Here is a 56,336-nt window from a genome sequence, read left to right on the forward strand (position 1 = left end):
GTAGCCTGTCCTTCATTGAGTTGTTCATATCCACGAACCACTCAGGTTTGAGTTCCGCTGCTGCAGCCATCGCTTTGGCCCAATCCGGCATCACATGTGAGTTATGAACAGCGGTGCGCGTGTCAGCAATAGCGGCTTGTGGATCAATGGCCGCTTGGAAGACACCTGCGTTGTTCAATGTGTCGAAGATCACGCCACCGATCACCGACTCACACTTCGTGATGATGTTCAGCACGTATTTATCGAAGGCATGGAAAGTCCTGGTCTTTGCTGGATTCGTAGCGTTGTTTTGGAAACTCGGTTCCGCGATAAGCATCGGGAAATCACCGGCCATGTGACAGGCTGAGGTGATGTCGTATCCGCGATGGACGATGGCGTTTCTCAGGTACTTGATGTACTCGTAATTCAACTCACCGTCCTGAAATCCAGGGAAGACAAATCGCGCATACAACTCAGCCTCGAAAGACTTCGGCGGTAGTGGTGCCGGTTCGCGCATTAGCTCAGTTGCGGACAATAGATTCTGGAAATAGGCGCTGTACTGCACGCGCATATCAGTGTGTGTGAGCGTGGTGAGTGGCGTGCGAAACGACAAGGCTGCTCGCAGCGCGGTCTTCCGTGCCGCCATATACCAAGTCAACGCATGCAGCATATCTCGAGTTTCGGGGCTCAGTATTGTCATACGCATTTCCGACCGATGGTTATGCTCGGGCATCGTACTCGCAATTTGTTACCCGTACACTCACCTAACATCTTCGGCCGGAAGGTAAGTCATTAAGGGCGTGGCAGTCCCCCCGATCAGTGACCGCAACCGGCCGGAAACAAAGAAAATAAGGTGCCAGACTATGTTTTCGACGAGTACCCCTCGAATACATAGTCTGGCACCTTATTTCCTTGGCATGGAACCAACTGCGCACGCGCGACTTCCAGGAATCGGGCGGATAGGCGGCGCTGCGAGGGTCGGGCAATACCGACGACGTGACCAGCACCACGCTGGGCATGCGCGGCTCGTGGGAGTTTGAGTCCAAGGGCGCCCCGGGCTGCGTGACCGCGTCGCTGGGCTGGCGCGATGCCATGGGGGATGTCAAACCCAGGCAGAAACTGGCGTTTGAAGGCGGCAACACGTTCTCCGTAACGGGCGTGCCGATTGCGCGGAATACAGCGGCGGAGGTTGCGTATGACGCGCAGTTTGGCGGCGGGAATCGGCAGCAGTCGGGGGGCTGAGATTGGCTGTGCGGTTCTAGGCTGACGCTTCAATGACCGCAGGCGTCGCACTAGCGACGCCTGCGACGGCCAACGCCAAAGCGCGAAAACCGAGCTAGATCTGCCTTTAGCCTAACAGCAAGCGTTCGTTAAAGTCCGCGTCCGGCCAATAGTGATCGCTCCGATAGAGCGAAAAAGCAGAAGAAAGATATGGCGAATCTCCACCCCGTCCCCCCGACGGTCACATTTATCTCCGCTATTGTGATCGCCATTCGCCCGGAGATATTTTCTTTTTCCGTAGCGGAAGCACCTCAGAATCATTGATAATACGTGTCGGACTGTAACGGGCCGGCAGTCGTTCTTGCTGCCTGGCCGTTCTGGCAACGCAAAATACGGAAATGGCAGATAGGGGTAAATACGTTGGGGGTAACACGACCATATTTCAGTTTGAGCATTGGGGATTTGGAATCCATCTTTGAGCAGGCTCGCAGCAACCAAGATATCTTGGCGCTACTTCAGAGCGAACTCAATTACCGAAAAACTGAGCGAGCAACGCAATTGGCGAACCTCATTCGGGGAAGCATGGCGCCTCAGCGTGAGATTTCCACGGCAAAAACCAGCCCTGCTCAAAATTCTCCAGAAAACCAGCCTTCTTCTCAGCCCACCAAGCGGAAAATTCAGCCTCAGAGAAGTCAGCCCATCACACCTGCCAATCTGCACGGCGCACGTCCTGTGCCCGCCCAGCCAACTGCTAGCGCACGATTCCCCACGCGACGAGTCTCACCCACCGACAGACGCGCAGATGATCCTGTCTCGATCATTGAGGCCTGGACTGCGATGGAAGCACTTTCTCCGCAGACCTACCGTCAGCCGGCGGATTTGGCCAATGGCGATGCGCGCTGCATCGCGCAACTCGATCAAGACCTATTGCCTTGGCAGCGCGATGAAAAATCTCGCCCGAACTATCAACTGTTCTATCAGGTTGTGTTTGGCGCAATTGATATGGAGGTTGCCACTGAAGCTCTGACCCAGACATACGGAGCGGAAGAAGAAAGAAGCGCTCGTACGCGGGAAAAGTCTGCCATTGCGGCAGTTTTAGTGGACCGCATTGGGAATCTGGTCCAGGAAAAAGGCGTCGCCATATCCAGCTTTGCCTGGGCATTGCCTGTTGCCTTGGAAGGCGATATCACCCGCTTGGGTGAATGGGCTGATCTGGAAGAGCGCCTAGTCAAAGATTTTACCGAACACTTGGTAGAGCATGACAAACATGGTGAGCCTCTGCCCATGAGTCGAAAATTGATCGATGATGCATTCAAATGGCTAGTCGAGAGACTGCAAATTCCCGCAGATTTTTATCAAGCTCCGAAATTCTCGTTCAGGGTCTACCACTACTACAAGGCCAAAAACCCACCCGAAGTCTCTCTACTGAACTCGTTTTATCTGAATGATCTGGCGAGAATTCGAAAGTTGGTGGCTGCCAACGAGGTCACGCCCGCCCTTGCCCGCTATATTGGTCTGCAATCAGTTGGGCATAGCTCTGACCTACTGAGTAATCGCGATCTAATCGAAGAGCTCATCGCCCCCAAGAGCTTCCCTCAAGCACGTTGGCCTGCTCCTGGCGGGCATTCTCTCGTGACGCTGCAACAGGCTGCGGTGAATGCAACGCGTAGCTCCATTGCTCAAACGCCAGGTATCGCGGCGGTGAACGGCCCACCCGGAACTGGGAAGACGACACTGCTGCGCGATATTGTCGCGGCTTGCGTAATGGACCGTGCAACGGCCATGGCCAGATTCGACGATCCCACCCTGGCCTTTGAAACTACCGGGATCAAAATTCCAGCGGGTGATCGCGCGTTTTTTCACTTGTACCGGATAGACTCGTCGCTAAGAGGCCATGAAATCATCGTTGCCTCAAGCAACAACAAGGCCGTTGAGAACGTCAGTCGCGAACTGCCCTCTTCCAAGGCGATTGGCCGAGATTTTCAGTATTTCAAGACTATTTCTGACCGGCTCAACACAACCCGCGCTGAACAAGGCACGAAGCCTCCTGAAGAAACCACATGGGGCCTGATTGCAGCCGTGCTTGGTAATGCGGAGAATCGGAGTGCTTTCCAGCAGACCATCTGGTTCGACCCGGATTACAGCCTACGCATCTATCTAAAGGCCGCCAAAGGTGATTCGGTAATTCGCGAAGTTCGTGATAGCACCGGAAAACTCATCCGACGCGAAATACCCATCATTGTCACGAAAGAGGCACCACCGTCGCCTGAGCAAGCCAGGACAGAATGGGCGAAGACCCGCCGCCACTTCCAGACATTGAAAAATGAACTGGACAGGGAATTGTCCCATCTGGAAGCGATCCGGCAAGAATGCCTGAAGCTACCCAATGCTCGTCACGCCGTCACTGTGGCCCAACAAGCGCATCAACGCGATCAGGCGGCATACGAACGCCTTTCAGCGCTTACGCAAGAGATCAAATCCCAGTTGACTCGCGCCGAACACGCGCTGCGAAACGCCGAAGCCAGCGAGCAGACCGCACGCTCATCCAAACCCTGGTGGCTGCATCGAATATTCAATACTTGTCGTTATCGAGACTGGGAAGTTCAATATGCGCCTCTTGTCGAAAAAGCGCGAGATCTGCGCAATGCTGTCGCTCAATCAAGAAGGGATTATCTGGCTGCGCAAAGTGCCAGTGACGAAGCAGAACTTAAGCACGCACTCAGCCACCAGGCCCTCGAAACACGCTTGCACGAACTGGAACGGCTACAACTAGCGATAGCAGACCATAAAGAGAATATTGGCAAACACCTGGTGGGCGACGATTTCTTTTCCCAAGGCCATGAAGCTTGGAATCTGGCCACACCTTGGATCCCCCCGGCCATCCAGGGCAAACGAGAGGAACTCTTTGAAGCCTCGATGGCATTGCATCGCGCCTTCATCAACGTCAACGCACAACGGGTCTCCCACAACTTCGGCGCTCTTATGGGCGCCATGCAAGCCGGCGCGTTTCAGGACCCAGCCAAACTGGCGCTACTGGGTGACCTCTGGACTACCCTATTTCTGATCTGCCCGGTCGTATCGACGACTTTTGCGTCGGTCGACCGCATGCTGGGCGACTTGCCTCCGGCATCCTTTGGTTGGCTCCTGTTGGACGAAGCCGGCCAAGCAACACCGCAGGCAGCAGCCGGCGCCATGATGCGCGCTCAACGCGCAGTCGTTGTGGGCGATCCCCTACAAATCCCCCCGGTCGTATCGCTGCCTACGATGTTGACCGAACAGATCGCCAAGCACTTCAATATCAATAACGTCCGTTGGCTGGCCCCGGATGCATCGGCCCAGACGTTGGCGGACGAAGCCTCGTATCACCGTGCCGAATTCCAAGCCAGCGCAGGCACACGCGAAGTCGGCCTGCCCTTGCTGGTACATCGTCGATGTCAGGATCCAATGTTTCGCATCGCCAACGACATTGCCTACGATGGGCAAATGGTGCACGCCGCCGGCAGGCCTTCGATCAGCAAAATTGTCGATATCTTGGGTGAAGCGCGGTGGTTTGATGTAGATGGCACAGGAGACTCCAAGTGGTGCCCAGCCGAAGGCAAGCTCGTACTGGACCTGCTGCACCGGCTATCCGAGGGTGGCGTAACTGCTCCAGATATTTACATCATTACGCCCTTCCGTATCGTTGCCAACGAACTTCGGCAGTTGCTCCGGCAGGAAGAGGCACTATTCAAAACCTTTAACGTGGACATGAATGCTTGGCTAAAAGAACGTGTTGGCACCATTCATACCTTCCAAGGCAAGGAGGCCGAAGCGGTCATTGCGGTTTTGGGAGCCCCGATGAAGGCGCAACAGGGTGCCAGATCGTGGGCGACTAGCACGCCCAACATTCTGAATGTGATGGTATCTCGCGCTAAGCGGACCATGTACGTAGTCGGCTCCAGAACATCCTGGTCCACGTCGGGGCATGGTCGAACGATGGCGAAATTCCTGGATAGCCACATCAATTGAAAGGTCTGTTATCGGCCAAAAGCAGTCATTCATATGTGACTACTATCGGCAAGACATATATTTCATCTTCAACTTTCGAGAACACCCGCACACATGAATGAAGCCATCCCCTACGACCAGCGCTGTCACCGCACCGAGTCAGGAGTTGCCGTTATTTGGCCGTTCCTAAACGTTCAGCGGAGCCGAGGAGAACTTGAGCTTTTCTTGGACACCAATGCCCTCACCAGGTCTCAGTGGCTGTCCGAACTATCTGAAGATCTGCTTCGATATTGCGTGGTAAATCCTTGGATGGCAATCCAAGAACAGTGGTTTTCTAACTCCTGCTTTCGCAATGACCCCGAGAGCCGTATCAATGGCTGGATCGAAAATCTTGCGCAGTACGGCGTCAAGTTCCGCCCAGGATACGCAAGCGATCAAGTTCAGTTATTGATAAAAAACGAAAGGGCGCTTCGCAGGCAGTTCAGTTCGATAGTTCCATTCGTCGCAATCATGAAGTGCCTGCTGTCGCAGAAGATGCCGGTCGATGAATCGCTGGCACGCTTGAAAGAAATGGGACAGTCCGACATTCCGCGTTTCACAGGTGTGATTGCGCTGACAGCGCTGGGGGTTTCGCTAAAGAAGCAGCAGGCATTCAAGTGGGAAAGAGACCCCAAACCTGCCTACTCTTACCTCTCGTCTTTCTTGGATTTCCAACCGGCGGGCAAAGACGAGAGCGACTACATGAACGTCTCGTACCTCCGTAATCGCGCTGGGGATCTGAATACATGGCTGGCACTACCAGTTCTGCGCCAACTGGGATATTCGATCGGTAGCCATTCCGCGCTGGCTACCGGTGACAAGGCCCTCCATCGGCTCATCTTTCGGGCGATTCCCCCGGTCATGATGCCCACTGGAGCGACCAGTTTCAGTGTGGCGCCCAATGAACTCTCTCAAGAGACTTTTGAACGCGTCGTCGGGGTTGCCCGAAGCTTGCAGGCTCGAGAAATATCTACTCTTGATGAGCAACTTGCGAGAATGAAGACAGTGTTCAACCTCGCCAGGACGTGGACTAATGATCAACGCGAGCGCGATGCGCTAGATGAGATGCTCTCCGAATGGTGGCTACCGGGCCATGGAATGGAGATCAAGCCACTGTGAGTCGCGGAGCGACACGGCTTGATGCACTCGCCTGCTGGTACTTAGTGCAGGGCTTTTTCGGCTGTCTAACGGGGCCAAGGCCAGCTTGCGAGCCTCAAATTCGGTGCGCCGGATGACTGCAATGGGTCGGAAGCGGCCCGTCGCCGGCGACAGCCCGTCTTCTTTTCGAGATTCGGCTGAAAGCTCCCCACCCGTAGGCAAGATCGTGGTGCGGTCGTGTCTTTCTGCGATAAGCCCAAGGTGGAACAGGGCTGTCGGTTCTTGCCCCCCGACATCACACCTTATTCAGCACCTCCACATCCAAGTCTGTATCCGGCCTTCTCGCAGATTCACCCGCCTGCCCCCCTTTAACAGCCTGCTGCGCCCGCCGTGCCTGTTTGTCTGCATACATAAGCTGATCAGCCTGCTTGAGGGCGGCTTGCAACGAACTGACGGCGGGATCCACGGTGACGATGCCAAAGCTTGCACCTCGATAGTGGAAACTGCACTCGGCGGCGGTGTAGGTACCGATCAGCGGCTGCGCCAGCCGGTTGCGCATCTCGTCGACGACCCTTTGCGGATTGTCGGACCTGGACGGATCCACAAGTCCAATCACAACGAACTCGTCGCCGCCCCATCGACCCAGCATGTCGCTCGCACGGAGACCGGCCGACATACGCCGGCCCACCTCGATCAGGAATCTGTCGCCGGCCTCATGCCCATAGGTGTCGTTGATGGGTTTGAACCCATCCAGATCGATAAACGCTACCAGAACCCATTGCTGTGTCCGCTTCGCCAGCGCAAACAACCGCTCCAATTCAGCCAACACCGCGCGTCGATTCGGCAGGCCGGTCAGCGCGTCATAGTTGGCGGCATACCGTTCATCCTGTCGGCGCATGACGATCTGGCTAGCGACATGGCCTGTCAGCAGAATCAGGACCAGGCCGACCACCGCAACCAACCCGGCGATCCAAAAGTGCTGCCTGCGCATGGGAGCCAGGTGTTCCAGCGTCGCCAGCGTGAGCAGCTGATATTGGGTACCCGACAACGGCTGGCGCCTCAGCAGATAAGGCCTGCCGTCGATGAGCCATTGGTCGGCAAGGTCCGAGTCGCCTGCCGGGCGCACGTCCATGCGTTCGCCTGGCTCTTCTTCACCATCCGGCGCCAGCACCATGCCTGGCGGCAGGAGCGCCGCGACATTGCGCAGCATGAACGGCTCTGACGACGCCGTGATCACCCGCCCCTGACGATTCACGATCAGCGCGACATGGCGCCCTGTCAAATACAGCGCGACCTCTGGCGCGTCGAACTTGACCGTGACGGAACCCAACGGCACGTCGTTCGCGTCCTCGATACGACTGGCCACGAAATAGGATGGGGATTTATTCAAACGCGCGATACCGAAATAATGGCCATTGCCGGTACGCAGCGCGTCAATCAGATAGGGCCGCCCCGAATAGATCATGCCCACGATGCTGTCGGGTTCGGCCCAATTGCTGGCCGATACGGTGTCGTCCGACATGTTATTCATGTAAATGCGCGCGTAGCGCAGGTCACTGGCCAGCGCGTTCATGAAATCGCCGACTCTGCGCACCAGCGGATCGCTCGCAAACTGCGCAGCGCGCTGCTGCCGTGTCAGCGCGGCGGCCCCAGGGGGATCCGTGCGATAACGCATGGCGAGTTCAATCACCAGGCCCTGCCGCGCCACCATATTGGCCACGCTCGCCATCTCGGTAAACAGCCGGTCCATGACGCGCGCAGTCGTTTTCGCTTCGTATTCGGCGCTAGCCGCGGACCTCGCCAATTGCGCCGACACGATCCCCTGCGAAATCCACCATCCCAGACCGGCCACCAGCGCCAGCCAGACGACGGCGAAACCCAGCGTGACGCGGCGCACGGTGCGCCACGTCTGTTGTTCACGCCCGCCTTGCTGCAGCAACACGTCGTTCTCCCTCGCCTCGCCAATCGTCGAAAAGCGCTTTATTCGGTATGTGTGACTTTCTCGCTCCAGGCAGCAGGATGAGCGTGGACCCGTTCTGCCCATTCTCCCAGGCGATATTCAAAAATATCGCGATAGGTGCACCGACGCGTCTCGCGTCGGATTTATCGGCTCGCTGGAGCAGGAACAAGCACCGACACCATATCGCAGCCGCTTGGCTTCGTTTTTTTTTATTGACAATACTTAACAGTGAGATACCGAGAATATACGCGGGCCGATCCAATAGTCTCTTTTTTGCGACCATTCCCCCCGCCATGTGTTAGCCTTTTCGCCTAGTTACAGATATTGCCAGTTTCATCAAGTCTGACCGTATGAGTTGTCTATCGCAACTTCTGGAGTGTCGCTATGAAACGCTGGTTAGTATCAGGCTCATTATTTCCGCGGCGTTCTGCGCTGCACTGGCTATATCCCGTGGTCGCCACGGGGTCGCTATTACCCGCAGTAAACGATGTCTGTGCGCAGACGGTCGGTCCCGGACCGATCGGCACGCCCGTCAACGTGGGCAGCGGCACCACCACCGTGGTGGGCGGCACCACGATCACCACGCCAGGGACGTCATCGGCCGTGTCCGGCGGGACATTGATCGTCGATCCCGCAGCGGGCCCCAGCCCCGGATCGGTGTCATTCTCGGCAAGCAACTTCAATGCGTTCGGCATCTACGCCACAGGCGGAACGATCACCTTCCGTAGCGGCGCCGCGCCCGGCATCACAGCGTCCATCACGACCACAGGGAACGCGGCAGCCGCGCTGTGGACGCAGAACACCGGGGTATCGGCGACGTCGGCCGGCGGGCTGAACATCCATACCACCGGCGGCTACGGCATCGTCGGCGGCCTGCCCGTCGGGTCTTACGGCGTCGTCGCCAGCCACAACAGCAGCATGTCCCTGACCCAGGCCACCATCCTCACGGAAGGCCTGGGCGCGACGGGCGCCTATGCCTTCGGCAGTCAAGTCACGCTCAACAACGTTGCCATCTCCACGCGGGGCAACGCCTATCGGGACGGCACCGGCACCTATGGCGCCTATGGGGCGCTGGCCAACGCCCTGAATGGCGTGCGCGGCAAGTTGATGGTCACGGGCGGCACCATCTCGACCGCCGGCGACGTGGCCTACGGGGTGGGCGCCATCGGCTCGGACGCCACGATCAACGGCACCACCATCACCACGGCGGGCGCCAGCGGCAGCGGCCTGTTCGCCAACGCGGGCACGATCACCGCATCGAACGTGGCGGTGACCACCTCTGGGGCGCCGGGCTACGGCGCCTATGCGGTCATGGGGTCGACCATCACGCTGCAGGATGCACGCGTCACGACCCAGGGCAGTTCTGGCTACAACTTGCTCAGTTACGGCGCGAACTCGCGCGTGATCGGGACCAACGTCACGGCGCTGTCCACAAACAGCAATGCGCCCGGCGCGACGGCCTGGGGCACGACGGCCACCGACAATGTGGCCCTGAGTCTGACCGGCGGCTCCGTCCAGACGCAAGGCGCCAATTCCCACGGCTTGTACGCCCGCGGCGCGCTGGCGACCCTTTCTGTCGATGGCACGTCGGTCACCACCAGCGGCCAGGGCGCGTTTGCCGCGCGTGTGATCAACGGCACTTTGAACGCCAGCAATGCCACCTTGCAGGCAAGCGGCGTCGACGCGACGGGTTTGGGACTAAGCAGCGATGCGGGGGTCACGGCCACCGCGACCCTGACGGGCGGCACGCTGAGCAGCGCGCAATCCGACGCCATCGCCGTCAACGGCGGCACCGCGCAAGTCACGTTGACGGGCACGCAAGTGACGGGCGCGCCGCGCTGGCTGCATGTGATCGGCACCTCGACGCTCACAGCCAATCCGCTGGCGGCGCCGGATGGGACGACCGCCACCGGGGTCAACTCGACGGGGCTTTCCGGGGTGGGGGTCACGGTTCTGCCAGGCGCCGTCAGCGCGCCCGCGGCGGGGCCGACGAGTGTCGCCACGATCAACGCGTCCGGGGCCACGCTCAATGGGTCGGCGTTGACCGAGGCCGGCACCACATCCACCGTTTCGCTGAGCAATGGCACGGTCTGGAACATGTCCGGCAGTTCGAACGTGACCTCGCTGACGAACAACGCCAGCCAGATTCTGTTCACGGCGCCGTCGTCGGGCGCTTTCAAGACATTGACCGCCGCCAATTACACCGGATCTGGGGGGGGCCTGATCGGCTTGAACACCTATCTGGGGGACGACAGTTCCCCCTCGGACCGGCTGGTCATCGACGGCGGCGCCGCGACAGGCGCCACGGGCTTACGCATTGCCAATGCCGGCGGGCCGGGGGCCTTGACTACGGCCGCCGGCATCAAGGTCGTCGACGCCATCAACGGGGCCACGACCCAGGCGTCCGCGTTTTCCTTGACCGGACGGGCCGTCGCAGGCCCCTACGAATATCGGCTCTACCAGGGCTCTGCTGCGGCCCCCGCCGATCAGAGCTGGTACCTGCGGTCTGAAAAGGAACCGGAACCGCCCGTGCCCCCTGCCCCACCCGGCCCCACGCCCGATCCCGAACCACTGTACCGGCCCGAAGTCGCGGCGTACCTGGCCAACCAGCGCCTGGTCGGGCAGATGTTCGTGCAGAGCATGCACGACCGGCTGGGAGAACCGCAGTTCATCGAGTCACAAGCGTTTCCGAATGACGACAGCAAGCGCAAATCGATCTGGTTGCGCGCGGTGGGCAAATGGGAAGGCAGCCACAGCCGCGACGGCAATTTTGATGTCAGCACCGACCTGTTCCTGTTGCAGGGCGGCGGCGATCTTGCGCAGTGGAAACTGTTTTCAGAGACGGATCGCCTGCATCTGGGGGCCATGCTGGGCTACGGCACGGCCGACAGCACCGCCCGCGCCGACGGCAACCCCTACAAGGCCAAGGGACGCGTCAACGGATACAGCGCGGGCCTGTACGGCACCTGGTTTCAAAACGACGAAACCAAACTGGGCGCCTACGTGGACACCTGGTTCCAATACGGCTGGTTCAACAACCGGGTGCAAGGAACCGACCTGCCACGAGTCGACTACGACTCTCAAGCGTGGGCGGTGTCCGCGGAAGCCGGCTACGCGTTCAAGCTGCGGGAAAACTGGATGCTGGAGCCGCAGGCCCAGATCATCTATGTCGACAGCAACACCGACAGCATCACGGAACAGAACGGCACCCGGGTAGACCGCGCCGACTCCAGCGGCACCATCACCCGCCTGGGGGTACGCACCTTCACCACGCTGGACCTGGGCAACAACCGCAAGGCGCAACCTTTCGCGACCGTGAATTGGTGGCACAGCAGCGTCGACAGTTCCGTGTCGTTCAACCAACTGCCCGTCGGTGGCTTGTATCCCAAGGACCGCTATGAATTGAAAGTGGGCGTCCATGGCGACTTCACCAAGGGCTGGGCGGGGTGGGTCAACGCGTCGGGCAGTTGGGGCGCGCAGGACTACCACCAGTATGTCGGGCGGATCGGCGTGAAGTACACCTGGTGATATTCGGAGTACCGATATGAAAAATCACTTCAGCCACTTCAAGAACCAGACCGTGACCCTGGCCGATGGTGAGCGCATTTTCGTGCGGTCCGGCGGCTCGGGGCCTGCCGTGGTGCTCATCCATGGGTTCGGAGATACCGGCGACATGTGGGGCCCGCTCGCGCAAAACCTTGCCAAGACGCACCTGGTGATCGTGCCAGACCTGCGCGGCATGGGGCATTCGTCAAAGGCCGCCAGCGGCTACGACAAGAAATCACAGGCTGTCGACATCCGTGCGGTCGTTACGGCGTTCAAGCAGGACAAGACTGCCGTTGTCGGCCATGACATTGGCACGATGGTCGCCTATGCGTATGCCGCGAGCTACCCCGACAAAGTCGACAAGCTGGTCGTGATGGACGCGCCAGTGCCTGGCATTGCGCCTTGGGACCAGATCATCCTGTGGCCCGCGTTGTGGCACTTCAATGCCGGCGGGCCGGATTTCGAGCGGCTGGTCGCCGGCAGAGAACGCATCTATCTCGACCGATTCTGGAACGAATTTGCCGGCACGCCTTCGAAAATCGATGAGGCGACGCGACGCCACTACGCCGAACTCTATTCCCAGCCGGGCGCGATGCGCGCTGCCTTCGCGCAATTCAACGCCATCGCCCAGAAAGACGTCGCCGACAATATCGAACTATCCAAAACCAGACTCACCATGCCCGTGCTCGCCATCGGCGGAGAAAAGTCCTTCGGCGAGAACATGGCGATCGTCATGCGCAATGCCGCGACGAATGTACGCGGTGAAGTGGTCCCGGATGCCGGGCATTGGTTGATGGAAGAAAGCCCCGACGCCACGGTCGCGTTGATTGGAGGATTTCTGGCGGCTGCAATTTAGTGTGGCCGCAATTTAGTGTCAGACTACGGTTTCTCTCTTCGACGAAGAATACCTATGCCTCGACACTTTCCGCACGCGCTGGTGATCGCCCTGACGATCGGCTTCGGGACCCTTGGCGCTTCGACGCAGGCCCAGGTTCCGCCGACGCCAAAGGTGCAGTCTGGCAACGGGCATCCTTACGAGATCGCCGACAGCGAAGTATGGGACGTGCCTGATCCCGTTTCCCAGCGCGGCTACCAGGTCTTCGTTGCGTTGCCACCGTCCTATGCCAAACAGCCGCAGCGGCGTTACCCGGTGCTGTATGTGACCGACGCCGACTACGCCTTCCCGATCATCCGCCAGCTTGCGCGCCGCTTGAATGTCGAGGGCCCCAAGATCGAGGAGTTCATTCTCGTCGGCCTGTCGTATGGAAAAGGCGAGGACGGCGGAGCCAGCCGTCGGCGGGATTACACACCGACAGCCAACGGCCCGAGCACGGACGTTGCCGGTTCAATCCACGGCCATTCGCAAGCCTATCAACAATACCTTCGCGACCAGGTCAAACCCTTCATCACCGCTCGCTATCGGACCGACCCCGCCACGGCAATCTTCCTGGGCCACTCGTACGGCGCCCTGTTGGGGACGCAGATTCTTTTCACCGAACCTGACTTGTTCAGCGGTTATATCCTCGGCAGTCCGTCGCTCTGGTACGACAAGCGGCATATCTTGAAGGTCGAAGCAAACTACGCCAAGCGCAATCAAGACCTCAAGGCGAAAGTCTTTCTTTATGTCGGCGCCTACGAAGCCTTGCGCAAGGGGGATCGACGCTACAACCAGACGGTGGACATGGTCGCCGACAACCGAGCCCTGGAAAAGACGCTGCAAAGCAGAAAATACCCAGGTTTGAAACTTGAGTCGGTGGTCTTGAACGACGAAGATCATCTCACCGTCGCGCCACGAGGCTTCACGCAGGGATTGAAATATCTGCTGCCAGTGCGCTGAATCATCAGCGCGCACGACACGGCGGGTCGGCCAGCGATCCGCGCTACCGGCTCTCGTTTCCTGCTTCGTGTTTCAGAAAAAGTGTCAGACTACGGTTTTGCGCTTTGCATCGGACATCATGAACCCACAAATCCAGGCGACCGAATTCGAGCTGTGCGTTTCCATGGGAGATCTTGTTCTGTGGTCAGAAGACAGCGATGACCCGGTCGCTCTGCATCCCGACCTGCAGGCACTATTCGATGCTTTAGGCGCAGATATCGATTTACTGCCCATCATCTCCGGGTACTTTGAAGACAGTGCTCGAGTGGGTCGCGGCGACGTCTATGTGTTCGAGATTGGCGACGCCACCGTAATGGCCTTGGACACCTATTCAGAGCCGACAGATCAATTGGATTTGATCTCCCTGTATATCAGGTGCGGCAAAGACAAGAGTGCCGAGATAGCTCGGCTTGCGCTGCAGCTGTTCAACGCAACACCTTGTCAGGTTCACTTTGCTCAGAAATCCATCTCCAGCGAGCTCCGGAAAGCGATAGACGCACGCAACTTCCCCCGGTCGTTTCCGGGCAGTTCCTTCAGGCAATCTCAGATCCGCTCGGCGCTATTGCTGCGACGTGATCCGATTGATCGAACCCCGACATAACGGCAATCAGAAAAACTCATCCAGCAAACAATAGAACGCCATGCGTTCGTGGTCGGGTTCCACGCCGTATTCACGAAAGAATGGCGCCACCCATGCTTGCCCGAGATTGCGCGCGATGCTTCGTGCAGTCAGTGCAAGGTCCTGGTATCTGTCACTGACGCCTAAGCGGCCGCAATCGATGAAGCCCGTGAAAGCGCTGCCGGCTGCCATGAAATTGGGCAGGCAAGCATCACCGTGGGTCACGACAGGATCGCAGGCCAGCGGACGCGTCGACAACAGATCCGCCAGCACATCCGAAGCGCTCTGCCCCTGGCGTTCGTCGTCAAAGTCCGTTTCGTCGACGAGTCCCTGGTTCACACGATCTCTGGCTACAGCGATACGTTCCTCCAGGGGGTGGTGGAACGGACACATTGCGATCGGCACCTGGTGGAGACGACGGAGTGCCTTCGCCAGAACATCCACGATTTGAGCGGAAGACAGGTCATCCGCGCTGGCCAGATCGCGCCCGGGAACGGCAGTCATGAGTAGCCAGTGGCGGTTGTCATCCGTCGTAAAACCGACCACGGTCGGCCCAGGCAGGGCCAGCCGTTGCAGCCACTGAAGGCGTTCGACTTCGCCAGGAAGCTCACTCAACTGGCCCGCAGGTTCGGACTTCAGGAATAGCGCTTGCCCGTCATCGCAATGGATGCGAAAGACTTCCGCTCCGGACTCTCCAATGACTTGTCGTTCGATGACCGCGCCAGCCAGTCTTTGCTGCCATGTTTCGGGGATATGCATGTCGTCCACTTGTTATCTTCCGGCGGAATCTACGTTGCGCGCAGCCGTATATCGTCGCCACCCTCGTCTTTCAGCGGCGCCGCACCCCGGCCAAACTTATCCCGATATGCCGCGGGACTCGTCAGCACGATCCGCCTGAAGTGCCTGCGCATCGATTCTTCCGACCCAAACCCCGCCAGCTCCGCAATCCGTCCAATCGGCAAGGCCGTCTGCGCTTCCAGCATGTCTCGCGCCGCCGCCACGCGCTCACGCACCAGCCATTCATACGGCGCCATGCCGGTGGCATCGTGGAATTGCCGTTGCAGCGTGCGTGGGCTCATCGCGGCGCGTTCCGCCAGCGAACGCAGCGTGTGCGGCAAGGCGGGATGCTGACGCATCCAGTCCATCAGTTTGGTCAGGCGTCCGCTGTCGTCCTGGGGCATCGGGCGCGGCACGAACTGCGCCTGGCCGCCCTCTCGGTGCGGCGCCACCACCAGCCGCTGCGCGACCCGGTTGGCCACGGCGCCGCCGTAATCGCGCCGCACCAGGTGCAGCAGCATGTCCAGCCCCGCCGCGGACCCCGCCGATGTGATGATCTGGCCTTCGTCTATATATAAGGCGTCCGGCTCGACCCGCACGTTCGGATAGCGCCGCTGCAGCGCGGCGGCGTAGCGCCAGTGGGTGGTCACGGTCTTGCCGTCCAGCACACCGGCTGCAGCCAGCACGAACACACCCGAGCAGATCGAGCACAGCCGCGCCCCGCGCTGGTAGGCCTGGCGGATGCGCTTGAGCAGTGGCTCGGGCGGCAGTTCGTCGGCGTCGCGCCAACCGGGCACCACGATCGTATCGGCGCGGTCCAGCATCTTCAATGTGTAGGGTGCGGCGACCGTGATGCCGCCTGCGGCCCGCAGCGGGCCCGGTTCGCTGGCGCAGACGGCGAAGCGATACCAGTCGACGCCGAGTTCCGGGCGTTCCAGCGCGAACAGCTCGGTGACGCAGCCGAATTCGAAGGTACAGAGCCGGTCGTAAGCCAGCGCGACGACAAGATGATTAGCCATGGCGTGATGTTACCGAAGAATGGCATTTACGCCACTACTGCGAATGGCGGCCAACGGCCAGAATGACGTCACTGGATTGGTTTTCCAGGCACCGTTTCAACGACCCCTTCCCGCAGAGTTCAACCATGTCGACCCCCAACGCCGTCACCGCCATCCCCGCCGCCCAGAGCGAAACTGCACTGGCCCATTTTCGTGCGGCCATGCAGTTCGAGACCGATTGTTCCGATGTTTCCAGCGCGCTGGCCAGCGGCGCGCCGGGTTTCGTGCTGCTGGATGTTCGCAGCCCGGCGCTGTATGCGCAGGGCCACGTGCCGGGCGCGCTGAATCTGCCGCACGGCAAGATCGTCGAGTCCAAACTCGTGGACTACCCGGCGGATACGCTGTTTGTGACGTACTGCGCCGGGCCGCACTGCAACGGCGCGACACGGGGCGCAATACGGTTTGCCCAGCTGGGGCGGCCGGTGAAGGTGATGATCGGCGGGATTACCGGGTGGCTCGATGAAGGCTTCGCGCTGGCGACGGGCGTTGCGGCGCATCGCAGTGAAACCGCTCAACCGGGTTGATGGCCCGGCGCGGGACGACGATCCGGGCCGATGCAGGTTGCGTCGGCTACCCGCGCACCACGCTGCGAAACGCAGCGGAAAGTGCAGCCAGCGCGTCTTGTGTGCGGGCATCCTGGCTTCGGGTGTGAAGCACGACGGGCAGAGACGGCAATTCGGGCAGCCCGAGTTTCGCGCCGATATCCACGGCGCCGAATGGCAGCATCCTCGGCGCCAGCGCGGCCACGCCCAATCCCGCCATGACCGCCGCCGCGACGGCCGCCACGCCGCCGCCGACAAAGACTTCTCGCCAGGGGACGTGCGCGGCATCCAGAAGACTGGCGGCCAGCGCACGAACTCCGCAAGGCTCTGCCAGGGTGGCAAGAGGCAGGGGTTCGTCGGCTCGGTATTGCCAGCCGGGCGCGGCGAACCAGCCCAGTTTTTCTTCGGCAATCAGGGTCCCATCGCTGCGGCCGGCATTCAGGCGGACGATGACCGTGTCGAGTTCGCGGCGGTCGAAGCTTTGCAGCAGGTCGCCGGACGATCCGATCCGGATGTCGATCAACAACTCGGGATCTTGCGCGTTCATGCGTGCGATCAACGCAGGCAGTTCCGGCCCCGCAACGTGATCGCTGATGCCGACCGTGATTCGTTGCCGAGCGCTGGAAAATGCCGCCAGGGCGCGGTCATGGGCCGCCAGCAGTTCACGCGCATGTTCCAGAAACATTGCCCCGCTTGCGGATAGCTCGACATACCGGGGCGTGCGCTCGATCAGCCGGGTATCGAGCCGGTCTTCCAGCCGCTTGAGCTTCAGGCTGATGCCGGCCTGCGTCGTCTGCAGCGCCTCGGCGGCCCGGGTAAAGCTTCCCAGCTCTACGATGCGGACGAAGGCTTTCACGGCATCGAGGTCAAGCGATTGCGCAGTCATTTCAGATATTTATCGTTGAAATAAACATCCATAGCGTATCAGAATGATTAGTATGGAGCGGTCCAACCCAAGGAGAACCCCAACATGCCACTCGTTCATATCTCAATGCGCACCGGAAAGAGCGACGCCTACAGACAGGCCATCTTCGACAGCGTCTATCGCGCGCTGCGCGACACCTTCAACGTTCCCGAAGACGACCAGTTCATGACCATTACCCAGCATGACGCGGCGGACTTCCGCTATGGCAAGTCGTACCTGGGCGTTGCGCGTAGCGATGACCTGGTGCTCATCCAGATCACCGCCAACAACACCCGCACGCTGGAACAGAAGAAAGCGTTGTTTGCGCGCACGGCGGAACTGCTCGCCGAAAGCCCGGGCATTCGCCCGGAAGACGTGTTCGTGAACCTGGTGGAGGTGGCCAAAGAGAACTGGTCGATGGGCAATGGCCTCGCGCAATATGCCTGATCGCCTGCCCGCTATTCCCCCATCGAAAACCCCTGCTCGCGCAAGAACTTCGCCACGATAGGCTTCCATTTCTGCAGCGAATGGGTAAACAGGCTATGCCCGTTCTCGCCATCCGGCCCCATCGGCACAAACGTGGCGTGGCCGCCCGCCTGGTTGTAGGCGGCGACCCACTGCTTGGGCCAGTCGGGGCCCCAGTACAGGTCGTTTTCGGTGTAGATCCACAGCATGGGCAGGCGGGTCGCCTGGCCATAGGCGGCGTAGGTGGCTTGCAGGCGGTCGGGGCCGCAGGGCTTGCCGGGCGATCGCACGGGATCGCCGCCTGAACCGCCCGCGAAGTTGATGGCGGCCTTGACCCCGGGCGGGTTCTGGGCCGCCAGCGCCACGGTGGAGCCTCCGCCCACCGACTGGCCCAGCACGACGATGCGCGAGGCGTCCACGTCCGGGCGTTGCGACATTGCCTGTACCACCTGGCTGATCTGGCTGGCGGCCCGGTCGAACATGGGGGTGAAGCGGCGGTCGCCGCAGGGGCCGCTGGTTTCCAGGTCGGGGCCGCCGGTGGCGCCGTAGCCCAGGCGCACCGGCACGGCCACCACGAAGCCCGCATCCGCGAAGAACTGCGAGGCCGACGTGTAGCGCGCCCGGCCCAGCTTGGCGCGGCCGGCCGGGTCGCCCGCCCGGCCATGGTTGATGACGATCAGCGGATGCTTGCCGGCGCCAGCGGGCGTGAACACGGTCACTACCAGATCGCCCGAGGCCGTGCCGCCGTTTTCCAGCGCGACCTTGACGGGGACCTTCTCGACGCTTTCGTTGGCGGCAAGCTTGGGCGGTGGCGCGGCGCAGGCCGTCAGCAGACTCACGCTTGCGATCATCGCGATTCTTGTCAGAGCACCCATGTAGACCCTCGTCGTGAACAGGCTCGTCGCCCGGGTAGCGGCAAGACTACTCCCGCCGCGGCCGGTTCGCCATTGCCTTGAACCCACCCCGCCGATTCATTCCACTTCAGACTTATTCCATGAAAATTACTTGTTTGTCGTGATCAACGACCGGGCCTAGGATGGCTGGCAACGCCAACGATTCCACGAAAGAGACACTTGCCATGACCGCCCCCATTCCCGCCTTTGCCCACAGCCTCGTCCAGCGCGACGAGCGCGGCGTGTACACCTTGCAGATCCACGATGCCAAAAGCCTGAACATCCTGGCCACGCCCGTCACCCTGGGCCTGACCGAGGCCGTGCGCTGGATCGCCGCACAGCCCGACGCCCGCGCGCTGGTCATCCGCGGCAGCGGCGACAAGGCTTTTGTCGGCGGCGCCAACATCTATGAAATGGCCGAACTGGACCCGGCCGGCGGCCGCGCCTTCATCACCAACCTGCGCCACCTGTGCGACGCCGTGCGCGACGTGCCGGTGCCCACCATTGCCCGCCTGCCCGGCTTCTGCCTGGGCGCCGGTATGGAACTGGCCGCGGCCTGCGACATCCGCCTGGGGTCGCGCGATGGCGTGTTCGGCATGCCGGAAGTGCATGTCGGCATTCCGTCGGTAATCCACGCCGTGCTGCTGCCCGCCCTGATCGGCCCGGGCGCCACGAACTGGCTGCTGCTGACCGGCGCCACTGTCGACGCCGACCAGGCGCTGCGCTGGGGATTCCTGCAATTCCTGTGCGAACCTGGCGCCGAAGCGCTGGACGCCCTGGTGGAGCGCACCGTCGGCCCCATCGCGGCCAGCGGGCCGCTGGCCGTGCGCTCGCAAAAGGCGCTGCTGCGCTACTGGGAGACGTCCACCCTTGAAGCCGGGCTGGACCGCAGCGTCGACGCCTTCGGCAACGCCTTCACCACCGACGAACCGCGCCGTCACATGGCGCCCTTCCTGGCCCGCAAGCGCGCCCCGGAGGCGCAATGACCGCCGCCCCGGCCACCGGCCCGCTGGCCGGCGTGCGGGTGGTGGACATGACCTCGGTCGGCATGGGTCCGTACGCCACGCAGATCCTGGGCGACATGGGGGCCGACGTCATCAAGGTCGAGTCCCCGGAAGGCGACGTGTTCCGGGCCTCGGTGCCGGCCGCCTCGCCCGGCATGGGCGCCGCGTACCTGAACCTGAACCGCAACAAGCGCAGCGTCACGCTGGACGCCAAGCACCCCGACGACCGCCAGCGCCTGCTGGAACTGGTCGACGGCGCCGACGTGTTCATCTCGAACGTGCGGCCGCGCGCGCTGGCGCGGGTGGGGCTGGACGCCGCCAGCCTCTGCGCCCGCAACCCGCGGCTGATCTACTGTTCGGCGGTGGGCTTTGGCCAGGACGGGCCGTATGCCGCGCAGCCCGCCTTCGACGACATCATCCAGGCCATGAGCGGCCTGGCCGACCTGCAAGGCCGCAACAGTGGTGCGCCCGCCTATATCAACACCATCATGGCCGACAAGGTGGCCGGACTGACCCTGGCCTATGCGATTCCGATGGCGCTGTACGAACGCGAGAAGTCCGGGCGCGGCCAGGCGATCGAGGTGCCCATGTTCGAGACGCTGGTGTCGTTCACGCTGATCGAGCATATGGGCGGACGCACCTTCGACCCGCCGCGCGGCGACATGGGCTACCGCCGGGTACTGTCGCCCGAACGCCGGCCCTACCGCACCCTGGACGGCCACCTGGCGCTGCTGCCCTATACGGATGCGCAATGGCAGCGCTTCTTTGCGCTGGCCGGACGTGCCGACCTGGCCGCCGACCCGCGCTACGCCAGCCCGCCCGCCCGCGCTCGCCACTTCGACGCGCTGTACGCCGACCTGGCCGCCATCGTGGCCTTGCGCACCACCGACGACTGGCTGGCGCGGCTGGCCGATGCCGACATTCCGCATTCCCGGGTCAATACGCCCGACGCCCTGTTCGACGACCCGCACCTGGCCGCCACGGGCTTTTTCCAGCAGGTCGAGCACCCCACCGAAGGCACCCTGACGGCCACGTCCATTCCGGTGCGTTTTTCGCGTACGCCGGGGTCGATTCGCAGCCTGGCGCCACGCCAGGACGCGGATCGGGATATGCTCGGTCGGCAATAGGCCTGCCGGGGTGCGGCGACACCTGCCGCTCCCGGCCCGCCGCAAGCCTGTCCCCTGCCCGCCCCGACCATGAATATCACCTTGAAGCAGTTGCGCGCGTTCTGCGCGCTGTATGAATTGCGCAGCTTCACGGCTGCCGCCCGCGCGGCCTTCATCACGCAATCGGCCGTCAGCAAGCTGTGCGCCGAACTGGAAGCCGAGGTCGGCCAACCGCTGTTCGAGCGATCGACCCGCAGCGTCACGCCGTGCGAGGGCGCGGCCGACTTCTACGCCTATGCCCAGGAAATCCTGGGCACCGTGCGCGCCGCCGAACGCAGCATGTCCGGCATGCGGGCGTTGGAGCGCGGCACGGTGGGCGTGGCCTGCTCGCCGATGATGATGGTGGGCCTGTTGGGCAACGTGATCGCGCGCTACCACCGCAGCCATCCGGGCGTGAAGCTGGACCTGTTCGAACTGAACACGGACGAAACCATCGAGCACGTGCGCCACGGCCACGCCGACTTCGGCATCGTGTCCACCGAGATCGCGGGCGACGGCCTGGCCGCCCGGGTGATCTACCGCGACGCGATGCACGCAGTCTGCGCCCCCGACCACCCGCTGGCGCGCAAGAAAAGCGTGCGCTGGGCCGACCTGGCCGCGTATGAACACATCACCCTGCGCAACGTCTACAGCGTGCGCCGCGCCGTGGACCGCATCAGCGGCGAACTGGATCTGCAGTTTCGCTCGGGCATCGAGGCCGGCATGCTGACGTCGGTGCTGAACCTGGTGCGCGCCGGCCTGGGCATCACCGTGGTGCCCGGCTACGTCTGCGCCTTTGCCCGACAGTTGGGCCTGCGCACCGCGCCCATTGGCGGCGCGGACCAGCGTGGGCACGCGCTGTGGCTGATCCAGCGCCACAACGCCCGGCTGCCGCTGGCCGCCAGCGCCTTTCTGGCCAGCCTGGAAACGACGTTGCAGGCCCGCGAGGCCGCGCCGGATCCGACGCGGTTCGATGAGGCGCCAGACGGCGCTTCGGTCAGCGCGTCGGTTAGCGCTTCGGCCAGCGCGTCGGACAACGGCTGACCGCGGCCGGCCTTGCCGCCGCGGCATCGCCGCCAGACCCGTCACTTATCGGGATACGGAATAGGTCTATGAAAATTAGTCCCTTGTTGGGATAAGCCGGGCGGCCGCATCATGGCGCAGGCCTGGACGACCCGCAGGCGACCCGGCGCGGGCCACCCGCAGACGGTTCGACGCACGGCCGGGCCCCAAGAAAAAACACAGGAGACTTTCATGACCCCCATTCCGGACCGCAGCCGCCCGCGCCTGTTCGCCGCCGCCTGCGCCCTGGCCCTGGCCGCCTTCGCCGGCCCCGGCGCCGCCCAGGCCGAAGACGCCTACCCCAGCAAGCCCATCACCATCGTCGTGCCGTTCTCGCCCGGCAGCGCCACCGACACCAGCGCGCGCATCCTGACCGAAAAGCTCGGTCCGCGCCTGGGCGTGCCGATCGTCATCGAGAACAAGCCCGGCGCCTCGGGCACCATCGGCTCGTCGACCGCCGCCCGCGCCGCCGCCGACGGCTACACGCTGATCCTGACCAGCAGCTCGACCCACTCGGCCACGCCGGCCCTGTTTCGCAAGCTGCCCTATGACCCGACGGGCGATTTCATCCACGTCATCCGTATCGCCACCATCCCGATGATGCTGGTGGTGCGCGAAGACTCGCCCTACGACTCGGTGTCCAAGCTGGTGCAGGCCACCCGCGACAAGCCGCTGAACTACGCCTACGGCTCGCCCACCAGCCAGATCGCCGGCGCCACCTTCAACAGCGTGGCCGGCGCCGCCGCCAACGCCGTGCCCTACAAGAGCCAGCCGCCCGCCGTCACCGACCTGCTGGGCGGCCATGTCGACTACCTGTTCGCCGACCTGTCGGTCGTGACGTCGTTCATGCACAGCGGCAAGCTGCGCGGCATTGCCTTCACGGGCCAGGCGCGGTCCAAAGACTTCCCTGCGGTGCCGACGTTGGCCGAGCTGGGCTACAAGAACTTCGACCTGGTGGTATGGGTTGGCGTAGCCGCCCCGAAAGGCACCCCTGCCCCCGTGGTCGAACGCCTGAACCGGGAAATCACGCAGATCTTGCAGGAACCCGACAGCGTGGCGAAATTCGAGACCCTGGGCATGCAGGTCGCGCCCAATACGCTGGCAGAACACCAGGCGTTTGCCCAATCGCAACGCCAGATCTGGACCCAGCGCGCGATCGACGCGAAGATCGAGCCGCAGTAAGTTTGAGCGGCCCCGGCTCTCGCAGTCTGGGCCGCCGCGCAGGCGCGGGATAGAAGGGTTCTGAACCTGGGCAACTCGGACCCGAGCTGCCTAGTCTCTCGCAACGATCGCCACCCCAAGTCGCTCGGCCAGATCAAGCACTGCGTCACGGGCGTCGGGATCATCCACGAGGCTGCGCGAGTCGCCCTGTGCACGTAACACCCCAAAAGGAATCCGGTCACCGAATAGCATCACGGCGCGGCCTGTGTCGTCCTGTCGCGAAATCCAGCAAAGTCCCTGCGCTTGCGGGCAGATTTGATGCAATGCTTCAGCCCAGTTTCGCGTGGCCGGGTAATGGTCTCTTCCCGTGTCAATCAATTGCCTGCGACTGACACCCAGTTTGCGTAGCGGCACATTGGCAAGGTTGACGACTTCCAGATCCCGCGTGATTCCAACGCGAGAGTGCGTCAGATCGGCCTGTGCCGCCCGATCAACTGTCTTTAAACCCGCGGTATGTGGAACGTCATGAAATACCGTCTCCATCATGGCGCAATCCATACTTGAACCGCCATAAAGCGTGGGAATGAGCTTTCCCCGTGCATCGCGGATCGGGCTGAAACGCGCATTGCCTTGCCGTCCCCGGTTGAACCGATCTGCGCGATATCGATTCAGATGGATTCGATGCAGCACCGTTCCAGAAGCCAATAGCATGGTGGTGACATTCAGGGCATCGGGCGAAGGAAGCGCACCAGGCTCTGCTCCCGCCCGACATAGCGGCTTCTTGCCAGTCGCGGCTGGCACGCGACGCTCACCCATGCACGGCCCCCAGGACTTCGTCCCGCGCGGCATCTATCACCCTTTCCGGGGCGCTGACCAGCAGATCCCGGGGCCGCTTTCCCCCAAGCAGGCTGCTGACAGACATGAACCAATAGGCCATGCCCCAGCCATCCTTATGCCCCGCAAAGACGTCGATCACCTTCGCCAGCGCCTTGACCGGCCGGAAGTTGGCATTGCGCGCCAACCCAAAGCCAGGGAAGTAGTCAACGCCATTGTGGTGAATAGCGAATATCTGCCCTTGCTTCTTCCACTTGTTGGGCTGGGCACTGGGATTGGTAGCGCTCAGACCGGCAAGCTCGGCAATCTGTGCTGCGGTGAGCCAATCGCCACTGGACAGGACTGCCTTGCGCGCTTGTACCAGCATGGCGGCTTCCCTGATCAGCCGGGGCGATACCGGCTTGCGCGGAACCAGGGCGTTTGCCAGTTGTTCCAGCAATACACGGTCTTGCCGGACTTGCAGGGCATCGAACATCGAAGATGCGACGACTGCAATGTTTTCAGCCAGCGCTTGCATCTTGCTGGTGCTGATGCGCTCGATCTCGACAACAAGCACCTGATCCGCATGCGATTTTCCAAGGCGGGCCTGCGCCTGTTTCGGCGTGCCGACAAACGAGGAAACGCCGGGAGACTCCCGCTCGACGCTCATGGACGCGCCTTCATGGTGATGGGAATTATCGAATAGAAGCATATTCATTATCACCTAAAAATACGATCGAATCGCCAGCAGAATCTGGTGCGACACCACCTGCAATTCCCATTCATCGCCATCCTCGAGAATGCTATTGACCAACATCAGCGCAAAAGCTGGGTCAGCGCGGTACATCTCGGCCATCGCCTCGTCATTGGCCCTGCTTCGCATCATTCGTTCTCCATCACTGTGCCATGTTCGTTCATCGGCAAAGCCTGAACAAGCCGGAAAACGTCCCATAAAAAACGGGCGCCGAAGCGCCCGTCCGTCTTGTCGGAACCGCCCCGATCAGAAGCGGTACTGCGCCGTCGCCACCACCGTGCGCGGTTCGCCCACCAGGATCTGGCCGGCGCTGGTGGCCGAGGCGTAATAGCCCTTGTCGGTGATGTTGCGCATGGCCAGGCGCCAGTCCCAGCGGCCGGTGCGGTAGCCGACCAGCGCGTCCCAGGTGGCGTAGCCGGGCAGCACGGCCGAGTTGGCGTTGTCGGCGTAGCGCTGGCCGACGAAGGTCAGGCCGGTTTCGCCGTACAGGCCTTCGGCCGGCTTATAGGTCAGGAACACGCTGCCGTTGCGCCGCGCCACGTTGCTGACGCGGTTGCCGGCCAGGCCGTTGTTGTCTTCGACGATGGATGCGTTCTGCAGGCCGATGCCGCCGCGCAGGTACCAGTTGCCCGTCAGGCGCCCGGCCGCCGTCAGCTCGATGCCGCGCGAACGTTGCAGGCCGGTCAGCAGCACGATGGTCGGGTCCACCGGATCGGTGGTGCGGCGGTTGTAGAGCTCCAGCTGATACAGGGCCAGCGTGGTGCTCAACTGGCCGTCCAGCCAGTCGCTCTTGACGCCGACTTCGTACTGCCGCGTGTGTTCCGGGTCCAGGTCGTTGGTGTTGCCGCGTGCGTTCGGCGTGATGCCGATGGTGCCGCCGCCCGTGGGCGAGAACGTCTTGCTGTACGAGGCGTAGAAGGAATGGTCGCGTACCGGCGTCCACACCACCCCGGCGCGCGGGCTCAGGCCGTGGCTGTCGCGGTTGGCCGAGGCGTCCAGCAGGCGGTTGGTGGAATCGATGCTGAAGCGGTCCATGCGCAGGCCCAGCAGCACCTGCCAGGCGTCGTCCAGCTTGATCTGGTCCTGCACGTAGTAGCCCTGGCTCTTGACCTTGTGGCGCGCGTCGCTGCTGATCGCCATGGCGCCATTGTGCTGCTGCGACAGGTCGGGGTCGTACAGGTCCAGCGATGGCACGGCCTGCGCGCCGGGGCCGCGGGTGGCGGTGGTGTAGAGCTTGGGCGAACGGTCCTGGTTGGCCAGTTCGACGCCGAACAGCACACGATGTTCGATGCTGCCGGTATGGAACAGGCCTTCGGTTTCCAGGTTGTTGGTCAGGTTGCGGGTGGACAGGTCCTGCTGCCAGCGGGTGCGCGCGACCTTGCGGGTGGCGGCGTTGTAGCCCGTCAGGTAGGTGTTGTCGAACTCGCTGTCCAGCGCGAACACGGCCAGCGTGTAGCGCAGTTGCCAGCCCGGGGCCAGCGCGTACGACAGGCGCGAACGGAACGATTGTGCGCGGTCGTCGATGTAGTCGCGGTCGGGATTGCCGTAGACGGTGCTGCGGCCCACGTCGGCCGGGCGGCCGTTGACGCTGGGAATGCCGCGGTCGGGAGTGCGGTCGTAGCGGCTGTATTCGTACTGCACCAGCCAGTCCAGGTCGGGCGTGATGCGCCAGTTCAGCGACGGCGCGACCAGTTGGCGGGTGCCGCCGATCTTGTGGCGAAAGCTGTTTGTCTCTTCCTGGCCGATGTTCAGGCGCACGCTGACGTGGTCGGTGGGGTCGGCGCTCAGGTCGCCGTAGACGCTGCGCAGGTCCCAGCTGCCGGCCTGGGCTTCGAAGGTGGATTCGCGGCCCGGCTGCGGCGCCTTGCTGACGCGGTTGACGATGCCGCCCTGGCTGCCGCGGCCGTACAGCACCGCCGCCGGGCCCTTCAGCACGTCGATCCGTTCGATGTTGTGCAGGTCACGCACGTACTGGCTGTCGTCGCGGATGCCGTCCAGGTAGAAGTCGTTGCTGGCATCAAAACCGCGGATGCGCAGCGAGTCAAAGCGCGTGTCCTGCGCGTTGGTGACGTTGGGTATGCCGGCCAGGGCGTCGCCGAGCGTGCGGATGCCGTAGTTCTGCAGGTTCTCGACCTTGACGCTGTCGATGGCCTGCGGCACGTAGCGGGCCGGGGTCTGGGTGCGGGTGGCGGTGGACGTTTCGGGCAGGCGGGGGTCGTCGGCATTGGCGCCTTCGACACTGATGGGCGCCAGCTGCGCCGGCTCGGCGGCAAGGGCAGAAAAGGGGAATGGCAAGGCAAACGCGGCGCCCAGGATCAGGGCGCGCGGGACAGGAAACGAAGACATCGCGAGCAGTGTGTAGGTTTTATCGAGCCGCGATGATATCGATAATGAATCTTATTAGTAAATGAGATTATTCGCATTTAATGGGATTCCCTGATTTCTGTTGCAGCGTCACAACGAGGCCTCGTTCGCACCGTCCCAGCACGCGGCCACAAGCGTCTGCCCCCTCCTTTTGCATGAGGCCGCGGCCCCGCATCGCGGCAACGCCGATCCTCGCGAATTCGCGACGGTCCTCATCCGCATTGACGAGGCGCACGTCATCCACGTGCATGACCGGGCGCCGCCGATGCAAAGTTTTCCCAACAATCACTCGGATGTTTGCACTACGGAGAACTCTGGCCGGCCGAACGAGGTTTGCATGAGAGGGACTGGGCGCCAGCTGGTTTAGGCTGGCCCCGCAGTACTCCGACTCACCTTGATCGATTGGACGAAAGCTAATGAATCAACTCATTCATCCGGATTGCCATCCCTTCACCGCCGCAGGCACTCTGAAGCAAGTCTCCGCGTTCTACGAAGAAGGACGACGCGTCATGTGGATGATGCTGCGCGCCCAGCCGCGCCCCTGCTTTAACCATGAACTGATCGACGAAATCATGACCCTGGCGCGCGCCGCCAAGGATTCGGGCCTGCCCATCGACTTCTGGGTCACCGGTTCGCTGGTGCCGCAGATCTACAACGTGGGCGGCGACCTGAACTTCTTTGCCGAAGCCATCCGCACGGGCAAGCGCGAGGCGCTGCGCGCCTATGCGCGCGCTTGCGTGGATTGCGTGCACGCGGCCACGCGCGGCTTTGACACCGGCGCCGTGTCGCTGGCCATGATCGAAGGCACGGCCCTGGGCGGCGGCTTCGAGGCGGCCCTGGCCCACCACTTCGTGCTGGCGCAGAACAACGCCCGCATGGGCTTTCCTGAAATGGCCTTCAACCTGTTCCCGGGCATGGGCGGCTATTCGCTGGTGGCGCGGCGCTCGGGCATGAAGCTGGCCGAGGAACTGATCGGCTCGGGCGAATCGCACACCGCCGAATGGTTCCAGGCCCGCGGCCTGGTGGACGTGGTGTTCGAGCCGGGCGACGCCTACAAGGCCACCCGCACCTTCATCGACGTGATGCGGCCCAAGCTCAACGGCATGCGCGCCATGCTGCGGGCGCGCCAGCGCGTGCTGCAGCTGACGCGGTCAGAGCTGATGGACATCACCGAAGACTGGGTGGACGCCGCCTTCATGATCGACCCGAAGGACCGGGCCTACATGGAACGGCTGGTGATGGCGCAGAACCGGCGCTCGTCCGGCGGCGCCGAGACGACGCTGGACGCGACGATGCATTGAATGGGGCAGGCCGCGGCGGGCCTGCCCGCCGCCACGCACGGCGTCAGGCGATCAGGTGCAGCCGGCGCCGCTGCGCCAGCCAGGCGGTGAATTCCGCCGCCGGCATCGGCTTGGCGTACAGGTAGCCCTGCTTGGCATCGACGCCCAGCGTGTCCAGGAAGGCGGTTTCTTCCTGGGTTTCCACGCCTTCGGCGATCACCTTCAGTTCCAGCGTACGGGCCACGGCCACGATGGCCCGCGCCAACGCCTGCGACACCGGGTTCTCGTTCACGCCGCGCACGAAGCTGGCGTCCAGCTTGATCGCGTCCAGCGGAATGCGCGCCAGCTGCGACAGCGACGAATAGCCGGTGCCGAAGTCGTCCAGGTGCACCCGCGCGCCCAGTTGGCGGAACTGCTTCATGAGCTCGATCGCGGCGACTTCGTCTTCGATCAGGCAGCTTTCGGTCAGTTCGATATCCAGCAGGCAGGGGTCCAGCCCGGCGTCGTTGACCGCCCGCATGAATTCGCTGACCACGCCCTTGTCATCCAGTTGGCGAGCCGACATGTTGACGGCCACGCGCAGGTTCAGGCCATCGCGCTTCCAGGCCGCGGCCTGGCGCGCGGCCTCGCGCATCACCCAGACGCCCAATTGCGAGATCAGGCCGGATTCCTCGGCGTAGGGAATGAAGACGCTGGGGCAGATCATGCCGCGCTCGGGCGAGCGCCAGCGCAGCAGGGCTTCGACGCTGTCGACGTCGCCGCCGCGGCCGGCCAGCTTGGGCTGGTAATACAGCATCAGGTGGCCTTCGGCCAACGCCTTGCGCAGATTGGTGTCCAGCCACACGTAGTCGGCGTTGCGGCGGTCCATGTCGGGCTGGAACACGCGGTAGGTGTGGCGGCCGGCCTCTTTGGCCACGTACATGGCGATGTCGGCGCTGCGCACCACGCTGTCCAGGTCTTCGCCGTGCTGCGGGTACATGGCGATGCCGATCGAGCAGCTGGTGTAGACCTCGATCAGCTCCTGGCGGAACGGTTCGCGCAGGCGTTCGATGATGCGCTCGGCGGTGGCTTCCAGTTGCCAGGCCTGCGCGCCTTCCTGCAGCACGATGAATTCGTCGCCGCCCAGCCGCGCCAGCGTCTGGCCCGGCGACAGGCAGCTGGAAATGGCCACTGCCACCGACTTGAGCAGGCGGTCGCCAAAGCCGTGGCCGTAGTGGTCGTTGATGCGCTTGAAATTGTCCAGGTCCAGGAACAGCACGCCGCCGCTGGCGCCCTCGCCTTCGGCCAGCGCCGCCTGCAACCGCGCCGTGATGGCGTGGCGGTTGGGCAGGTTGGTCAGCATGTCGGTGTTGGCCAGCACCCGCAGGCGCTCCTGCGCCTGGCGTTCTTCGGTGATGTCGGTGCCCGAGCAGATCAGGTAGACGCGCTTTTCGCCGCTGCCGCTGGTGACGAACTTGTTGCGGAACAGGAACAGGCGCGGGCCCTTGACCGTGTTGATCAGCCGTTCGACCTCGTACGACTGGCCACGTTTGTAGAATTCGGCGATGTTGCGGCGCGAGGCCGCGGCCTCTTCGCGCGTCATGAACATGTCGAACACGCTGCGCCCGACGATGTCCTGTTCGCGCTTGCCGGTGTATTCCTCGCTGACCTTGTTAAAGCGCTGCACGCGGCCGTGCTGGTCGACGATGACGATGACCGAATTGGCTTCGGACACCACGGTCTCGGCGAACGACAGGCCTTCGACCAGGTCGCGCGCGACCGAATCGGTATCGGTGTGGGCCGACGCAGTGCCGGCCCATTCGGTGGGGTTGATCTTGCGGCCGACCAGGTGCAGGCGTACCGGCTCGCCATACAGCGAGATGTCGATACGCAGGCTTGAGGTGATGCCGGTCAGGGCGCGAATGGCTTGCGCCTGCTCGGGCTGCAGCGCCATGGCAATGTTGGTGGCGCCCTTGACGGCGGATAGTTCGATCGCATCGCTGTCGGCCGCCAGCCTCCAATACGGGCTAGGCGTACCGAAATGCAGGTACAGGATCGACTTTTCGTCCTGAGTCTCAGTCATTGGAGTCCCCCGCCGTCCTAGGAAGGCTGCAAAGAACATTACGGTGTAGTCAGTTTGGGGTCAACCACCCGGCGGACCGGCGCCGATGCTGTATTGCGGAATATTTCAACATAGTCGGCGAGTGTGCGTGCCTGCCCGACACCCGCGCTATGAATGATTCCTCAATCTATCCCAATCTTCATGTCCGTTGCGTGCTGCACCGCAATGCACGCAAACAATAACGCCGAAAATTTGTGACTATTTTTGGCATGTGGCGCAAAAGCGGCAGCCGGCAGACGCAACAATGCGGCCCGCCGGATACCGGGGGGCCGCATGCGGGCGGCCGCGTCTGCGTGCCGCCCCTATTTTTGATGGAACCTGCCGGTTTATTCCGGCTTGACGCCGGCTTCGTCGATGACCTTGGTCCAGCGGGCCAGTTCGGCCGACACGCGGGCGCGGGCATCGGCCGGGCTGGTCCATTCGGCGATGGCGCCCTGGTTCAGCAGCGACGCCTTGACCGTGGGCTTGGCCAGGATCTTCTTCAACTCGCCGTTCAGGCGTTCGATGACCGGCGCCGGGGTGTTGGCGGGCGCGACGATGCCGAACATGGAGCTGACTTCGAAGTCCTTCAGGCCGGCCTCGGCCGCGGTGGGCACATCGGGCAAGGCTTCGACGCGCTGCGGCGACGTCACTGCCAGCGCGCGCAGCTTGCCGGCCTTGATGCTGGCCTGCGAAGCCGGCACGGTTTCGATCATGCTCAGCACCTGGCCGCCCATCAGGTCGGTCATGGCCGGGCCGCTGCCCTTGTAGGGCACGTGCAGGATGTCCACGCCAGCGGCGCGCTTGAACATTTCACCGGCCAGATGCTGCGGCGAACCGTTGCCGGCCGAGGCCATGGTGACGTAGCCCGGGCGCGACTTGGCCAGCGCAATCAGCTGCTGCAGGTTGTTGGCCTGCACCGTCGGGTTGACCACGAACACCAGCGGCACCGTGCCCACGATGGATACCGGCGCGAAGCTCTTTTCCACGTCGTACGTGACCCGGCCGCGGTACAGCGCGGCGTTGATGGCATGGCTGGTCAGCGCGCCCATCAGCAGCGTGTAGCCGTCGGGTTGCGCCTTGGCCACCTGGTCGGCGCCGATGTTGCCGGCCGCGCCCGCGCGGTTTTCCACGATCACCGACTGGCCCAGCGCGCCGGTCAGTTCCTGCGCCAGCACGCGGCCGATCACGTCGGTGGCGCCTCCGGGCGGGTACGGCACGATCAGGCGGATGGGCTTGTCGGGGTACGCATCGGCAGCCATCGCCGGGGTCGCGGCGCCGGCGCAGACGGCCAGCAGGGAAAGCAGCAAGGCGCGGCGAGGCCGCAGGCGCAGGTCGGACATGGGTAGGTCTCCTGCCGGGATGAGTATAGGAATGGAACGGACGCCCGGCTCGTCAACCGCGCCAGTGTAGGAGCCGAAACTTGATAGAAGAATCAGAATTTTTCTATCGACTGATCGTTTATTTTGATCAATAAAAAATCCTGCTGAAACCGCTTGCGGCGACTTTCAAAGGCTGGATATGATCATGCCCCTGGATTATCAATAATATTATCGGGAACAAAAATGACGGACGACACCCAGGGCGGCAAGCCCGCCAAAGGCCCCTTCGACAGCGACGGCGCGCAGTCGCGCGGCGTGGCGCGCGGGCTGACCAACTACGGCGACATCGGCTTTTCCCTGTTCCTGCGCAAGGCGTTCATCAAGGGCGCCGGCCTGTCCGACGACGCGCTGTCGCGCCCCATCATCGGCATCGTCAACACCGGCAGCAGCTACAACCCCTGCCACGGCAACGCGCCGCAGCTGATCGAAGCGGTCAAGCGCGGCGTGATGCTGGCTGGCGGCCTGCCGATGGACTTCCCCACCATCTCGGTGCACGAGAGCTTCTCGCAGCCCACCAGCATGTACCTGCGCAACCTCATGTCCATGGACACCGAGGAAATGATCCGCGCCCAGCCCATGGATGCCGTGGTGCTGATCGGCGGCTGCGACAAGACCGTGCCGGCGCAACTGATGGGCGCGGCGTCGGCTGGCGTGCCGGCGATCCAGCTGGTGACCGGGTCCATGCTGACCGGCTCGCATCGCGGTGAACGCGTGGGCGCCTGCACCGACTGCCGCCGCTACTGGGGCCGCTACCGCGCCGAAGAGATCGACGCGCCCGAGATCGCCGACGTCAACAACCAGCTGGTGGCCAGCGTGGGCACCTGTTCGGTGATGGGCACGGCCAGCACCATGGCCTGCATCACCGAAGCGCTGGGCATGATGGTGGCGGGCGGCGCATCGGCCCCCGCCGTCACGGCCGACCGGGTCCGCGTGGCCGAGCGCACTGGCGCCACCGCCGTCGCCATGGCCGCTTCGCGCCTGACGCCCGACCAGATCCTGACCGGCAAGTCCATCGAAAACGCGCTGCGCGTGCTGCTGGCCATCGGCGGCTCGACCAACGGCATCGTGCACCTGACGGCCATCGCCGGCCGCCTGGGCATCGACATCGACCTGGCGGGCCTGGACCGCATCAGCCGCGAAACGCCGGTGCTGGTGGACCTGAAGCCCTCGGGCCAGCACTACATGGAAGACTTCCACCATGCCGGCGGCATGCCCGCCCTGCTGCGCGAGCTGCGCCCCTTCCTGCACCTGGACGCCCTGACGGTATCGGGCCGCACCCTGGGCGACGAACTGGACGACGCCCCCGCCCCCTTCAAGCAGGACGTGATCCGCAGCGCCGCCGACCCGATCTACCCCGTGGGCGGCCTGGCCGTGCTGCGCGGCAACCTGGCCCCGGGCGGCGCCATCATCAAGCAGTCGGCCGCCAACCCCAAGCTGATGGAACACGAAGGCCGCGCGGTGGTGTTCGAAGACGCCGAAGACATGGCCCGCCGCATCGACGACGAGGCGCTGGACGTGACTGCCGACGACGTACTGGTGCTCAAGCGCATCGGCCCCACCGGCGCGCCGGGCATGCCCGAAGCCGGCTACATGCCGATTCCCAAGAAGCTGGCGCGCGCCGGGGTCAAGGACATGGTGCGCATTTCCGACGGCCGCATGAGCGGCACGGCGGCCGGCACCATCGTGCTGCACGTCACGCCCGAGGCCGCGATTGGCGGACCGCTGGCCTACGTGCAAAATGGCGACCGTATCCGCCTGTCGGTGGCGCAGCGAGAAATCGCGCTGCTGGTGGACGACGCCGAGCTGGCCCGCCGCATGGCGGCCCGCCCGGTCGAACGCCCCACCGCCGACCGCGGCTACCGCAAGCTGTTCCTGCAGACCGTCACGCAGGCCGACCAGGGCGTCGATTTCGACTTCCTGCGCGCCGGGGTCACGCGGGATACGGTGCCCAAGAAATAACCCTGTCCCTGCCCTGCACCATGAACGCCATCACCCCCGACGCCCTGCAACCGCAAGCGCCCGACGCCGTCTCGCAAGCGGTGGCGGCGCTGGAAGAAGACATCGTCTTCGGCCGGCTGCATCCGCGCGAACGGCTGACCGAAGACGAGCTGATGGCGCGCTTCGGCATGAAGCGCCACGCGGTGCGCCAGGTGCTGGTCGACCTGGAACTGCTGGGCGTGGTGGAACGCAAGCGCAACGTGGGCGCGGTGGTGCGGGCGTTTTCGGTGAACGACGTGATGGAGCTGTATGCGCTGCGCGAGGTGCTCGAAGTGCATGCCGCCAGCCTCATGCCGCTGCCCGTGCCCCCGGCGCGGCTGGCGGCGCTGACCGCGGTGCAGCGCGAACACGACGCGGCGGTGGCCGATGGCGACGCGCGCCGCGTGTTTCGCAGCAACCAGCGCTTTCATCGCGAATTCTTCGGCCTGCTGGACAACGCCGTGCTGGGCCAGGCCATCGAGGAATACGCGCGCCGCACCCACCCGATCCGCTTCGGCTCGCTGGCCGCGGCCAACTACCGCGAACGCGCCCGCCAGGAACACTGGGCCATGATCCATGCGCTACGCGACGGAGACCGCGACACGCTGATGGCGGTGTGCCGGGACCACCTGCTGCCCTCGCGTGACGCCTATCTGGCGTCGGAACAGGCCCGGCGCGGGGCCTGAGCCGCGAGAGGTGCGGCGCCTGGGGTCAGTCTCCTTGCCGTAGCGCCCCGCACTGCCCACGGCCCCCGCCGCGGTTTCCCGCCTGCCGTCAGCGCGCCGGGTCCGCCAGATATTCCCTCAGCGTTGCCACCAGCGCGGCCGCCGCCGGCGGCAGGCTGCGGTTGCGCGCCGTGACCAGGCCGATCGACCGCTCGGCCACCGGCCCGATCAGCGGCCGCTGCACGATGCCGTTCTGCGCCACCGCCCCCGCGGCGATCTCGGGCAGCGCCGCCACGCCAAAGCCGCATTCCACCATCGCGACGATGGTGGTCAGGTGCTCGGCCTCGAAGGCCGGCGTGAAGCGGATGCGGTTCTGCAGAAAGGCCCATTCGGTGTACTGGCGCACGCTGCTGGGATGCACCATGGACACGTGCGCGGCAGACGCCGTGTCGGCCCAGCGCAAAGGCCCGCGCGACTTGGCCAGCGGGTGCGCCTGGGGAATCAGCAGGATGAAGCTGTCGGACATGAGCGGCACGTAGTGCAGGTCGGCGTGCTGCGGGTCGGCGGCGGTCAGGGCAAAGTCCACCTCGCCGGCCCGTACCAGGTCGAAGGCGGGGCCGGACAGCGTGTCGCGTACTTTCAGCGCGACCTGCGGGTGGGCCTGGCGGTAGGCCATCAGCACGCGCGGCAAGAGCCGTGCGGCCAGCGACGGCAGCGCGGCGACCGACACCTGGCCATGCTCGGCGCTGGCGATGCCGCTGACGGCGGCGATGGCATCACGAAACGCCACCTGCAATGCCGCGGCCTGCTGCATGAAGACTTCGCCCGCGGCCGTCAGCCGCACGGTGCGCGTGGTGCGGTCGAACAGTTTCACGCCCAGCGATTCCTCGATGCGCTGGACCTGGGTGGACAGGGCCGACTGCGACAGGTGCAACTGCGCGGCCGCCTGGCGAAAGTTGAGCGTGCGCCCGAGCACCAGGGTGGTGTCGATATCGCGCATCGAAAGATTGATCTGCATGCTGGCGGCGGCCTCGATTATTGATCTGATTTGTCGATCATTCTATCCAAAAAATCTGATTCATCAATCAAACAAGCTTCTCTACACTCGGCGCCCAATACTGATGCAGCAGCGGTTTCAGAATAAGGAGCAAACCATGCAGACGGACGCGAAGGCCCTGCCCAATCCGGGCGCGGCGCATGCGGTGGTGGTGGGCGGCGGCACGATGGGCGCCGACGTGGCGGTGGTGCTGACGCGCGCCGCCTGCCGCACGACAGTGATCGAGCCGGACGCCGCGCGCGCCGCCGCGCTGCCCGCCCGCGTGGCGGAAAACCTCAAGACCATCGGCCGCGAGGCCAATGCGCCGCTGCTGGGCACGGCGCCCAGCCTGGACGCGGTGGACTGGGCCAGCGTGGACCTGGTGATCGAGTGCGTGCCGGAACGGCTGGACATCAAGCAGGCGCTGTTCGCCGGTCTGGTGCGGCGCGCGCGGCCGGATGCGGTGCTGGCCAGCAACAGTTCCAGTTTCCCGATCAGCGCGATCAGCCAGGGGCTGACGACGCGCGAGCGCATGCTGGGCCTGCACTTTTTCATGCCGGCGCACCTGGTGCCGCTGGTGGAAGTGGTGATGGGCGAGGCCAGCGACGAGGCCCGCGCGGATGCGCTGATCGCGTTCATGCGCCGCTGCGGCAGCGTGCCGGTGAAGGTGCGCCAGGATCTGCCGGGTTTCCTGGCCAACCGCCTGCAGCATGCGCTGTCGCGCGAGGCGTTCAATCTGATCGATCGCGGTATTGCGTCGCCGGAAGACGTGGACGCGGCGGTGCGTTTCGGGTTTGGCTTCCGCTTCCTGGCGGCCGGCCCGGTGATGCAGCGCGACCACGCGGGCATCGATGTGCACGCGGCGGCGGGCGCGACGATGTATCCGACGTTCTGCAACGATGACCATCCGGCGCAATGCCTGGCGGAACGCGCGGCGGACGGACGCTACGGGATGAAAGCAGGTGAAGGGTTCTATACCTGGACGCCGGAAACGATCGCGGCCGAGCGCGCGCGCTACGACCGGCTGCTGCGCGCGGGGCTGGACCTGATTGCGCCGGAACTGCCGGAGATCCAGCCATGAGCGCGGCTACCTTTGCCCGCGCGGCGCTGGCCGAGTCGCCGGTGATCGTGACGGTGGCGCCAAACGGGGCGTACAAGAAGGCGGCGGACCATCCGGCGGTGCCGATGACGCCGGACGCGCTGGCGTTGGAGGCGCGCGCCTGCCTGGACGCAGGCGCTGCGATGATGCACATGCACGTGCGCAAGCCGGACGGCAGCCATCTGTTGGACGCGCACGCGTACCGCGAGGCGCTGGCGGCGGTGGACCGCGCCGTGGGCCGCGAGCTGCTGGTGCAGGTGACGAGCGAGGCGGCGGGGGTGTACAAGGCGGCGGAGCAGATCGCATTGGTACGCGAGTTGCAGCCGGAAGCGGTGTCGATGGGACTGCGGGAGATCGCGGTGCCGGAGATCCCTGAGGCGGAGCTGGCGGCGTTCCTGGCGTGGGTGGCAGAGCGCCGGATCATGGCGCAGATCATTCTGTACGACGAAGGGGATGTGCGGCGCTGGCTGTCGCTGCGGGCGCGGGGGCTGGTGCCGCCGGGGGCCTGGTCGGTGCTGTTCGTGCTGGGGCGCTATAGCGTGGGGCAGACGTCATCGGCTTACGATCTGCTGCCGTTTCTGGCGGCTTACGACCATACGCTGCCTTGGGCGGTTTGTGCGTTCGGGGCCGAGGAGAATGCTTGCGTGACGACGGCGGCGGCGTTCGGGGGGCATATGCGGGTGGGGTTCGAGAATAATCTGAAGTTGCGGGATGGGTCGGTGGCGGGGGGGAATGCCGATCTGGTTCGGCAGGCGGTTGAAGGCGCGCGCGCGTTGGGGCGGCCTGTGGCGGATGCGGCGCAGGCTCGGGTTATTTATGGGGCGGTTGCTTAGCGGTTAGTTGCTGTTGTTCTTTGCTCGCGTAGGGCTGTGTTCTTGGGCCGCCTGGGGCGTCGGCGGCCTGCCGAGCGCGGCCTACGAGGGCGGTCCGGAGCCTTCGCTCCGGACTTCCCCGTGCTCATCCTCGTTGGCGGCTCCGCCGCCTGCCTTCGGATTCCGCCGGGCGCCCTCTACACGGCCGCGCTCGGCAGGCCGCCGACGCCCCAGGCTCCAATTGTTGTATGCGTGGGTTGTCTGGTTGGCTGTTTGGCAGGTGCTGTGGCCAATCGCCACGTTGTTTTGGTTGCGTGTTTGGGCGCACCGCTTCGTGCTGACGGGGCGCATCTGCCTCTGTCGCTATGTGCTTGTATATATAGCGGTTTTTGCCTTGTTTTCGCTGTGGCGCAACATTGACGCGTTCAAAACGCATCTGCTAAAAGCTTTGACATCCGCACGTTAAACGCAATACCCCAACTGTCCTGGTGAGGTGGTGTGTGTCAGACGAGTCAGATGGCTACTCAAGGCCTCAGGAGTTGCGCAGTTTTCTGTTCCTGACGGCTGTCATGGCCCCCGTTCTTACGGTGATCATTGTCGCGGGCTACGGTTTCATCGTTTGGTTCTATCAGTTGATTGCCGGTCCCCCGGGCAGCTGATGGATAGCGACGGAACGTTCCCCATGTCCGCGCATCCTCTGCCGGCAGCTTTGCCGGCTTCCCCTGAATTGCATATTGCCAGCCTGGTGGTGCATGCGTCGCCGCGTCGGCTGGATGAGGTGCGGGCGGCGGTGTTGGCGGTGGCGGGTGCCGAGATTCATGGGGCGTCCGACATGGGCAAGCTGGTGGTGACGCTGGAGGCCCCGACGACCGACGAGATGATGGCGCGGATTTCGCAGATACAGCGGCTCGATGGCGTGCTGGCGTCGGCGCTGGTTTACCAGCATGCCGATACGTTGGCGGCGATGAACGAGGAGATCGACGATGGCAATGGCCCGTAGGGATTTCATCAAGCAATCGGCCGCTGCGGCGGCGGCGACGGTGGCGGGGATTCCGGTGGTGGGATTCACGCAGAACATCGTGACGGAGTCGGAAGCGGCGAAGCTGAAGTGGTCGAAGGCGCCCTGTAGGTTCTGCGGGACCGGCTGTGGCGTGAACGTCGCGGTGAAGGACAACCAGGTGGTGGCGACGCATGGGGATTTCAACGCCGAGGTGAACAAGGGGCTGAACTGCGTCAAGGGCTATTTCCTGTCGAAGATCATGTATGGCAATGACCGGCTGACGACGCCGCTGTTGCGCATGAAGGACGGCAAGTACGCGAAGGATGGGGAATTCGCGCCGGTGTCGTGGGACCAGGCTTTCGATGTGATGGCCGAGCAGTTCAAGCGGGTGCTCAAGGACAAGGGGCCCGAGGCGGTGGGGATGTTCGGGTCGGGGCAGTGGACGGTGTGGGAAGGCTATGCCGCGCTGAAGCTGATGAAGGCGGGGTTCCGCTCGAACAATCTGGACCCGAATGCGCGGCATTGCATGGCGTCGGCGGCGGTGGGGTTCATGCGCACGTTCGGTGCGGACGAGCCGATGGGCTGTTATGACGACATCGAGAACGCGGACGCGTTTGTGCTGTGGGGCTCGAACATGGCCGAGATGCACCCGATCCTGTGGACGCGGGTGACGGACCGGCGGTTGTCGGCGCCCAAGACGAAGGTGGCGGTGCTGTCGACGTTCGAGCACCGTTCGTACGAGCTGGCGGACCTGACGCTGACGTTCACGCCGCAGACGGACCTGGCGATCCTGAATTACATCGCCAACCACATCATCCAGACCAAGCGGGTGAACCGCGAGTTCGTGGACAAGCACACGGTGTTCCACGAAGGCAATACGGATATCGGTTACGGGCTGCGGCCGGACCATCCGCTGCAGAAGGCGGCCAAGAATGCGGACAAGGCGGGCGGCTCCAAGCCCATTACCTATGACGAGTTCGCCAAGTTCGTGTCGCGCTACGACCTGGAATACACGTCCAAGCTGTCGGGGGTGCCCAAGAAGCAGCTGCAGGACCTGGCCGAGCTGTATGCCGACCCGAAGGTGCGGGTGACCTCGTTCTGGACGATGGGTTTCAACCAGCATACGCGCGGGGTGTGGGCCAACAATATGGTCTACAACATCCATTTGCTGACGGGCAAGATTTCGACGCCGGGCAACAGCCCGTTTTCGCTGACGGGGCAGCCCTCGGCCTGTGGCACGGCGCGCGAAGTGGGCACGTTTTCGCACCGGCTGCCGGCCGACCTGGTGGTGACGAACCCCAAGCACCGGGCGCATGCCGAGGAACTGTGGCAGTTGCCGGCGGGCACCATTCCCGAGAAGGTGGGCGCGCACGCGGTGCTGCAGAACCGCATGCTGAAGGACGGCCAGATCAACGCCTATTGGGTGATGGTCAACAACAATATGCAGGCGGCGGCGAACCTGATGAACGAGGGCTTGCCGGGCTATCGCAATCCGGAAAACTTCATCGTGGTGTCCGACGCCTACCCGACGGTGACGACGATTTCGGCGGACCTGATCCTGCCGGCGGCGATGTGGGTGGAAAAGGAAGGCGCGTACGGCAACGCCGAGCGCCGCACGCAGTTCTGGCACCAGCTGGTGAATGCGCCGGGCCAGGCGCGGTCGGACCTGTGGCAGCTGATGGAGTTTTCCAAGCGCTTCACGGTCGAGGAAGTGTGGCCGGCGGACCTCTTGGCCAAGAAGCCGGAGTACCGCGGCAAGACGCTGTTCGACGTGCTGTTTGCCAACGGCAAGGTGAACCGCTACCCGAATACCGAGCGCGACAAGGACTACGCCAACCAGGAAGCCGAGGCCTTCGGCTTCTATGCGCAGAAGGGCCTGTTCGAGGAATACGCCGAGTTCGGCCGCGGCCACGGCCATGACCTGGCGCCGTTCGACACCTACCATGAGGTGCGCGGGCTGCGCTGGCCGGTGGTCAAGGGCAAGGAAACGCTGTGGCGCTACCGCGAAGGCAGCGACCCCTATGTGAAGCCGGGCGCCGGGTTCGAGTTCTACGGCAATCCGGATGGCCGCGCGGTGATCTACGCCCTGCCCTACGAGCCGCCCCCCGAGTCGCCGGACAAGGAATACCCGTTCTGGCTGTCCACCGGGCGCATCCTGGAGCACTGGCATTCCGGGTCGATGACGCGGCGGGTGCCCGAGCTGTACCGGGCGTTTCCGAACGCGGTCTGTTTCATGCACCCCGACGATGCGCAGGCGATGGGCCTGCGGCGCGGCGTCGAGGTGGAAATCGTGTCGCGGCGCGGCAAGATGCGCACGCGGCTGGAAACCCGCGGGCGCGACAAGCCGCCGCGCGGCCTGGTGTTCGTGCCGTGGTTCGACGCCGGCCAGCTGATCAACAAGGTCACGCTGGACGCCACCGACCCGATCTCGTTCCAGACCGACTTCAAGAAGTGCGCGGTCAAGATCGTCAAGGTCTGAACGGCGTACCGGAGACAGCCATGAACCTACGCGCTCTAGTTTTCGCCGTGTGCGCCGCCACCTGTACGGCCGCCTGGGCCGCGCCGCCGTTCGAGGTCGAGGACCCGATGCGCGGCCCCACCCCGATTGCCGACGAGACCGATCCGCCGCTGATCAGCCCGATCGAGAACAAGGACATCAAGCGGATGCGCACGTATTCGATGCAGCCGCCGACCATTCCGCATTCCATCGATGGCTACCAGATCGACAAGAACTTCAACCGCTGCCTGGCCTGCCATGCGCGCGTGAATACCGAAGAGACCCAGGCGCCGCCGCTCAGCGTGACCCACTACATGGACCGCGACAGCAACGTGCTGGCCGAGGTGTCGCCGCGGCGCTATTTCTGTGTGCAGTGCCACGTGCCGCAGTCCGAGGCCAAGCCGCTGGTGTCCAACACGTATCAGGACATCGATGTGATCCTCAAGCGCCTGACCGCCCCGGCGTCCGACAAGAAGTAAGGCACCGGGAGCCGCCATGCTCAACCTCATCAAGCGCTACTGGAACATCATCCGCCGGCCCAGCGTGCATTTCAGCCTGGGCTTTCTGACGGTGGGCGGCTTCATCGGCGGCATCCTGTTCTGGGGCGCCTTCAATACCGCCATGGAATTCACCAATACGGAGAAATTCTGCACCGGCTGCCACGAGATGCGCGACAACGTCTACGCCGAACTCAAGGGCACCATCCACTTCACCAACCGCTCGGGCGTGCGGGCGCTGTGTTCCGACTGTCACGTGCCGCACAACTGGACGGACAAGATCGCCCGCAAGATGCAGGCGTCCAAGGAGGTCTGGGGCAAGATCTTCGGCACCATCGACACGCGCGAGAAGTTCGTGGACAAGCGGCTGGAACTGGCCAAGCACGAATGGGCCCGCTTCAAGGCCAACGATTCGCTGGAATGCCGCAACTGCCATAACTACGACTACATGGACTTCACCCGCCAGAGCGTGCGGGCGCAGAACATGCATTCGACCTACCTGGCGGACAAGAGCAAGACCTGCATCGACTGCCACAAGGGCATCGCCCACAAACTGCCCAACATTCCGCCCGGCGAACTGTCGTCGGTGCCCGGCCTGGGCCAGGACAGCCCGCATGCGGGCCGCTGACGCGCTGCACGCCGCCGCCCTGGTCGGCCGGCGCGGCGCGGCGGGCGCGGTCGACTTCACCCTGGCTCCGGGTCATTGGCTGCACGTGCGCGGCGCCAACGGCAGCGGCAAGACCAGCCTGTTGCGGATGCTGGCGGGGCTGCTGCAACCGCAATCGGGCAGCGTGCACTGGCAGGGGCGCGACATCCGCCGCGACTTCGCCGCCTATTGCGCCGACATGGCTTTCCTGTCGCACGGCAACGGCCTGTGCGGCGAACTGAGCGCGGCCGAGAACCTGCGCTACGCACTGGCGATTGCCGGCGCGCCGCAAGCGGACACGACGGCGGCGCTGCACGCCTGGCGGCTGGCGGATTGCGCCGACACGCCCGCCGCGCGCCTGTCGCAAGGCCAGGGCCGCCGGCTGGCGCTGGCCGCCGCGGTGCTGAGCCGCAAGCCGCTCTGGCTGCTGGATGAACCCGATGCGGGGCTGGATGCCGCCAGCCTGGACCTGCTGGACCAGGCGCTGGACGCGCACCTTGCCGCGGGCGGCCTGGCCGTGGTGGCCTCGCACCGCGCCCCGGGCGCATCCCCTGCCCGCAAACACACCCTGGATATGGACGACTACGCCGATGCTGGCAACGCTGTGGCAATTGGCGCGCCGTGAACTGCGGCTGGCCTGGAGGCGGCCCGCGGAAACGCTGGGCGCCGCGCTGTTCTTCGTGGTGGCGGGGTCGCTGTTTCCGTTGGCGGTGGGGCCCGACCCCGCCCTGCTCGCTGCCATCGGCCCCGGCGTGCTGTGGGTCTGCGCATTGCTCGGCATCCTCTTGACGCTGCAACGGCCGTTTGCGCAGGACTACGACAACGGCGCACTCGAACAACTGCTGGTGTCGCCCCACCCGCTGCCCCTGCTGGTGGGCGCCAAGCTGGCCGCGCACTGGTTCAGCAGCTGCCTGCCGCTGATCCTGGCCAGCCCGGTGCTGGCGCTGCAATTCGGCCTGTCACCAGGCGCCATCGGCGTGCTGGTGCTGTCGCTGCTGCTGGGCACGCCCACGCTGGCGCTGATCGGCGGGCTGGGCGCAGCGCTGACGCTGGGGCTGCGCGGCGGCGCGCTACTGCCGTTGCTGGTGCTGCCGCTGTACGTGCCGGTGCTGATCTTCGGCAGCGGCGCGGTGTCGGCGGTGCACGCCGGCCTGGGCGCCGGCCCGCAACTGTCGCTGCTGGGCGCGGGCCTGTGCCTGGCCCTGCTGCTGTGCCCCTGGAGCGCGTCGGCCGCGCTGCGCGTGGCGCTGGACTGAGGACGCGCCCATGCACAAGCCCCCTGCCCTGAACCCGTTCGCCCCGGCCGCCCCCGCGTCCCGCCCCGGCTGGCTGCGCTATGCCTCGCCGGCCCGCTTCTATCCGCTGGCCGGCCGGCTGATCCCCTGGCTGGCGCTGGCGGCCGCGCTGTTCGGCGCGGCGGGCCTGTATGTGGGCCTGGTGGTGGCGCCCGTGGACAGCCAGCAGGGCGAGGTCTACCGCATCCTGTTCATTCACGTGGCGGCGGCGTGGATGTCGATGTTCCTGTACCTGGTGATGGCGCTGTATGCCGCGCTGGGCCTGGTGCTGCAGACCCGGCTGTCGTTCATGATGATGCGGGCGCTGGCCCCGACCGGCGCGCTGTTCACGTTCGTGACGCTGTGGACCGGTGCCCTGTGGGGCAAGCCCACCTGGGGCGCGTGGTGGGTATGGGATGCGCGCCTGACGTCGGAACTGATCCTGCTGTTCCTGTACCTGGGCTTCATGGCCTTGCAGGCCGCCAGCGACGACCCGCGCCGCGGCGACCGCGGCGGCGCCATCCTGCTGCTGGCCGGCGTGGTCAACGTGCCCATCATCTACTTCTCGGTGCGCTGGTGGAACACGCTGCACCAGGGCGCGTCCATCAACCTGACCACGGCGCCCAGCATGGCGCACGTGATGCTCGGCGCCATGTTGCTGATGGTGGCGGCATTCTGGCTGTACAGCGCCGCCGTGGGGCTGGCGCGGGTGCGCGACATCATCGCCGAACGCGAACCGGCCGCAGTGCAGGCCGCAATGCAGGCCGAGGAGAAGGCGCGATGAGCTGGGACGCGCTGTTCTCGCTGCAGGGCCATGGCCCCTACCTGCTGGGCGCTTATGGCGTGACGCTGGCGCTGCTGGCGCTGGAGGCCGGTTTGTTGTGGCGCCGGGCCCGCGCACGCGCCCGGGCCCGGCAACGCGGAGACGCGCCATGACCCCGCGCAAGCGCCGCGCGCTGGCGCTGGCGGCCGGCCTGGGCCTGCTGGCGGCCGCCGCCGCGCTGGTGCTCAATGCCTTGCAATCGAACCTGGTGTTCTTCTTCACGCCCACACAGGTTGCCGCGCACGAAGCGCCCGGCAGCGGCAGCTTCCGGGTGGGCGGGCTGGTGCAGGAAGGCTCGCTCAAGCGCGAAGCCGACGGCCTGTCGCTGCGCTTCGTCGTGACGGACACGGTGCATTCGGTGCCGGTGGTCTACCGCGGGCTGTTGCCCGACCTGTTCCGCGAGGGCAAGGGCGTGGTGGCGGCCGGCAAGCTGGGCGCGGACGGCGTGTTCCAGGCGTCCGAAGTGCTGGCCAAGCATGATGAAAACTACATGCCGCCGGAAGCCGCCGATGCGATCAAGCGGGCCACGGCGGGCGCCAGGGCCGATGACGGCGCGAGCGGCTCCGGCGCCGCCCAGCGCACCGGCGCTGGTTCCGAATCCGCGGCGGGCACACGCCCCGGCGCCTTGCGGGCGGACTCGCGATGATCCCGGAAATCGGCCTGTTCAGCCTGATCCTGGCGCTGCTGGCGGCGATCGTCCAGGGCACCCTGCCGCTGATCGGCGCGGCCACCGGCTGGCATCCGGGGCTGGCGGTGGCGCGGCCCGCCGCCGTGGCGCAGTTCGGCCTGGCCACCGTGGCCATCGGCTGCCTGGCGGCGTCCTTTCTGCAGAACGACTATTCGGTGCTGTACGTGGCCGCCAATTCGCACGCCGACCTGCCCGCCGCCTACCGTTTCGCGGCGGTGTGGGGCGGCCACGAAGGCTCGCTGCTGCTGTGGCTGTACCTGCTGACGGCCTGGACGCTGGCCGTGGCCCTGTGCAGCCGGCGCCTGCCGCCGGCCTTCGCCGGCCGGGTGCTGGCGGTGATGGGCTGGATCAGCGTGGGCTTCCTGCTGTTCCTGCTGTTCCTGTCCAACCCCTTTGAACGGCTGATGCCGCCGGCCATGGCGGGCCGCGACCTGAACCCGCTATTGCAGGACCCGGGCATGATCGTGCACCCGCCGATGCTGTACATGGGCTATGTGGGCTTTTCGGTAGCCTTCGCCTTTGCCATCGCCGCGCTGCTGTCCGGCGAACTGGATGCGCTGTGGGCCCGCTGGGTGCGCCCGTGGACGCTGGCCGCCTGGACCTTCCTGACGCTGGGCATCCTGCTGGGCAGCGCCTGGGCCTATTACGTGCTGGGCTGGGGCGGCTGGTGGTTCTGGGACCCGGTCGAGAACGCGTCGTTCATGCCCTGGCTGGCGGGCACCGCGCTGATCCATTCGCTGATCGTCACCGAGCGGCGCGGCGCCTTCCGCAGCTGGACGGTGCTGCTGGCCATCTGCACGTTTTCGCTCAGCATCCTGGGCACGTTCCTGGTGCGTTCGGGCGTGCTGACGTCGGTGCACGCCTTCGCGGTGGACCCGGGCCGCGGCCTGTACATCCTGGGTTTCATGACCGTGATCGTGGGCGGTTCGCTGGCGCTGTACGCGTGGCGCGCGCCCAAGGTGGGCCTGGGCGGGGGCTTCGCGCTGCTGTCGCGCGAATCGCTGCTGTTGAGCAACAACGTGGTGCTGACCGTGGCGGCTGCCTCGGTGCTGCTGGGCACGCTGTACCCGGTGGTGCTGGACGTGCTGGACTGGGGCAAGATCTCGATCGGCCCGCCCTACTTCGAAGCCGTGTTCGTGCCGCTGATGACGCCCGCCATCTTCCTGATGGGCGTGGGCCCGGTGGCGCGCTGGAAGCAGGCGCAGGCGCCCGACCTGGGCCGCCGGCTGCGCATCGCGTTCGCCGTCAGCGTGGCCACCGCCGTGCTGCTGCCGCTAGCCATGCCCGGCCCGATCCGGCTGGGCTCGCCGCTGGTGATGCTGGGCCTGTGGCTGGCGGCGTGGTCGGTCGCCAGCGCGGCCGCGCACGCCTGGCAGCGCCTGACCGACGGCGACGGCCACTGGCTGCGCCGCCTGGGCCGCCAGCCGCGGTCTTGGTACGGCATGCTGCTGGCGCACGCCGGCATCGGCATCTTCATTGCCGGCGCCACGCTGGCCAACGGCTACGAGGTCAAGCAGGAACTGCGGCTGGAGCCGGGCGCGGCGCAAGAGGCCGGCGGCTACCGCTTCGTGTTTGCCGGCCTGGCGCCCGCCACCGGCCCGAACTACAGCGCCCAGCGCGCCGAATTCCACGTCACCCGCGACGGTCGGCCGGTCACCACGCTGTATCCCGAAAAGCGCCTGTACACCGTGCAGGACATGCCGCTGAGCCAGGCCGCCATCGACAGCGGCTTCACCCGCGACCTGTTCGTGGCGCTGGGCGAGCCGGCCGGCGGATCCGCCTGGACGGTGCGCATCCAGGTCAAGCCCTTCATGGCGTGGATCTGGGCCGGCTGCCTGCTGATGGCGCTGGGCGGCCTGTTGGCGGCCGGCGACAAGCGCTACCGCCAGGGCGAAGCGCGCGCCCCGCAAGCCCACGCGCGCGCCATGCCCACGGCCTCGCGGGAGGGCACCTGATGCTGCGCTACCTGCTGCCCCTGGCGGTGTTCCTGGCCATGGCCGTGTTCCTGGCGCTGGGCCTGTCGCGCGACCCGCGCGCGGTGCCGTCCGCCATGATCGACAAGCCGGCCCCCGCCATCAGCCTGCCGCTCTTGCACGCGCCCGACCAGCGGCTGGACGTGCAGTCGCTGCGCGGCAAGGTCTGGCTGCTGAACGTATGGGCCTCGTGGTGCGCGCCGTGCCGCGAAGAACTGCCGGTGCTGCGGGAAGCGGCCCGGCGCCACGGCGTGCCGCTGTATGGCCTGAACTACAAGGACAAGCCCGAGGACGCGCTGGCCTGGCTGGGCCGCCATGGCGACCCGTACATTGCTTCCGCCAGCGACGTCGATGGCCGGGTGGGCATCGAATACGGCGTGTACGGCGTCCCCGAGACTTTCGTCATCGACGGCGCCGGCCGCATCCGCTACAAGCAGCTGGGCCTGATCACGCCGGAAATCTGGCGCACGCGGATCCAGCCGATGATCGAGTCGCTGCAATGAGGAAACGAATAAGCGCCTGCGCCGCCCTGATCGCGCTGGCCCTGCTGCTGGCCAGTCCCGCAAGCGCCCAGGCGCCGTCGCCGCCGCTCTCGCCCGACCTGGAGCAGCGCGCCGAACACCTGGCGCACGGCCTGCGCTGCCTGGTGTGCCAGAACCAGACCCTGGCCGAATCCAACGCGCCGCTGGCCCACGACATGCGCAACCTGATCCGCGGGCAGTTGGCCGAGGGCCGCAGCGATGCCCAGATCATGCGCTTCTTCGAAGACCGCTACGGCGACTTCGTGCGCTACGACCCGCCCTTCAAACCCGTCACCTGGCTGCTGTGGCTGGGGCCGTTCGCGCTGCTGGCGCTGGGCTTTGCGGTGCTGCTGCGCACGCTGGCACGGCGGCCCCGGTCGCGCCCGCCGCTGACGGCTGACGAACGCGCCCGCGCGGCCCGTTACCTGGATTCCGGCCCATGACCCCGCTCTGGCTTGCCGTGCTGGTCCTGCTGCTGGCCACCCTGCTGTGCCTGGTGCCGCCGCTGCTGCGCCGCCCACCCCCGGCCGCCGCCCGCGAGGCCGATACCGGCCTGCGCGACTTCTATCGCGCCCAGCGCGAGCAGGTGCAACGCGACCTGCGCGAAGGCGCGCTGAGCGCGGACGCCGCCGCGCGCGCCGACGAGGAGTTGCAGCGCGACCTGCTGCAGGACCTGGCACAACGCGGCGGCGGCGCGCCGCATGCCACCGGCCACCGCGCCGGCGTCGCCGCGGCCTGCCTGCTGAGCCTGGCCCTGCCGCTGGCCGCGGCCCTGCTGTATGGCCACCTGGGCAACCCGCGCGCCGCCGCCACGCTGGCGCAGGCCGATGCGGCCGAACCGCATGCCGGCGACGATGGCGACAGCATGGCCCTGGCCGTCAACGCGCTGGCCCAGCGCCTGCGCGCCGCGCCCGACGATGCCGACGGCTGGTATACGCTGGCCCGTTCCTACGAAACGCTGGGCCGCTACACCGACGCGGCGGCCGCCTACCGCCAGGTGTTGCGCCTGGTGCCCGACCAGCCGCAGGTGCTGGCCGACCTGGCCGATGCGCTGTTGTCCGCCAACCAGGGCGCGCCCGATGCCGGGTCCATCGCCGCCGTTGCGCAGGCCCTGGCGGCCCAGCCGGACCAGCCCAAGGCCCTGGCGTTGGCCGGCATGATGGCGCTGCGGCGGGGCGACGCCGCAGAAGCACTAGGGTATTGGCAACGCCTGCAGGCGATCCTGCCGCCCGAATCCGAGGCCGCGCGCCAGATCGAATCGAACATCGCCCAAGCCCGCGCAATGGCGCAGGCGAACGGGGGGAACGGCAACGCGCAGCGCCAGGCGACCGGACCGGCGCCACCACCGGCGGGGGCAGCCCCTACGCCGCAAACCGCCCTGCCGGGTCCCACGCCGGGCCCTGTCTCCGCGACGGCGGCGCCGTCCGCCGCCCCCGGCCAACTCAGCGGCCACGCCAGCATCGCTCCCGCCCTGCGGGAACAGGTGCGACCCACCGATACCGTCTTCATCCTGGCGCGTCCGGTATCCGGTTCGCGCATGCCGCTGGCCGTGCTGAAGCTGCAGGTGTCCGACCTGCCGCGCGCCTTCACGCTGGACGACCGCAACGCCATGTCGCCACAGGCCACGCTGTCCAGCGCCGGCCGCGTCCAGGTCGAAATCCGCGTCAGCCGTTCGGGTACGCCCGCGGCCCAGCCCGGCGACCTGAGCGGCCTGTTGAGCGAGGTGGCCGTGCCGGGGGCCGGGCTGGAATTGGTGGCCGATACCGTGGTCCGTTGACCGCGGGCCGGCCTACACCGGTCTCGTCACTCGGCCGCGGGTCACGCCGGCAGCGTCAACGCCTGCCGCCAGGCGGCCAGCTTTTCGTCGAACCTGGCGGCAGCGTGGGCCGGGCTGGTGGAGGGCAGGTCGACATATTGCAAGGACCGCCCGGCATCCAGCCCGGGCAGCACATGCCGACGGTAAAGCGCTGCCGCCTTGCCGCCGTTGAAGCAAATGCGCACCACGTGAGGATGCTCTGCCAGGAAGACGGCGAAGTCGTTGGCAACCAGGGTGTCGGGCCGAATGGCTGCATCCAGGCTGCCGGGGCGCTCGCACGCTTGCAGGACGTCCCAGAGCGCGATGCGGGCGCGTTGCAGGGCTGCCAGGCGTTCGGGGTAGTCCTGGGAGGGGTCAAAGCCCAGGACCGCGCCCGCGATGGGCCAGAAGGCATTGCGCGGATGGGCGTAGTAACGCGCTTGCTTGAGCGAGGCGATGCCGGGCATCGAGCCCAGGACCAGGATGCGGGCGTCGGCGGCGGCGACAGGGGCAAAGCCTTGGACGTGGTCGGCAGGCGTGGCCCGGGAGGGGGCTGCAGGTGAAGACATGGCGCAAGGATACGTGAGCCGACAGGAACGCGCCCAGTGTCCTGTTGATGGAACAGTGCTTATCAATACCAGGGTCTACCGAAACAAGCCTGTCGCCCTTATCTTGGTAGGTATGACGAACGGCCCCGTAGGGGCCGCGCAACAGGAATGACGATCATGAAGAAGATTCTGGGTGTGCATGCCAGTCCGCGTCCCCACTGGGTGGGCGACGGCTTTCCGGTGCGCTCGATGTTTTCCTATGGGGACAAGGGCAAGGATGTCAGCCCCTTCCTGCTGCTGGACTACGCGGGTCCGGCACAGTTCGCGCCGGCCACGCAGCCGCGCGGGGTGGGCCAGCATCCGCACCGCGGGTTCGAGACCGTGACGATCGTGTACAGCGGCGAAGTCGAGCATCGCGATTCCACCGGAAACGGTGGCGTGATCGGGCCGGGCGACGTGCAATGGATGACGGCGGCATCGGGCATCCTGCACGAGGAATTCCATTCGCCCGCCTTCACGCGCCAGGGCGGCGAGCTGGAAATGGTGCAGCTGTGGGTGAACCTGCCGGCCAAGGACAAGAAGGCCCCCGCTGGCTATCAAAGCCTGCTGAACGCGGATATTCCGGTGGTGTCGCTGCCGGACGACGCGGGGTCGCTGCGCGTCATCGCCGGCAGCTTCGCGGGCCAGGCGGGGCCTGCGCGCACGTTCACGCCGATCGACGTCTGGGACGTGCGCCTGGCCGCCGGCAAGTCGGCGACGTTCGAGATTCCCGCGGGCCGCAACAGCATGCTGGTGATGCTGCGCGGCACGGTGCTGGTGAACGGCGAATCGGTGGCGCGCGATGCGCAGCTGACGCTGTTCGGCCGCGACGGTGATTCGATCACGGTCGAAGCCAACAACGACGCCGTGTTCCTCGTGCTGAGCGGCGAGCCGATCGACGAGCCGGTGGTGGGTTATGGACCGTTCGTGATGAATTCGCAGGCCGAAATCGTCGAAGCGATCCAGGACTTCAACGCCGGCAAGTACGGGCAGATGCACTAAGGCGCGTGACCCGGCGGGCGGGGCCGAATCGGCGTCCCTGCCCGCCAGCCGATTCTCGCGGCAAAGCAAGACAGCGCGGCCCTTCATTGCGAAGGTGGCCTGTTTTGCGCAGTCCGCGGATAGGCGCTGCGAAAAACGGATAGTTTTTCCGCTTCCGGGACGGGTTTTCCAGCAGGTCAGCGGGGCCGGCGGCGCTTTACTATTGGGGCCATCAAAAGGCCCATGCCGCAAGCGGCGCGACGGGCCTGGGACCCCGGCGGCGACAGGCCGGACACCTGGACAAGAGCGAGGAAATCCCGGCCATGCTGAACACGATGCAGTCCGATGCCGGCACGTCATGGCCGTCGGTCGAGCCGCGGTCGGCCGAGCGTGGCCCGGCCGTGGCAAGCCCGACTTATCGCAGCAATGCCGAGCGCGGGCCTACCCGGCCTGAAAAAGCCTGTCCGTCTGCGCCAGACGCCCGATCCGCCGCCTGGCGGGTGGATGCCGTATTGGCGATGCCGGCGCAGCAGTTGTTCGCGTCGGGTGACCTGGACGAAGCGCGGTCGATGGTGGGCCGGGTGATGCGGCCGCATCTGCTGGGCGTGGTGGGGCCGCGGCAGCGGCTCGATGCCCGCATGCATCACCAGCCGCTGGGCGAGGTGTCGCTGAACCGGTTGCGCTATGGCGCGGATGTCGAGATCCGGCCGGGGCCGCTTGAAGATTTCTTCCTGGTGCAGATGCCGCTGTCGGGCACGGCCACCATCGAAAGCGGCCCGCAGCGGGTGGATTCGACGCCCGAGGTCGCTTCGGTGGTCAGCCCCGACGACGACCTGGCGATGCGCTGGGCGGACGACAACGACCAGTTCATGCTGCGCATCGGCCGATCGCTGCTGGAACGCACGTTGGTAGGCCACCTGGGCGTGACGCTGGACCGGCCGCTGCGCTTCCAGCTGGGCTTTCGCTGGCGCGAGTGCCCGGCGTGGCGCTGCCTGATGGCGTATCTGCTGGACTGCTCGTCGCAGCACACTGACCTGGCCGAGCACAAGCTGATCGTGCACCAGATGGAACAGCTGGTGGCCGCGACGCTGCTGTCCGCCCTGCCCCACAACTACAGCAACACGCCGGCCAGCCGCCGCGCCGCGGTGCTGCCGCGCCACGTGCGCTGCGTGCAGGACTATCTGCAGGCGCATGCGCACGAACCGGTCAGCGCCGAACAGCTGGCGCGCATCGCGGGCGTCAGCGTGCGCAGCCTGTATGCCGGCTTCAAGGAATTCCTGGGCGTCAGCCCGATGCACTACCTGCGCGACCTGCGCATGGAACGCGCGCGCGCCGAACTGGTGTCGGGCGAATGCCAGAACATCGCCGGCGTGGCGCTGCGCTGGGGCTTCGCGCACCTGGGCCGTTTCAGCACCGGCTACAAGGCGCGCTACGGCGAAAGCCCCAGCCAGAGCCTGCGCCGCCACGGCTGACGAATTCGGCAGGCGAGGCACGATCGGCAAGACGCACGGGGCCTTCCGCCCAAACGCGCATTCGCATTGCGAGGGCTAGCGCGGCTTCCAGGTCAGCCCGTCGGTCGAGCGGTATTCCGGCGTGCCCGTGCAGCAGCCGCCCGCGCCGAATGCCTGGCGGCCGATGAAGGCCTTGATGAAGCCTTTGCCCACCGTCAGTTCCTGGCGCACGCAGATCGTGGGCAGCGGGTAGAAGTCGCCTTCCAGCACCAGCGTCCAGGCCACGTTGTCGCCCTCTGCCGGGTCTACCTTGTAGACCTTGCATTCATGCATGAGCAGGTGGATGGGCTTGCCCGCCAGCGTGCCCTTGAATTGGAGTTCTTCCGGGGTTTCCTGGGTGGCCAGGGTTTCAGCCGTGTACTTGGACCCGGCGGGCGGCGGCGGCAGCGACGAATCGCAGCCCGCCAGCGCCACCGCCGCGCACACGCTCAAAGCCCGGCGGCGGAAGGTGCGGGTCATGGCGTGAACCCGTCAGGCCACGTTGGCGTAGCGTTGTTCAAGGTAGGCAATGATGTCGTTGGACTCGTACATCCAGCGCGTGCCGCCCGGTTCCTCGATGCGCAGGCAAGGCACCTTGACCTTGCCGCCGCCGGCCTGCAATTCGGCGCGCGCCTGGGGATCGCCCTTGGCATCGCGCAGCGCCACGGGCACGTTCAAGCGGTGGATGGCGCGCCGCGTCTTGACGCAGAACGGGCAGGCATGGAATTGATAGAGCGACAGCGCAGCCGCTTCGCGGTTGACGGCGGCCTGGCCTTGCGCCGAACGCTGTTGCGGGCGCGGGCGGGTAAGCGCGTCGCCCAGGACTATCAGTTGACCCACACCGACACGCAGGGCTTTCACAATCATGGATGGCAACTTGAAACGAAGAGAGGCCTTGAGTCTAGCCCATTCGCGGCGACAGGCGGGTTACGCCCCGCCCTGCCGCCCCCTCCTGCCGCCCCCCTTCCCCGCGGCGGGCCCGCTTGCCGGGCGGACCCGCCGCACGCCGCTTTAGAACGGAATGGCCAGCTTGACGTAGAGCTGCTGGCCTTCCGGCCGGTTCTTGACCTGGAATTCCTGCTGCCATTTGGCGGTGAACAGCCAGCCCCGGTCGTTCATGTAGCGCACCGACGGGCCGACGCCAAAGGCGCGGGCACGGCCGGCGGCGCTGTTGGGGCCGTTGTCGTCGGTGACCTGCTGGAAGGCATGGCCGCCCACACCCAGCACCCAGCCCTTGCCCACGCCCCAACCCACCGCGTAATCAGCGTGGATGGCCTGGCCCGAACGCGTGTCCGTGGCGGAATTGCGGAAGTTGAAGTCGTACATCAGCTTCAGGTCGGCGTTGAAGCCATCCGGACTGATGCGGCTGAGCGCGAACACCGGCTGCGCGGTCCAGTAGTTCTTGCCCAGGCTGGACGGATCGTTGCGGCTGTATTCGCCGGTGGGCGCGTACATGTCCAGCCCGACCACGTAGTGCAGCGATTCGGACAGGTGATAACCCAGCGCCACGCCCAGCGTCATGTCGCCCAGGCCCGTGCTGCGGTAGCGCTGGCCGCCCGCCTTGAAGGTCACGTCCAGCAACGGCGCGATGGCATGGAAAGCCAGCTGGCCGCCCAGCACCTGCTGCGGCGTCACCCAGATCAGGCGCGGGGCCAGCACGTTGACGTCGACCTTGAAGTCCGGCACCGGCAGGCGTTCGCCGTCGTTGCCGCGCAGCTTGTCGTAGCGGGCGCCGCCGCCGTAGATCAGCATGTGCACGCCAGGCGGCGGCAGCGCGCCCGACATGAAGTTCTCCAGGCCGTCCGGATAGATGCCCAAGCCGCCGCCTTCCGTGGCGTGCGCCGCGGTGCTTGCCAGCGCCAATGCCGCGGCGCAAGCCAGCCGGCGTTTCAGGTGTCTCTTCATGTTCCGCTCCTGCCCCCGCGGGGCGCGAGATGTTGCGCGACGAGATAGCCGGAACCGCCGCCCAGTCCGGGGCCCGGATGGGTGGCGGCGCCGATGTGGAAAAGATTGCGCAGCGGCGTGCGATGGCCGCGCGCGCCGTGGCCGCCGGCAAAGGGCCGCAGCCAGAAGAACTGGTCGGGCGAGCACACGCCCGCGTACGGATCGCCGCCCACCAGGTTGCAATTGAGCGATTCCAGGTCGGCCGGGCTGTAGCTGCGGCGCCCGACGATGCGCGACGCCAGGCCCGGCATGACCGCTTCCAGGCGCGCCTGTACGCGGTCGGCCATGGCTTCGCGCAGCGCCTCGGTCCAGCGGCCATCGGCGGGCGGCGCGATCAGGCCGGCGGCGTCGCCCTTGATGCGCACCGGCAGTTCCTGCATCTGCACCCACAGGATCCAGCCGCCCTCCGGCGCGCGCGACGGGTCCACCGCCGTAGGTTGGCCGATGGCCAGCGTGGGCCGCGCGGGCAACAGGCCGTTGTTGGCCTCGGTGACCGACGCACAGACCTGTTCCATGCTGTCGGTCAGGTGCACCAGCGGCACGTGGCGCAGTTCCGGCGTCAGCCAATCGGGCGGCGCGTTCAGCGCGAAATGGATCTGCATGCCGCCGCGGCCATGGCGATAGCCGGCGGCGCGCTGGCGCACGGGTTCGGGCGCATCCGGCAACAACGTGCCGTAGAGCTGGCCGGGCACGACGTTGCACACCACCGCCTCGGTCGCGCGAAACTCGCGGCCCCCTGCCCGCACGCCCACTGCGCGGCGCCGCCGGCCTTCGCCCTGGGTCTGCACGCGTTCGACCGTGGTGTGGGTCAGCAGCCGGCCGCCGTGCTGTTCGATCACCTTGGCCAGCGCATCCACCACGCCTTGGCTGCCGCCCTTGACCACCGGCATGCCGCCGGCCACCACTGCGGCAAAGGTCAGCTTGCCGATCAGCGCCGAGCAGGCATCGTCCGGGCCCAGGCCGGTGTGCAGCACCCATGGCGCGATCAGGGCGCGCACGCCATCGGACTGCAGCTCGCGCTCGGACCAGCGGCGAAAGCTCTCCAGGGAATCGGCGGCAAAGCCCAGCAGCCCGTCCAGGCCGCGCCGGCGCCATTCCTTGAACAGCAGCTTGAGCATGCCGGCCCCGTAGGGGTTCTGGCCCAGCAGGCCGAAGGTCAGCGCCGCGTCTTGCCCGAACAGGCGCTGCGCCATGGCGCCAAAGGCCTGGCCGTCGCCTGGCGCCCAGGCGTCCAGCCGGCGCACGCTGTCTTCGATGTCCTGCTTCAGGGCCACGCCGCTGCCGTCCGGCCGCACCAGGCCGGTGGTGTAGCCGCACTGGGCGAATTCCAGTCCGGCAGCCTGCAAGGCGGGTTTGAGCGCCGCATAGGCCGGACTGCCGACGAACAGCGGATACCAGCTGGACAGCACGTCGTGGCGATAGCCGGGGAACAGTTCCTCGGTACGGATGCAGCCACCCAGGCGGTCGTTGCGTTCCAGCACCAGCACCGATTTGCCGCGCTGCGCCAGCAAGGCGGCGCACACCAGCGAATTCATGCCGCTGCCCACCACGATGATCTGGGGGTCGGCCGTTGAAGGTTGGGTCATGGGGGAATCAGTTCGGTTGCGTCAGGGTCGGGGCGTCGATGGGGCGGCGCGTCAATTCGGTTGCAGCAATTCGGTGAACCGGCCCGCGTGGAACACCAGCGGCGTGGCGGCCACGCTGGCCACGCGCAGCACCCGGCCGAACAGCAGCAGGTGGTCGCCCGCCGGGCTTTGCTGGTCGTTGGCGCAGACCAGCGTGGCCACCGCACCGACAATGGCGGGCACGCCCTCGGGCACTTCGTGCAACGCGGTGCCGTCGAACTTGTCGGGCACCGCCGGGTCGGCAAAGCGCCGCGCCAGCGCTTCCTGGCCACAGGCCAGCACGCTGATGGTGAAGTGGCGGCAATCACGAAACGCCGCCAGGTTTGGCGAACGGTTCACCAGGCTCCACAGCACCAGCGGCGGGTCCAGCGACAGCGACGCGAACGAATTGATGGTC

Annotated in this window: 53 protein-coding genes (2 of these 53 cut by a window edge); 34 read left to right on the forward strand and 19 right to left on the reverse strand. The window is 65.3% G+C overall.

The window, feature by feature from the left end:
- On the reverse strand, positions 1-679 hold the 5' portion of the coding sequence (locus HV798_RS22105; protein WP_246289023.1) for a hypothetical protein. It extends 41 nt beyond the left edge of the window; 679 of the gene's 720 nt are visible here — the first part of the coding sequence; its start codon is at positions 677-679; its stop codon lies off the left edge, out of view.
- A gap of 296 nt (positions 680-975) precedes the next feature.
- Between HV798_RS22105 and HV798_RS22110 the strand changes: the two genes are divergently transcribed.
- From HV798_RS22110 to HV798_RS22120, 3 genes are all read left to right on the forward strand, one after another.
- Positions 976-1,221: an autotransporter domain-containing protein gene (locus tag HV798_RS22110; protein ID WP_246289025.1), complete on the forward strand. Its 246-nt coding sequence runs from the start codon at positions 976-978 to the stop codon at positions 1,219-1,221.
- 441 nt (positions 1,222-1,662) lie between these two features.
- Positions 1,663-5,208: a DEAD/DEAH box helicase gene (locus tag HV798_RS22115; protein WP_246289028.1), complete on the forward strand. Its 3,546-nt coding sequence runs from the start codon at positions 1,663-1,665 to the stop codon at positions 5,206-5,208.
- Positions 5,209-5,301: 93 nt separating this feature from the next.
- Positions 5,302-6,345, forward strand: coding sequence for a hypothetical protein (locus HV798_RS22120; RefSeq protein WP_175194865.1), 1,044 nt, complete (start codon positions 5,302-5,304; stop codon positions 6,343-6,345).
- 274 nt (positions 6,346-6,619) lie between these two features.
- Here HV798_RS22120 and HV798_RS22125 read toward each other — a convergent pair whose 3' ends face one another.
- A complete protein-coding gene (locus HV798_RS22125; protein WP_246289031.1) occupies positions 6,620-8,266 on the reverse strand; it encodes a sensor domain-containing diguanylate cyclase in 1,647 nt (548 codons plus the stop codon).
- Between the two features lie 468 nt (positions 8,267-8,734).
- Here HV798_RS22125 and HV798_RS22130 point away from each other — a divergent pair, with 468 nt between their 5' ends.
- The 4 genes from HV798_RS22130 (at position 8,735) to HV798_RS22145 (ending at position 14,307) form a co-directional block, all read left to right on the forward strand.
- The gene (locus HV798_RS22130) at positions 8,735-11,812 is read left to right on the forward strand and encodes an autotransporter family protein (protein ID WP_246289033.1); all 3,078 of its coding nucleotides are present in this window, start codon (positions 8,735-8,737) and stop codon (positions 11,810-11,812) included.
- Between the two features lie 16 nt (positions 11,813-11,828).
- Positions 11,829-12,686, forward strand: a complete 858-nt coding sequence (locus HV798_RS22135; protein WP_175194854.1) for an alpha/beta fold hydrolase — start codon at positions 11,829-11,831, stop codon at positions 12,684-12,686.
- A 54-nt stretch (positions 12,687-12,740) separates the two neighbouring features.
- Positions 12,741-13,667, forward strand: a complete 927-nt coding sequence (locus HV798_RS22140; RefSeq protein WP_175194852.1) for an alpha/beta hydrolase — start codon at positions 12,741-12,743, stop codon at positions 13,665-13,667.
- Positions 13,668-13,785: 118 nt separating this feature from the next.
- Positions 13,786-14,307 carry a hypothetical protein gene (locus HV798_RS22145; RefSeq protein WP_175216502.1) on the forward strand — a complete coding sequence of 174 codons (522 nt, stop codon included), beginning with the start codon at positions 13,786-13,788 and terminating at the stop codon, positions 14,305-14,307.
- 6 nt (positions 14,308-14,313) lie between these two features.
- Here HV798_RS22145 and HV798_RS22150 read toward each other — a convergent pair whose 3' ends face one another.
- Both HV798_RS22150 and ftrA read right to left on the reverse strand, forming a co-directional pair.
- Positions 14,314-15,084: an APH(3')-II family aminoglycoside O-phosphotransferase gene (locus tag HV798_RS22150; RefSeq protein WP_175194959.1), complete on the reverse strand. Its 771-nt coding sequence runs from the start codon at positions 15,082-15,084 to the stop codon at positions 14,314-14,316.
- Between the two features lie 29 nt (positions 15,085-15,113).
- Complete coding sequence (ftrA, locus tag HV798_RS22155; protein WP_175194848.1) at positions 15,114-16,121, reverse strand: transcriptional regulator FtrA; 1,008 nt, start codon at positions 16,119-16,121, stop codon at positions 15,114-15,116.
- A 125-nt stretch (positions 16,122-16,246) separates the two neighbouring features.
- Here ftrA and HV798_RS22160 point away from each other — a divergent pair, with 125 nt between their 5' ends.
- Entirely contained in the window at positions 16,247-16,684 is a 438-nt protein-coding gene (locus HV798_RS22160; protein WP_175194846.1) for a rhodanese-like domain-containing protein, read from the forward strand.
- Positions 16,685-16,730: 46 nt separating this feature from the next.
- Here the strand turns inward: HV798_RS22160 and HV798_RS22165 are convergent, their stop codons facing one another.
- Positions 16,731-17,588 (reverse strand): LysR family transcriptional regulator, encoded by an 858-nt coding sequence (locus HV798_RS22165; protein WP_175194844.1) that lies wholly within the window; start codon positions 17,586-17,588, stop codon positions 16,731-16,733.
- 84 nt (positions 17,589-17,672) lie between these two features.
- On the opposite strand from HV798_RS22165, the gene HV798_RS22170 reads away from it, so the two are divergent.
- Positions 17,673-18,053, forward strand: coding sequence for a tautomerase family protein (locus HV798_RS22170; protein ID WP_175194842.1), 381 nt, complete (start codon positions 17,673-17,675; stop codon positions 18,051-18,053).
- Positions 18,054-18,064: 11 nt separating this feature from the next.
- On the opposite strand, the gene HV798_RS22175 is transcribed toward HV798_RS22170, so the two are convergent.
- Positions 18,065-18,910, reverse strand: coding sequence for a dienelactone hydrolase family protein (locus HV798_RS22175; protein WP_175194840.1), 846 nt, complete (start codon positions 18,908-18,910; stop codon positions 18,065-18,067).
- Between the two features lie 239 nt (positions 18,911-19,149).
- Here HV798_RS22175 and HV798_RS22180 point away from each other — a divergent pair, with 239 nt between their 5' ends.
- The 4 genes from HV798_RS22180 (at position 19,150) to HV798_RS22195 (ending at position 23,357) form a co-directional block, all read left to right on the forward strand.
- Positions 19,150-19,950 (forward strand): enoyl-CoA hydratase, encoded by an 801-nt coding sequence (locus HV798_RS22180; RefSeq protein WP_025140949.1) that lies wholly within the window; start codon positions 19,150-19,152, stop codon positions 19,948-19,950.
- Positions 19,947-21,095, forward strand: a complete 1,149-nt coding sequence (locus HV798_RS22185) for a CaiB/BaiF CoA transferase family protein (protein WP_175194838.1) — start codon at positions 19,947-19,949, stop codon at positions 21,093-21,095. Before HV798_RS22180 ends, HV798_RS22185 begins: the two co-directional genes overlap by 4 nt.
- A 69-nt stretch (positions 21,096-21,164) precedes the next feature.
- The gene (locus HV798_RS22190) at positions 21,165-22,157 is read left to right on the forward strand and encodes a LysR family transcriptional regulator (protein WP_175194837.1); all 993 of its coding nucleotides are present in this window, start codon (positions 21,165-21,167) and stop codon (positions 22,155-22,157) included.
- Positions 22,158-22,367: 210 nt separating this feature from the next.
- Positions 22,368-23,357 carry a Bug family tripartite tricarboxylate transporter substrate binding protein gene (locus tag HV798_RS22195; RefSeq protein ID WP_175194835.1) on the forward strand — a complete coding sequence of 330 codons (990 nt, stop codon included), beginning with the start codon at positions 22,368-22,370 and terminating at the stop codon, positions 23,355-23,357.
- Positions 23,358-23,447: 90 nt separating this feature from the next.
- Here the strand turns inward: HV798_RS22195 and HV798_RS22200 are convergent, their stop codons facing one another.
- The 4 genes from HV798_RS22200 to HV798_RS22215 form a co-directional block, all read right to left on the reverse strand.
- A complete protein-coding gene (locus HV798_RS22200; RefSeq protein WP_175194833.1) occupies positions 23,448-24,152 on the reverse strand; it encodes an RES family NAD+ phosphorylase in 705 nt (234 codons plus the stop codon).
- Complete coding sequence (locus tag HV798_RS22205) at positions 24,145-24,861, reverse strand: hypothetical protein (protein ID WP_246289036.1); 717 nt, start codon at positions 24,859-24,861, stop codon at positions 24,145-24,147. The genes HV798_RS22200 and HV798_RS22205 overlap by 8 nt, the downstream gene beginning before the upstream one ends.
- A 12-nt stretch (positions 24,862-24,873) precedes the next feature.
- Positions 24,874-25,035: a transcriptional regulator gene (locus tag HV798_RS22210; protein WP_217481190.1), complete on the reverse strand. Its 162-nt coding sequence runs from the start codon at positions 25,033-25,035 to the stop codon at positions 24,874-24,876.
- A 114-nt stretch (positions 25,036-25,149) separates the two neighbouring features.
- The gene (locus tag HV798_RS22215; protein ID WP_175194831.1) at positions 25,150-27,249 is read right to left on the reverse strand and encodes a TonB-dependent receptor; all 2,100 of its coding nucleotides are present in this window, start codon (positions 27,247-27,249) and stop codon (positions 25,150-25,152) included.
- Between the two features lie 434 nt (positions 27,250-27,683).
- Between HV798_RS22215 and HV798_RS22220 the strand changes: the two genes are divergently transcribed.
- Entirely contained in the window at positions 27,684-28,568 is an 885-nt protein-coding gene (locus tag HV798_RS22220; RefSeq protein ID WP_025140943.1) for a crotonase/enoyl-CoA hydratase family protein, read from the forward strand.
- Between the two features lie 43 nt (positions 28,569-28,611).
- Here the strand turns inward: HV798_RS22220 and pdeR are convergent, their stop codons facing one another.
- Both pdeR and HV798_RS22230 read right to left on the reverse strand, forming a co-directional pair.
- Positions 28,612-30,609, reverse strand: coding sequence for a cyclic di-GMP phosphodiesterase (gene pdeR, locus HV798_RS22225; protein WP_175194829.1), 1,998 nt, complete (start codon positions 30,607-30,609; stop codon positions 28,612-28,614).
- Positions 30,610-30,974: 365 nt separating this feature from the next.
- Positions 30,975-31,970: a Bug family tripartite tricarboxylate transporter substrate binding protein gene (locus tag HV798_RS22230; protein ID WP_025140941.1), complete on the reverse strand. Its 996-nt coding sequence runs from the start codon at positions 31,968-31,970 to the stop codon at positions 30,975-30,977.
- Positions 31,971-32,192: 222 nt separating this feature from the next.
- On the opposite strand from HV798_RS22230, the gene HV798_RS22235 reads away from it, so the two are divergent.
- Together HV798_RS22235 and HV798_RS22240 are read left to right on the forward strand one after the other, a co-directional pair.
- Positions 32,193-33,968 (forward strand): IlvD/Edd family dehydratase, encoded by a 1,776-nt coding sequence (locus HV798_RS22235; protein WP_175194827.1) that lies wholly within the window; start codon positions 32,193-32,195, stop codon positions 33,966-33,968.
- Positions 33,969-33,988: 20 nt separating this feature from the next.
- Positions 33,989-34,672 carry a GntR family transcriptional regulator gene (locus HV798_RS22240; protein ID WP_175194825.1) on the forward strand — a complete coding sequence of 228 codons (684 nt, stop codon included), beginning with the start codon at positions 33,989-33,991 and terminating at the stop codon, positions 34,670-34,672.
- 88 nt (positions 34,673-34,760) lie between these two features.
- On the opposite strand, the gene HV798_RS22245 is transcribed toward HV798_RS22240, so the two are convergent.
- The gene (locus tag HV798_RS22245) at positions 34,761-35,669 is read right to left on the reverse strand and encodes a LysR family transcriptional regulator (protein ID WP_175194823.1); all 909 of its coding nucleotides are present in this window, start codon (positions 35,667-35,669) and stop codon (positions 34,761-34,763) included.
- 136 nt (positions 35,670-35,805) lie between these two features.
- Here HV798_RS22245 and HV798_RS22250 point away from each other — a divergent pair, with 136 nt between their 5' ends.
- From HV798_RS22250 to ccmI, 16 genes are all read left to right on the forward strand, one after another.
- Positions 35,806-36,768 (forward strand): 3-hydroxyacyl-CoA dehydrogenase family protein, encoded by a 963-nt coding sequence (locus HV798_RS22250; protein ID WP_175194820.1) that lies wholly within the window; start codon positions 35,806-35,808, stop codon positions 36,766-36,768.
- Positions 36,765-37,619 (forward strand): beta-keto acid cleavage family enzyme, encoded by an 855-nt coding sequence (locus tag HV798_RS22255; protein WP_175194818.1) that lies wholly within the window; start codon positions 36,765-36,767, stop codon positions 37,617-37,619. Before HV798_RS22250 ends, HV798_RS22255 begins: the two co-directional genes overlap by 4 nt.
- Before the next feature lie 479 nt (positions 37,620-38,098).
- A complete protein-coding gene (gene napE, locus HV798_RS22260; protein ID WP_025135492.1) occupies positions 38,099-38,257 on the forward strand; it encodes a periplasmic nitrate reductase, NapE protein in 159 nt (52 codons plus the stop codon).
- 23 nt (positions 38,258-38,280) lie between these two features.
- Entirely contained in the window at positions 38,281-38,598 is a 318-nt protein-coding gene (locus tag HV798_RS22265) for a chaperone NapD (protein WP_175194816.1), read from the forward strand.
- Positions 38,582-41,077, forward strand: a complete 2,496-nt coding sequence (napA, locus tag HV798_RS22270) for a periplasmic nitrate reductase subunit alpha (RefSeq protein WP_175194814.1) — start codon at positions 38,582-38,584, stop codon at positions 41,075-41,077. The genes HV798_RS22265 and napA overlap by 17 nt, the downstream gene beginning before the upstream one ends.
- A gap of 20 nt (positions 41,078-41,097) precedes the next feature.
- Positions 41,098-41,574 carry a nitrate reductase cytochrome c-type subunit gene (locus HV798_RS22275; RefSeq protein ID WP_175194812.1) on the forward strand — a complete coding sequence of 159 codons (477 nt, stop codon included), beginning with the start codon at positions 41,098-41,100 and terminating at the stop codon, positions 41,572-41,574.
- Positions 41,575-41,590: 16 nt separating this feature from the next.
- Complete coding sequence (locus HV798_RS22280) at positions 41,591-42,220, forward strand: cytochrome c3 family protein (RefSeq protein WP_175194809.1); 630 nt, start codon at positions 41,591-41,593, stop codon at positions 42,218-42,220.
- Complete coding sequence (ccmA, locus tag HV798_RS22285) at positions 42,207-42,863, forward strand: heme ABC exporter ATP-binding protein CcmA (RefSeq protein WP_175194807.1); 657 nt, start codon at positions 42,207-42,209, stop codon at positions 42,861-42,863. The genes HV798_RS22280 and ccmA overlap by 14 nt, the downstream gene beginning before the upstream one ends.
- Entirely contained in the window at positions 42,829-43,494 is a 666-nt protein-coding gene (gene ccmB, locus HV798_RS22290) for a heme exporter protein CcmB (protein ID WP_025135498.1), read from the forward strand. Before ccmA ends, ccmB begins: the two co-directional genes overlap by 35 nt.
- Before the next feature lie 10 nt (positions 43,495-43,504).
- The gene (ccmC, locus tag HV798_RS22295; protein WP_175194805.1) at positions 43,505-44,296 is read left to right on the forward strand and encodes a heme ABC transporter permease CcmC; all 792 of its coding nucleotides are present in this window, start codon (positions 43,505-43,507) and stop codon (positions 44,294-44,296) included.
- On the forward strand, positions 44,293-44,448 hold the full coding sequence (gene ccmD, locus HV798_RS22300; RefSeq protein ID WP_175194795.1) for a heme exporter protein CcmD: 156 nt from the start codon (positions 44,293-44,295) through the stop codon (positions 44,446-44,448). Before ccmC ends, ccmD begins: the two co-directional genes overlap by 4 nt.
- Positions 44,445-44,981 carry a cytochrome c maturation protein CcmE gene (ccmE, locus tag HV798_RS22305; protein WP_175194793.1) on the forward strand — a complete coding sequence of 179 codons (537 nt, stop codon included), beginning with the start codon at positions 44,445-44,447 and terminating at the stop codon, positions 44,979-44,981. The genes ccmD and ccmE overlap by 4 nt, the downstream gene beginning before the upstream one ends.
- Positions 44,978-46,978 carry a heme lyase CcmF/NrfE family subunit gene (locus HV798_RS22310; RefSeq protein WP_175194791.1) on the forward strand — a complete coding sequence of 667 codons (2,001 nt, stop codon included), beginning with the start codon at positions 44,978-44,980 and terminating at the stop codon, positions 46,976-46,978. The genes ccmE and HV798_RS22310 overlap by 4 nt, the downstream gene beginning before the upstream one ends.
- Complete coding sequence (locus HV798_RS22315; RefSeq protein ID WP_175194789.1) at positions 46,978-47,499, forward strand: DsbE family thiol:disulfide interchange protein; 522 nt, start codon at positions 46,978-46,980, stop codon at positions 47,497-47,499. Before HV798_RS22310 ends, HV798_RS22315 begins: the two co-directional genes overlap by 1 nt.
- Entirely contained in the window at positions 47,496-47,960 is a 465-nt protein-coding gene (locus tag HV798_RS22320; protein WP_175194787.1) for a cytochrome c-type biogenesis protein, read from the forward strand. The genes HV798_RS22315 and HV798_RS22320 overlap by 4 nt, the downstream gene beginning before the upstream one ends.
- The gene (gene ccmI, locus HV798_RS22325) at positions 47,957-49,294 is read left to right on the forward strand and encodes a c-type cytochrome biogenesis protein CcmI (RefSeq protein WP_175216503.1); all 1,338 of its coding nucleotides are present in this window, start codon (positions 47,957-47,959) and stop codon (positions 49,292-49,294) included. Before HV798_RS22320 ends, ccmI begins: the two co-directional genes overlap by 4 nt.
- 41 nt (positions 49,295-49,335) lie before the next feature.
- On the opposite strand, the gene HV798_RS22330 is transcribed toward ccmI, so the two are convergent.
- Entirely contained in the window at positions 49,336-49,881 is a 546-nt protein-coding gene (locus HV798_RS22330) for a DNA-deoxyinosine glycosylase (protein WP_175196563.1), read from the reverse strand.
- Between the two features lie 156 nt (positions 49,882-50,037).
- On the opposite strand from HV798_RS22330, the gene HV798_RS22335 reads away from it, so the two are divergent.
- Complete coding sequence (locus tag HV798_RS22335) at positions 50,038-50,901, forward strand: pirin family protein (protein WP_175196561.1); 864 nt, start codon at positions 50,038-50,040, stop codon at positions 50,899-50,901.
- 497 nt (positions 50,902-51,398) lie between these two features.
- Positions 51,399-52,352 (forward strand): AraC family transcriptional regulator, encoded by a 954-nt coding sequence (locus tag HV798_RS22340; protein ID WP_369797631.1) that lies wholly within the window; start codon positions 51,399-51,401, stop codon positions 52,350-52,352.
- Between the two features lie 75 nt (positions 52,353-52,427).
- Here HV798_RS22340 and HV798_RS22345 read toward each other — a convergent pair whose 3' ends face one another.
- The 5 genes from HV798_RS22345 to HV798_RS22365 all read right to left on the reverse strand — a co-directional run.
- Positions 52,428-52,850 (reverse strand): hypothetical protein, encoded by a 423-nt coding sequence (locus tag HV798_RS22345; RefSeq protein WP_175196557.1) that lies wholly within the window; start codon positions 52,848-52,850, stop codon positions 52,428-52,430.
- Positions 52,851-52,862: 12 nt separating this feature from the next.
- The gene (locus HV798_RS22350; protein WP_175196554.1) at positions 52,863-53,237 is read right to left on the reverse strand and encodes a glutaredoxin family protein; all 375 of its coding nucleotides are present in this window, start codon (positions 53,235-53,237) and stop codon (positions 52,863-52,865) included.
- A 144-nt stretch (positions 53,238-53,381) separates the two neighbouring features.
- On the reverse strand, positions 53,382-54,275 hold the full coding sequence (locus tag HV798_RS22355; protein WP_025141341.1) for a SphA family protein: 894 nt from the start codon (positions 54,273-54,275) through the stop codon (positions 53,382-53,384).
- Positions 54,272-55,900, reverse strand: coding sequence for a phytoene desaturase family protein (locus HV798_RS22360; protein ID WP_175196553.1), 1,629 nt, complete (start codon positions 55,898-55,900; stop codon positions 54,272-54,274). Before HV798_RS22360 ends, HV798_RS22355 begins: the two co-directional genes overlap by 4 nt.
- Before the next feature lie 51 nt (positions 55,901-55,951).
- Positions 55,952-56,336, reverse strand: the 3' portion of a protein-coding gene (locus HV798_RS22365) for a flavin reductase family protein (protein ID WP_029954732.1). The gene runs 125 nt beyond the window's last position; 385 of the gene's 510 nt are visible here — the last part of the coding sequence; its start codon lies off the right edge, out of view; it ends in the stop codon at positions 55,952-55,954.

Origin of the sequence: Achromobacter deleyi (assembly GCF_902859705.1) — a bacterium.
In the GTDB taxonomy this organism is placed as follows: Bacteria; Pseudomonadota; Gammaproteobacteria; order Burkholderiales; family Burkholderiaceae_B; genus Achromobacter; species Achromobacter deleyi.

What these genes read in the sequence shown, in the direction of transcription:
- HV798_RS22200 (WP_175194833.1), bottom strand. Translation starts at nt 24,152, where the DNA reads ATGGGTGAGCGTCGCGTGCCAGCCGCGACTGGCAAGAAGCCGCTATGT.
- HV798_RS22265 (WP_175194816.1), top strand. Translation starts at nt 38,281, where the DNA reads ATGTCCGCGCATCCTCTGCCGGCAGCTTTGCCGGCTTCCCCTGAATTG.
- HV798_RS22275 (WP_175194812.1), top strand. Translation starts at nt 41,098, where the DNA reads ATGAACCTACGCGCTCTAGTTTTCGCCGTGTGCGCCGCCACCTGTACG.
- HV798_RS22230 (WP_025140941.1), bottom strand. Translation starts at nt 31,970, where the DNA reads ATGTCCGACCTGCGCCTGCGGCCTCGCCGCGCCTTGCTGCTTTCCCTG.
- HV798_RS22185 (WP_175194838.1), top strand. Translation starts at nt 19,947, where the DNA reads ATGACCGCCGCCCCGGCCACCGGCCCGCTGGCCGGCGTGCGGGTGGTG.
- HV798_RS22205 (WP_246289036.1), bottom strand. Translation starts at nt 24,861, where the DNA reads ATGCTTCTATTCGATAATTCCCATCACCATGAAGGCGCGTCCATGAGC.
- HV798_RS22210 (WP_217481190.1), bottom strand. Translation starts at nt 25,035, where the DNA reads ATGATGCGAAGCAGGGCCAATGACGAGGCGATGGCCGAGATGTACCGC.
- HV798_RS22355 (WP_025141341.1), bottom strand. Translation starts at nt 54,275, where the DNA reads ATGAAGAGACACCTGAAACGCCGGCTGGCTTGCGCCGCGGCATTGGCG.
- ccmA (WP_175194807.1), top strand. Translation starts at nt 42,207, where the DNA reads ATGCGGGCCGCTGACGCGCTGCACGCCGCCGCCCTGGTCGGCCGGCGC.
- ccmI (WP_175216503.1), top strand. Translation starts at nt 47,957, where the DNA reads ATGACCCCGCTCTGGCTTGCCGTGCTGGTCCTGCTGCTGGCCACCCTG.
- HV798_RS22330 (WP_175196563.1), bottom strand. Translation starts at nt 49,881, where the DNA reads ATGTCTTCACCTGCAGCCCCCTCCCGGGCCACGCCTGCCGACCACGTC.
- ccmD (WP_175194795.1), top strand. Translation starts at nt 44,293, where the DNA reads ATGAGCTGGGACGCGCTGTTCTCGCTGCAGGGCCATGGCCCCTACCTG.
- HV798_RS22150 (WP_175194959.1), bottom strand. Translation starts at nt 15,084, where the DNA reads ATGCATATCCCCGAAACATGGCAGCAAAGACTGGCTGGCGCGGTCATC.
- HV798_RS22120 (WP_175194865.1), top strand. Translation starts at nt 5,302, where the DNA reads ATGAATGAAGCCATCCCCTACGACCAGCGCTGTCACCGCACCGAGTCA.
- HV798_RS22145 (WP_175216502.1), top strand. Translation starts at nt 13,786, where the DNA reads ATGAACCCACAAATCCAGGCGACCGAATTCGAGCTGTGCGTTTCCATG.
- ftrA (WP_175194848.1), bottom strand. Translation starts at nt 16,121, where the DNA reads ATGGCTAATCATCTTGTCGTCGCGCTGGCTTACGACCGGCTCTGTACC.
- HV798_RS22190 (WP_175194837.1), top strand. Translation starts at nt 21,165, where the DNA reads ATGAATATCACCTTGAAGCAGTTGCGCGCGTTCTGCGCGCTGTATGAA.
- HV798_RS22320 (WP_175194787.1), top strand. Translation starts at nt 47,496, where the DNA reads ATGAGGAAACGAATAAGCGCCTGCGCCGCCCTGATCGCGCTGGCCCTG.
- HV798_RS22180 (WP_025140949.1), top strand. Translation starts at nt 19,150, where the DNA reads ATGACCGCCCCCATTCCCGCCTTTGCCCACAGCCTCGTCCAGCGCGAC.
- HV798_RS22135 (WP_175194854.1), top strand. Translation starts at nt 11,829, where the DNA reads ATGAAAAATCACTTCAGCCACTTCAAGAACCAGACCGTGACCCTGGCC.
- HV798_RS22345 (WP_175196557.1), bottom strand. Translation starts at nt 52,850, where the DNA reads ATGACCCGCACCTTCCGCCGCCGGGCTTTGAGCGTGTGCGCGGCGGTG.
- HV798_RS22235 (WP_175194827.1), top strand. Translation starts at nt 32,193, where the DNA reads ATGACGGACGACACCCAGGGCGGCAAGCCCGCCAAAGGCCCCTTCGAC.
- HV798_RS22310 (WP_175194791.1), top strand. Translation starts at nt 44,978, where the DNA reads ATGATCCCGGAAATCGGCCTGTTCAGCCTGATCCTGGCGCTGCTGGCG.
- HV798_RS22195 (WP_175194835.1), top strand. Translation starts at nt 22,368, where the DNA reads ATGACCCCCATTCCGGACCGCAGCCGCCCGCGCCTGTTCGCCGCCGCC.
- pdeR (WP_175194829.1), bottom strand. Translation starts at nt 30,609, where the DNA reads ATGACTGAGACTCAGGACGAAAAGTCGATCCTGTACCTGCATTTCGGT.
- HV798_RS22250 (WP_175194820.1), top strand. Translation starts at nt 35,806, where the DNA reads ATGCAGACGGACGCGAAGGCCCTGCCCAATCCGGGCGCGGCGCATGCG.
- HV798_RS22280 (WP_175194809.1), top strand. Translation starts at nt 41,591, where the DNA reads ATGCTCAACCTCATCAAGCGCTACTGGAACATCATCCGCCGGCCCAGC.
- HV798_RS22255 (WP_175194818.1), top strand. Translation starts at nt 36,765, where the DNA reads ATGAGCGCGGCTACCTTTGCCCGCGCGGCGCTGGCCGAGTCGCCGGTG.
- napA (WP_175194814.1), top strand. Translation starts at nt 38,582, where the DNA reads ATGGCAATGGCCCGTAGGGATTTCATCAAGCAATCGGCCGCTGCGGCG.
- ccmC (WP_175194805.1), top strand. Translation starts at nt 43,505, where the DNA reads ATGCACAAGCCCCCTGCCCTGAACCCGTTCGCCCCGGCCGCCCCCGCG.
- HV798_RS22220 (WP_025140943.1), top strand. Translation starts at nt 27,684, where the DNA reads ATGAATCAACTCATTCATCCGGATTGCCATCCCTTCACCGCCGCAGGC.
- HV798_RS22315 (WP_175194789.1), top strand. Translation starts at nt 46,978, where the DNA reads ATGCTGCGCTACCTGCTGCCCCTGGCGGTGTTCCTGGCCATGGCCGTG.
- HV798_RS22165 (WP_175194844.1), bottom strand. Translation starts at nt 17,588, where the DNA reads ATGACTGCGCAATCGCTTGACCTCGATGCCGTGAAAGCCTTCGTCCGC.
- HV798_RS22360 (WP_175196553.1), bottom strand. Translation starts at nt 55,900, where the DNA reads ATGACCCAACCTTCAACGGCCGACCCCCAGATCATCGTGGTGGGCAGC.
- HV798_RS22350 (WP_175196554.1), bottom strand. Translation starts at nt 53,237, where the DNA reads ATGATTGTGAAAGCCCTGCGTGTCGGTGTGGGTCAACTGATAGTCCTG.
- HV798_RS22245 (WP_175194823.1), bottom strand. Translation starts at nt 35,669, where the DNA reads ATGCAGATCAATCTTTCGATGCGCGATATCGACACCACCCTGGTGCTC.
- HV798_RS22335 (WP_175196561.1), top strand. Translation starts at nt 50,038, where the DNA reads ATGAAGAAGATTCTGGGTGTGCATGCCAGTCCGCGTCCCCACTGGGTG.
- HV798_RS22340 (WP_369797631.1), top strand. Translation starts at nt 51,399, where the DNA reads ATGCCGGCGCAGCAGTTGTTCGCGTCGGGTGACCTGGACGAAGCGCGG.
- HV798_RS22170 (WP_175194842.1), top strand. Translation starts at nt 17,673, where the DNA reads ATGCCACTCGTTCATATCTCAATGCGCACCGGAAAGAGCGACGCCTAC.
- HV798_RS22140 (WP_175194852.1), top strand. Translation starts at nt 12,741, where the DNA reads ATGCCTCGACACTTTCCGCACGCGCTGGTGATCGCCCTGACGATCGGC.
- ccmE (WP_175194793.1), top strand. Translation starts at nt 44,445, where the DNA reads ATGACCCCGCGCAAGCGCCGCGCGCTGGCGCTGGCGGCCGGCCTGGGC.
- HV798_RS22215 (WP_175194831.1), bottom strand. Translation starts at nt 27,249, where the DNA reads ATGTCTTCGTTTCCTGTCCCGCGCGCCCTGATCCTGGGCGCCGCGTTT.
- HV798_RS22240 (WP_175194825.1), top strand. Translation starts at nt 33,989, where the DNA reads ATGAACGCCATCACCCCCGACGCCCTGCAACCGCAAGCGCCCGACGCC.
- HV798_RS22160 (WP_175194846.1), top strand. Translation starts at nt 16,247, where the DNA reads ATGTCGACCCCCAACGCCGTCACCGCCATCCCCGCCGCCCAGAGCGAA.
- ccmB (WP_025135498.1), top strand. Translation starts at nt 42,829, where the DNA reads ATGCTGGCAACGCTGTGGCAATTGGCGCGCCGTGAACTGCGGCTGGCC.